The organism is Euryhalocaulis sp., from assembly GCF_013911995.1.
In the GTDB taxonomy this organism is placed as follows: Bacteria; Pseudomonadota; Alphaproteobacteria; order Caulobacterales; family Maricaulaceae; genus Euryhalocaulis; species Euryhalocaulis caribicus.
The window spans coordinates 1-57671 of sequence record NZ_JACESD010000005.1; the positions used below are offsets into that span (position 1 = coordinate 1).

At 64.4% G+C, this 57671-nt stretch carries 43 protein-coding genes and 1 tRNA gene (1 of these 44 running past the window's edge); 27 read left to right on the forward strand and 17 right to left on the reverse strand.

Annotated elements, in window-relative coordinates; genetic code table 11:
- The 3 genes from carB to carA form a co-directional block, all read right to left on the reverse strand.
- On the reverse strand, window positions 1–2129 hold a 2129-nt coding region (gene carB, locus H2040_RS02105; RefSeq protein WP_287153987.1), incomplete at its 3' end, for a carbamoyl-phosphate synthase large subunit.
- Between the two features lie 71 nt (window positions 2130–2200).
- On the reverse strand, window positions 2201–3742 hold the full coding sequence (locus tag H2040_RS02110; RefSeq protein ID WP_287153989.1) for a peptide ABC transporter substrate-binding protein: 1542 nt from the start codon (window positions 3740–3742) through the stop codon (window positions 2201–2203).
- Complete coding sequence (carA, locus tag H2040_RS02115) at window positions 3739–4902, reverse strand: glutamine-hydrolyzing carbamoyl-phosphate synthase small subunit (protein WP_022696987.1); 1164 nt, start codon at window positions 4900–4902, stop codon at window positions 3739–3741. Before carA ends, H2040_RS02110 begins: the two co-directional genes overlap by 4 nt.
- A 166-nt stretch (window positions 4903–5068) precedes the next feature.
- Here carA and H2040_RS02120 point away from each other — a divergent pair, with 166 nt between their 5' ends.
- From H2040_RS02120 to H2040_RS02150, 7 genes are all read left to right on the forward strand, one after another.
- Entirely contained in the window at window positions 5069–5530 is a 462-nt protein-coding gene (locus tag H2040_RS02120) for a GatB/YqeY domain-containing protein (RefSeq protein ID WP_022696988.1), read from the forward strand.
- Window positions 5531–5624: 94 nt separating this feature from the next.
- Window positions 5625–7559, forward strand: coding sequence for a DNA primase (dnaG, locus tag H2040_RS02125; protein WP_287153994.1), 1935 nt, complete (start codon window positions 5625–5627; stop codon window positions 7557–7559).
- 54 nt (window positions 7560–7613) lie between these two features.
- Window positions 7614–9572, forward strand: coding sequence for an RNA polymerase sigma factor RpoD (gene rpoD, locus H2040_RS02130; RefSeq protein WP_287153996.1), 1959 nt, complete (start codon window positions 7614–7616; stop codon window positions 9570–9572).
- Window positions 9573–9672: 100 nt separating this feature from the next.
- Entirely contained in the window at window positions 9673–10791 is a 1119-nt protein-coding gene (locus tag H2040_RS02135; protein WP_287153998.1) for a serine hydrolase domain-containing protein, read from the forward strand.
- Window positions 10792–10835: 44 nt separating this feature from the next.
- Complete coding sequence (locus H2040_RS02140) at window positions 10836–11312, forward strand: GNAT family N-acetyltransferase (RefSeq protein ID WP_022696993.1); 477 nt, start codon at window positions 10836–10838, stop codon at window positions 11310–11312.
- Between the two features lie 66 nt (window positions 11313–11378).
- Window positions 11379–11666 carry an aspartate decarboxylase gene (locus tag H2040_RS02145; protein WP_022696994.1) on the forward strand — a complete coding sequence of 96 codons (288 nt, stop codon included), beginning with the start codon at window positions 11379–11381 and terminating at the stop codon, window positions 11664–11666.
- Between the two features lie 319 nt (window positions 11667–11985).
- On the forward strand, window positions 11986–13713 hold the full coding sequence (locus H2040_RS02150) for a M28 family peptidase (RefSeq protein ID WP_287154002.1): 1728 nt from the start codon (window positions 11986–11988) through the stop codon (window positions 13711–13713).
- Here H2040_RS02150 and H2040_RS02155 read toward each other — a convergent pair.
- Window positions 13710–14498 carry a Crp/Fnr family transcriptional regulator gene (locus H2040_RS02155; protein ID WP_287154004.1) on the reverse strand — a complete coding sequence of 263 codons (789 nt, stop codon included), beginning with the start codon at window positions 14496–14498 and terminating at the stop codon, window positions 13710–13712. The genes H2040_RS02150 and H2040_RS02155 overlap by 4 nt on opposite strands.
- A gap of 178 nt (window positions 14499–14676) precedes the next feature.
- Here H2040_RS02155 and panD point away from each other — a divergent pair, with 178 nt between their 5' ends.
- Entirely contained in the window at window positions 14677–15042 is a 366-nt protein-coding gene (panD, locus tag H2040_RS02160; protein ID WP_022696997.1) for an aspartate 1-decarboxylase, read from the forward strand.
- A 22-nt stretch (window positions 15043–15064) separates the two neighbouring features.
- Here the strand turns inward: panD and H2040_RS02165 are convergent, their stop codons facing one another.
- Complete coding sequence (locus H2040_RS02165; protein ID WP_287154007.1) at window positions 15065–15772, reverse strand: SIMPL domain-containing protein; 708 nt, start codon at window positions 15770–15772, stop codon at window positions 15065–15067.
- A 254-nt stretch (window positions 15773–16026) separates the two neighbouring features.
- On the opposite strand from H2040_RS02165, the gene H2040_RS02170 reads away from it, so the two are divergent.
- The 4 genes from H2040_RS02170 (at window position 16027) to H2040_RS02185 (ending at window position 22385) form a co-directional block, all read left to right on the forward strand.
- Entirely contained in the window at window positions 16027–17853 is a 1827-nt protein-coding gene (locus tag H2040_RS02170) for a L,D-transpeptidase family protein (RefSeq protein WP_287154009.1), read from the forward strand.
- A 31-nt stretch (window positions 17854–17884) separates the two neighbouring features.
- A complete protein-coding gene (locus tag H2040_RS02175) occupies window positions 17885–19036 on the forward strand; it encodes a M15 family metallopeptidase domain-containing protein (protein ID WP_287154011.1) in 1152 nt (383 codons plus the stop codon).
- 70 nt (window positions 19037–19106) lie between these two features.
- A tRNA-Ile gene (locus tag H2040_RS02180) sits at window positions 19107–19183 on the forward strand.
- 325 nt (window positions 19184–19508) lie between these two features.
- The gene (locus tag H2040_RS02185) at window positions 19509–22385 is read left to right on the forward strand and encodes a S8 family peptidase (protein ID WP_287154140.1); all 2877 of its coding nucleotides are present in this window, start codon (window positions 19509–19511) and stop codon (window positions 22383–22385) included.
- An 82-nt stretch (window positions 22386–22467) separates the two neighbouring features.
- On the opposite strand, the gene H2040_RS02190 is transcribed toward H2040_RS02185, so the two are convergent.
- Entirely contained in the window at window positions 22468–22956 is a 489-nt protein-coding gene (locus H2040_RS02190) for a c-type cytochrome (RefSeq protein WP_287154013.1), read from the reverse strand.
- On the reverse strand, window positions 22957–26181 hold the full coding sequence (locus H2040_RS02195; protein ID WP_287154016.1) for an amidohydrolase family protein: 3225 nt from the start codon (window positions 26179–26181) through the stop codon (window positions 22957–22959).
- Between the two features lie 217 nt (window positions 26182–26398).
- Here H2040_RS02195 and H2040_RS02200 point away from each other — a divergent pair, with 217 nt between their 5' ends.
- From H2040_RS02200 to H2040_RS02225, 6 genes are all read left to right on the forward strand, one after another.
- Window positions 26399–27451, forward strand: a complete 1053-nt coding sequence (locus H2040_RS02200) for a class I SAM-dependent methyltransferase (protein ID WP_022697004.1) — start codon at window positions 26399–26401, stop codon at window positions 27449–27451.
- Between the two features lie 40 nt (window positions 27452–27491).
- Entirely contained in the window at window positions 27492–30587 is a 3096-nt protein-coding gene (locus tag H2040_RS02205) for a rhamnan synthesis F family protein (protein WP_287154020.1), read from the forward strand.
- Between the two features lie 11 nt (window positions 30588–30598).
- Entirely contained in the window at window positions 30599–31660 is a 1062-nt protein-coding gene (locus H2040_RS02210; RefSeq protein ID WP_287154023.1) for a hypothetical protein, read from the forward strand.
- A complete protein-coding gene (locus H2040_RS02215) occupies window positions 31644–32912 on the forward strand; it encodes an FkbM family methyltransferase (RefSeq protein ID WP_287154026.1) in 1269 nt (422 codons plus the stop codon). The genes H2040_RS02210 and H2040_RS02215 overlap by 17 nt, the downstream gene beginning before the upstream one ends.
- 65 nt (window positions 32913–32977) lie before the next feature.
- Window positions 32978–33925 (forward strand): NAD-dependent epimerase/dehydratase family protein, encoded by a 948-nt coding sequence (locus tag H2040_RS02220; RefSeq protein ID WP_287154028.1) that lies wholly within the window; start codon window positions 32978–32980, stop codon window positions 33923–33925.
- A gap of 15 nt (window positions 33926–33940) precedes the next feature.
- Window positions 33941–34915 carry a hypothetical protein gene (locus H2040_RS02225; protein ID WP_287154031.1) on the forward strand — a complete coding sequence of 325 codons (975 nt, stop codon included), beginning with the start codon at window positions 33941–33943 and terminating at the stop codon, window positions 34913–34915.
- Here the strand turns inward: H2040_RS02225 and rfbA are convergent.
- Entirely contained in the window at window positions 34912–35778 is an 867-nt protein-coding gene (gene rfbA, locus H2040_RS02230) for a glucose-1-phosphate thymidylyltransferase RfbA (RefSeq protein WP_287154033.1), read from the reverse strand. The genes H2040_RS02225 and rfbA overlap by 4 nt on opposite strands.
- Window positions 35779–36035: 257 nt before the next feature.
- On the opposite strand from rfbA, the gene H2040_RS02235 reads away from it, so the two are divergent.
- Both H2040_RS02235 and H2040_RS02240 read left to right on the forward strand, forming a co-directional pair.
- Complete coding sequence (locus H2040_RS02235; RefSeq protein ID WP_287154035.1) at window positions 36036–38435, forward strand: glycosyltransferase; 2400 nt, start codon at window positions 36036–36038, stop codon at window positions 38433–38435.
- A 69-nt stretch (window positions 38436–38504) separates the two neighbouring features.
- On the forward strand, window positions 38505–39551 hold the full coding sequence (locus tag H2040_RS02240) for a GDP-mannose 4,6-dehydratase (protein ID WP_287154037.1): 1047 nt from the start codon (window positions 38505–38507) through the stop codon (window positions 39549–39551).
- Here H2040_RS02240 and H2040_RS02245 read toward each other — a convergent pair.
- The 4 genes from H2040_RS02245 to cutA all read right to left on the reverse strand — a co-directional run bounded on the left by H2040_RS02245 (window position 39529) and on the right by cutA (window position 44074).
- Window positions 39529–41832: a glycosyltransferase gene (locus H2040_RS02245; RefSeq protein ID WP_287154039.1), complete on the reverse strand. Its 2304-nt coding sequence runs from the start codon at window positions 41830–41832 to the stop codon at window positions 39529–39531. The two genes, H2040_RS02240 and H2040_RS02245, sit on opposite strands and share 23 nt — an antisense overlap.
- An 18-nt stretch (window positions 41833–41850) precedes the next feature.
- Window positions 41851–42372: an MgtC/SapB family protein gene (locus H2040_RS02250; protein ID WP_287154042.1), complete on the reverse strand. Its 522-nt coding sequence runs from the start codon at window positions 42370–42372 to the stop codon at window positions 41851–41853.
- 68 nt (window positions 42373–42440) lie between these two features.
- On the reverse strand, window positions 42441–43640 hold the full coding sequence (locus tag H2040_RS02255; protein WP_287154044.1) for a sensor histidine kinase: 1200 nt from the start codon (window positions 43638–43640) through the stop codon (window positions 42441–42443).
- 107 nt (window positions 43641–43747) lie between these two features.
- On the reverse strand, window positions 43748–44074 hold the full coding sequence (cutA, locus tag H2040_RS02260) for a divalent-cation tolerance protein CutA (RefSeq protein WP_287154046.1): 327 nt from the start codon (window positions 44072–44074) through the stop codon (window positions 43748–43750).
- Window positions 44075–44132: 58 nt separating this feature from the next.
- On the opposite strand from cutA, the gene queC reads away from it, so the two are divergent.
- Both queC and queE read left to right on the forward strand, forming a co-directional pair.
- On the forward strand, window positions 44133–44837 hold the full coding sequence (gene queC / locus H2040_RS02265) for a 7-cyano-7-deazaguanine synthase QueC (protein WP_287154048.1): 705 nt from the start codon (window positions 44133–44135) through the stop codon (window positions 44835–44837).
- Window positions 44819–45466, forward strand: coding sequence for a 7-carboxy-7-deazaguanine synthase (gene queE, locus H2040_RS02270; RefSeq protein ID WP_353844770.1), 648 nt, complete (start codon window positions 44819–44821; stop codon window positions 45464–45466). The genes queC and queE overlap by 19 nt, the downstream gene beginning before the upstream one ends.
- Here queE and H2040_RS02275 read toward each other — a convergent pair.
- Both H2040_RS02275 and H2040_RS02280 read right to left on the reverse strand, forming a co-directional pair.
- Window positions 45463–46056, reverse strand: a complete 594-nt coding sequence (locus H2040_RS02275) for a hypothetical protein (RefSeq protein WP_022697019.1) — start codon at window positions 46054–46056, stop codon at window positions 45463–45465. The two genes, queE and H2040_RS02275, sit on opposite strands and share 4 nt — an antisense overlap.
- 90 nt (window positions 46057–46146) lie before the next feature.
- Window positions 46147–47334 (reverse strand): thiolase family protein, encoded by a 1188-nt coding sequence (locus H2040_RS02280; RefSeq protein ID WP_287154053.1) that lies wholly within the window; start codon window positions 47332–47334, stop codon window positions 46147–46149.
- Window positions 47335–47432: 98 nt separating this feature from the next.
- Between H2040_RS02280 and H2040_RS02285 the strand changes: the two genes are divergently transcribed.
- Window positions 47433–48617 carry an alpha-hydroxy acid oxidase gene (locus tag H2040_RS02285; RefSeq protein WP_287154055.1) on the forward strand — a complete coding sequence of 395 codons (1185 nt, stop codon included), beginning with the start codon at window positions 47433–47435 and terminating at the stop codon, window positions 48615–48617.
- Here the strand turns inward: H2040_RS02285 and mnmA are convergent.
- The 3 genes from mnmA to flgK form a co-directional block, all read right to left on the reverse strand.
- Window positions 48614–49777, reverse strand: a complete 1164-nt coding sequence (gene mnmA / locus H2040_RS02290; RefSeq protein WP_353844773.1) for a tRNA 2-thiouridine(34) synthase MnmA — start codon at window positions 49775–49777, stop codon at window positions 48614–48616. The two genes, H2040_RS02285 and mnmA, sit on opposite strands and share 4 nt — an antisense overlap.
- 76 nt (window positions 49778–49853) lie before the next feature.
- Complete coding sequence (locus tag H2040_RS02295) at window positions 49854–50780, reverse strand: flagellin (RefSeq protein WP_287154059.1); 927 nt, start codon at window positions 50778–50780, stop codon at window positions 49854–49856.
- 13 nt (window positions 50781–50793) lie between these two features.
- Window positions 50794–52914 (reverse strand): flagellar hook-associated protein FlgK, encoded by a 2121-nt coding sequence (gene flgK, locus H2040_RS02300; RefSeq protein ID WP_287154061.1) that lies wholly within the window; start codon window positions 52912–52914, stop codon window positions 50794–50796.
- A 391-nt stretch (window positions 52915–53305) separates the two neighbouring features.
- On the opposite strand from flgK, the gene H2040_RS02305 reads away from it, so the two are divergent.
- The 4 genes from H2040_RS02305 to sciP form a co-directional block, all read left to right on the forward strand.
- Entirely contained in the window at window positions 53306–55201 is a 1896-nt protein-coding gene (locus H2040_RS02305; RefSeq protein WP_287154063.1) for a flagellar hook-length control protein FliK, read from the forward strand.
- Window positions 55202–55211: 10 nt separating this feature from the next.
- Entirely contained in the window at window positions 55212–55898 is a 687-nt protein-coding gene (locus H2040_RS02310) for a flagellar hook assembly protein FlgD (protein WP_287154065.1), read from the forward strand.
- Window positions 55899–56011: 113 nt separating this feature from the next.
- The gene (locus H2040_RS02315; RefSeq protein WP_022697027.1) at window positions 56012–57364 is read left to right on the forward strand and encodes a flagellar hook protein FlgE; all 1353 of its coding nucleotides are present in this window, start codon (window positions 56012–56014) and stop codon (window positions 57362–57364) included.
- A gap of 162 nt (window positions 57365–57526) precedes the next feature.
- Window positions 57527–57671, forward strand: partial view of a CtrA inhibitor SciP gene (gene sciP, locus H2040_RS02320; protein ID WP_022697028.1) — the 5' portion only. The gene runs 128 nt beyond the window's last position; 145 of the gene's 273 nt are visible here — the first part of the coding sequence; the start codon lies at window positions 57527–57529; its stop codon lies beyond the right edge, outside the window.

The window sequence follows — 57671 nt, forward strand, 5'->3', positions numbered from 1 at the left end:
CATTCGGCGGCCAGACCCAGCTGAACCTCGCCGGTCCGTTTCAGGCCCAGCTTGTTCATCATCGCGCTGAACCGTTCGCGGTCCTCGGCCAGATCGATGGCGTCGACCGGCGTGCCGAGGATCGGCGCGCCCTGGGCCTCAAGCGGACCGGCGAGGTTCAGCGGGGTCTGGCCGCCGAACTGCACGATCACGCCTTCCAGATGACCGGCGGACTGTTCGACATGCATGATCTCGCCGACATCCTCGGCGGTCAGCGGCTCGAAATACAGGCGGTCGGAGGTGTCGTAGTCGGTGGAGACGGTTTCCGGGTTGCAGTTCACCATGACGGACTCGATGTCCATCTCCTCCAACGCAAAGGCGGCGTGGCAGCAGCAATAGTCGAACTCGATCCCCTGCCCGATCCGGTTGGGGCCGCCGCCGAGAATGGCGACCTTCTTGCGGCCCGAAGGCTCGGCTTCGCACTCCGGCTCGCCGAAGCTCGGGGACTCGTAGGTGGAATAAAGATAGGGCGTCTGCGCCGCGAATTCGCCGGCGCAGGTATCGACCCGCTTATAGACCGGACGGACATTCAAACCATGGCGCCGGGCGCGGACCTCTTCCTCCGGAATGCCGGTCAGGGCGGCCAGGCGCGCGTCGGAGAAACCGTCAGCCTTCAGGGCGCGGAAAGCGTCCGCAGTGTCCGGCAGGCCGTTCTCGATCACCTGTTTCTCGGTCGCGACCAGCTCTTCAAGCTGGCGCAGGAACCAGGGTTCGTAGGAACAGGCGGCGTGGATTTCCTCGACCGTGAAGCCCTGCCGGAAGGCTTCGGCGATAATCAGCAGACGGTCGGGGGTGGGCTTGGACAGGGCGGCGCGGACGGCCTTGAAGTCGTCGCCGTCGCCCAGCCCCGCAATCTCCACCGGATCCAGACCGGAAACGCCGATCTCCAGGCTGCGCAGAGCCTTCTGAAGCGATTCCTTGAAGGTCCGGCCCATCGCCATCGCCTCGCCCACCGATTTCATGGAGGTGGTCAGGAGGGAGTCCGCGCCGGGATATTTCTCGAACGCGAAGCGCGGCATCTTGGTGACGACGTAGTCGATGGTCGGCTCGAAACTGGCCGGGGTCGATCCGGTGATCTCGTTGGTCAGCTCGTCCAGCGTGTAGCCGACAGCCAGCTTGGCGGCGATCTTGGCGATCGGGAAGCCGGTCGCCTTGGAGGCCAGCGCCGAGGAGCGCGAGACGCGCGGATTCATCTCGATCACCACCATGCGGCCCGTATCGGGATCCACGGCGAACTGCACGTTGGAGCCGCCGGTCTCCACGCCGATTTCCCGCAGGACGGCGAGGGAGGCGCTGCGCATGCGCTGATATTCGCGGTCGGTCAGGGTCAGCGCCGGGGCGACGGTGACCGAGTCGCCGGTATGCACGCCCATCGGGTCGATGTTTTCGATGGAGCAGATGATGATGCAGTTATCCGCTTTGTCGCGGACGACCTCCATCTCGTACTCCTTCCAGCCCAGCACGGATTCCTCGATCAGGACTTCCGTGTAGGGGGAGGCGTCGAGGCCGCGTTCCACGACCTCCTCGAATTCCTCGATATTATAGGCGATGCCGCCGCCCGTGCCGCCCAGCGTGAAGGAGGGGCGGATGATGGCGGGCAGGCCGGTGTCCTTCACCGCTTCCATCGCCTCGGCGACCGTGTGGACGGTGCGAGAGCGCGGGGATTCCAGCCCGATATCGTCCATGGCGGAGCGGAAGCGTTCGCGGTTTTCGGCCTTGTCGATGACGTCGCCGCGGGCGCCGATCATCTCAACGCCGTGGCGCTCCAGCACGCCGGAGCGGTCCAGCTCCAGCGCCACGTTCAGCGCGGTCTGGCCGCCCATGGTGGGTAGCAGCGCGTCCGGTTTTTCCTTGGCGATCACCTTCTCGACGAAATCGGCCGTCACCGGCTCGATATAGGTCGCGTCGGCGATTTCCGGGTCGGTCATGATGGTCGCCGGGTTGGAGTTCACCAGGATGACCCGGTAGCCTTCCTCGCGCAGCGCCTTGCAGGCCTGAACACCGGAATAATCGAATTCGCACGCCTGACCGATGATGATCGGGCCGGCGCCGATAATGAGTATGGAGTGGAGATCGTTTCGACGGGGCATGTCGAGAAAAGGGTTCTAGTGACTCGAACCGGGGGAGGCCAGCATTGAATGACGCGAAAAGCGCGCTTTTGTCAGCCAGCGGGCGCCGACAGGGCCAGATCGCCCCAGAAAACAGGCTGTTCGTCGTCCGCGCCCTGGATGCGGGAGGCGATGAGCCAGATGGCGTTTTCGCGCATTAGCGGGATCAGATTGGCCTGATCCATCATCAAACCTTCGGCCCGGGCGACAAGGGCGTCGCGGCGTTCGGGATCGCCTTCGGCCTGAATATCCTCGATCAGCGCCGCCAGGGCCGGGTCTTCCCAGCCGAAATTGGCGGCGAAACCGCCGGGCGCGAAGGGTTCCAGATAACGCCAGTTGGCCGAGCGCATGCCGCGGTCGAAGCGGGCCAGCGCCAGATCGAAGCGCCCCTCGCCCACCATGGCGTACAGCCCGGTCGATTCGCTGGCCTGGATTTCGGCGTTGATGCCGATGCGCGCCCAGTCATCAGCCAGCGCCACGGCCACGCGGGCGCGTTCCTCGCCCGAATGCAGAAGGCCCAGCGTCAAGGGATTGTCCGGGCCATAGCCCGCCTCCCGCACCAGACGCGCGGCGGTCTCCATGCGCGTCTCGTGCGGCGTGGCGCTCAGGCTTTCGGCGACGCCGGGCACGGCGGTGAAGGCGGGTTCGGCCGAGCCGCCGATGATCTGGCCGGCGATGAATTCACGGTCGATGGAAATATGAAGCGCGCGGCGGATGCGCGGATCGGCCAGCGGTTCGCGGTCATGATTGACCTTCAGATAGACAAGGCGCGGCGCGTCATAGGTGCGGGCCTGATCGCCCAGCAGGCCGCGCAGCTCCTCCAGCCGGTTGGCGGGCGGGTCCAGCGCCAGGTCCAGATCTCCGGCGCGGAACAGGCGGACGCGGGCCCCCGCATCCTCCACCACCGACATCTCGATTTCCGGAATGGAGACCGCATTGGCCCGGTGATGGTTCGGGTTTTTCTTGAGGGTCAGGGAAAGCTGGCTTTCTGCCACGGGAACATAGGGGCCGGAGCAGACGAAATTTTCCGGCCGGGTCCAGTCCGGGCCATGAGCTTCCACGGCGCGCGGATTGATCGGATAGAATTCGCGCATTGCATCGGGGAAATCGGCGTGCGGCCGGGTGAGGGTGAATTCCAGCGTGCGGCCGTCCAGAACGCGGACGCCCAGCGCCTCCGGCGCGGCCTGACCGCGCACGATTTCAAGCGCGCCGCGGATAATCGAGAGATCGCCGACATCCGGGCCGGCGGTTTCCGGATTGGCGCCGCGGCGCAGGCTCCACAGGATGTCGCTGGCGGTCAGCGGTTCGCCGTTCGACCATTTCAGGCCGGGACGCAGATGCGCCGTCCAGCGCATGAAGCCGGCCTCCGACTCCCAGCGTCCGGTCAGGGCGTGATCATCGCGGTAGCCGGCCAGCGGGGCGTAGATCTGGCGATAGATAATGGCGGCGGCGGCGAACTGGCCCACGAACGGGTCCAGCGAATCCGCGCCGGTGGGAAGGCCAACGCGCAACACCGATTGCGGCGTGGACGCGGGCTGGCAGGCCGCCAGGGCCGCGGCCCCGGCGAGAACGCTTCGGCGGCTGGGCCCGGTCAAGCCCGCCGCTCCCGCATCGCGTCTGCGAAGCGGTCAAAGAGATAGAAGCTGTCCTGCGGGCCGGGCGAGGCTTCCGGGTGATGCTGCACGGCGAAGACCGGCGCGTCCTTGAAGCGCAGGCCGCAATTGGTGCCGTCGAACAGGGAGACATGCGTCTCTTCCAGCGAATCCGGGAGGGTGTCGCGGTCGACCGCGAAGCCGTGATTCATCGAGACGATCTCCACCTTGCCGGTGGTCAGGTCCTTCACCGGGTGGTTCGCGCCGTGATGGCCCTGCTCCATCTTCACCGTTTTCGCTCCGGCGGCGAGCGCCAGAAGCTGATGGCCGAGACAGACGCCCAGAACCGGCACGCCGGCGGCGATGATGTCGCGGATCACCGGGGCGGCGTATTCCGCCGTCGCGGCGGGATCGCCCGGGCCGTTGGACAGCATCACGCCGTCGGGCTTCAGCGCCAGAATTTCATCGGCGGTGGTTTTCGCCGGAACGACGGTGGCTTTCAGGCCGGACGCGCCAAGCGAGCGCAGGATGTTCTTCTTGGTCCCGAAATCCATGACCACGACATGAAGCGCGTCATCGGCGGTCTGCGGGAAGCCGTCCGGCCAGTCCCAGCGCGCCTCTGTGGAGCCATAGGATTCTTCGGTCGTAACGGCGCTGGCCAGGTCCGCGCCCTCCAGACCGGCGAAGGCTTTCGCCTTTTCGATCAGGGCCGGGACATCGAACTGGCCATCGGGGTCGTGCGCGACAATGGCGTGCGGCATGCCGTTTTCACGGATGCGCTTGGTGATGGCGCGGGTATCGACGCCCGTGACGCCCACAATACCGCGCGATTCCATCCAGTCGTCAAAATCCTGCGCCGCGCGCCAGTTGGCCGCGCGCGTGATGTCGGCGCGCATCACCGCGCCCAGCGCGGCGTCCTTGCGGCCTGTCTCCATGTCGTCCGGATTGGCTCCCACATTTCCGACATGGGGGAATGTGAAACAGACGATTTGTCCGGTATAGGAGGGGTCAGTCAGGATTTCCTGTTGCCCGGTCATTGCCGTGTTGAAGCAAAGTTCGCCCGCCGCTTCGCCTGTCGCGCCCGCGCCCCGGCCGAAAAATACCGAGCCGTCGGCGAGCGCCAGGATTGCGGTGGCGCCTTGATTTGCAGAAGCTTCCACCATATGTCACGCCACCCTGTAGTGAGCGCGGAGAAAGAGTGTCCGCGCGGCCGCTTAGGTAGGGTCGAAGACCTTGATGCGTCAAGCGCGCGGGACTGTCAGGACTTATCGAACCAAAACAAGGTTTTAACCGTTACCGCTTGTGGCGCGCCACAGGCTGGAGGCAAATATGACAACGCTCCGTGAGCGTATCGAAACTGATCTGAAGGTCGCCATGAAGGCGCGCGAAGCCGTTAAGGTCTCGACGCTGCGCCTCATCCAGACGGCCATCAAGGACCGGGACATCGCCGCCCGGGCCGAGGATCGCTGCAAGGGCTGCGAGGAAGAGGAGATCATGTCGATCCTCTCCAAGATGGTCCGTCAGCGCGAGGAATCGTCCAAGGCGTTCGAGGACGCCGGCCGCTATGAGCTGGCCGAGCGCGAACGCGACGAAATGGAAATCATCCGCGAATACATGCCGCGCCAGATGAGCGACGAGGAAATCAGCGCCGCCGCCGGCGATGTCGTCGAGGAGCTGGACGCCTCCGGCCTGAAGGATATGGGCCGCTGCATGGGCGCGCTGAAAGAGCGCTATCCCGGGCAGATGGATTTCTCCAAGGCCGGGGCCGCGGTGAAGGACATGCTGCGCTAGTTTTCCCTGCGCTCCGATTTCCGGCTTTTGCCGCACTCGGCAATAGCGGACAAACCAGCGCCGCGTTACCTTCTCGGGTCCGACGAGAGGCTCCATGCGGTTCACCGACGATTTCATTGACGAGATCAAGGCGCGTCTGCGTCCGTCCGAGGTGATCGGGCGGCGGGTGAAGCTGCGCCGGCAGGGGCGGGAATTCGCCGGGCTCTCGCCGTTCAACAAGGAGAAGACGCCGAGCTTTTTCGTCAATGACGAGAAGGGCTTCTATCACTGCTTCTCCTCCGGCAAGCACGGCGATATCTTCTCTTTCCTGCAGGAAACCGAGGGGATGAGTTTCCCCGAGGCGGTGGAGGCGCTGGCCGGGGAGGCGGGCCTCGCCCTGCCCGCGCCGGACCCGGAGGCCGAGCGCCGGGCCGAGCAGCGCAACACCCTCCTGGACTGGATCACGGCGGCGCAGGCTTTCTACGAGGCGGCGCTGCGACGCGCCTACGGCAAGGAGGCGCGCGCCTATCTGGAGCGGCGCGGGCTTAAACCGGACGAGTGGAAGCGGTTCGGCGTCGGCTACGCGCCGGACCAGCGAACGGCGCTGAAGGACGAACTGGTCGCCAAGGGCGCGAAACCGGCGGAGCTGGTGGAGGCCGGCCTGCTGATCCAGCCCGATGACGGCGGCAGCCCGTATGACCGCTTTCGCGGGCGGGTGATGTTCCCGATCCACGACGCGCGCGGGCGGCTGGTCAGTTTTGGCGGGCGGGCGCTCTCCAAGGAGGCGCGGGCGAAATATCTCAACGGCCCGGACACCCCGCTCTTCCACAAGGGCATGACGCTTTACCGCTATACAGAGGCGCGCAAGGCGGCGAACGACCCCAAGGCCTCCATGAAAAACCTGATCGTGGTGGAAGGTTATCTGGACGCCATTGCCTGCGCCCGGGCCGGGGTGGGGCAGGCCGTGGCGCCGCTGGGCACGGCGCTGACCGAGGATCAGATGAAGCTGGCCTGGCGCGTCGGCGGGGAGCCGCTGCTGTGCTTCGACGGCGACAATGCCGGGCGCCGCGCGGCGTTTCGCGTGGTCGAGCGCGCGCTGCCCCTGCTGGAGCCGGGCAAGTCGCTGCGCTTTATCCATCTGGACGAGGGCAACGACCCGGACGATTTGTTGCGGGAGGAAGGCCCGGCGGCGCTGAAACGTGCGCTGGAGGGCGGAATTCCGCTGGTCGACATGGTCTGGCGGCGGGAATACGAAGCCGAGCCGCTGGAAACGCCGGAGGCGCGCGCCGGTCTGAAGCGCCGCCTGTTCGAGGCGGTGGGCGAGATCAAGGACGACAGCGTGCGCGAGCAGTATCGCGCCGAGCTGCTTTCCCGCTTCGACGCGCTGACCAAACCGGCCCGTCCGCAGGCCCGCAATGGCGGGACCGGCCGCCCCTGGAGGCCGCGCCGCCCCATGGAGGACTGGGAGCGGGGCGGGCCGACGGGCGAGCTGAAAGCGCGCGCGGGAAAGAAGGGCGGGGCCGAATTGATGAGCCGCGCCTTGCTCTATGCGGCGATCGAGCGTCCGGAGCTTTCGGACCTGTTCGCCGAGGAGCTGATCGAGATGGAATTCGCCGATGCGCCGCTTGCGCGCCTGCGCGACGCCCTGATCGAGTCGGGTGAATCAGGAGAAACGCTTGACATTGAGGGGCTCAGGAGCCATTTCGCCCGGCTGGGATTGAGCGATCGGCTTGGCGCGCTCGACTCCGAACGGCGGCTCTTGCTCGCCACCTTTTCCGGCGACCTTTCGAACCCGGAAAAGGCCTCGGATTCCTGGCGCCGGGCGTATGAGGTCTATGCATCGCGCCGCGCGGCGGAAGAAGAGCGGGCGCATGCCAGACGGGCGGTTGTCGACGATCCAAGTGAAAAGAGTCTGGAACGCTTTCGCAGCGCGCGCAGTCTTCAAACCCGGCCCTCCGACGAGGCCGAGCCCGATACCGGGCGCGATAGCGGGTTTGACGACCGGATCAGCGCGATTTTCGAGAAAGCGTTGAAAAAGAAACGCAAATAGGGCGGTCCTTTTCGGGGGATCGGGTCCGTCCTAGCAACAGGGGCGTTATATAATATGAGCAAATCGGCCGGCGCCGCAGCCGAACGCACCGAGAGCCAGGACAGCCCGCTGCTGGACCTGTCGGACAAGGCGGTCAAACAGATGATCGCCGCCGCGAAGAAGCGCGGCTATGTCACGCACGAGGAGATCAACAAGGTTCTCCCCTCGGAAGAGTTCAACTCCGAACAGATCGAGGACGTACTCTCGCAAATCTCGGAAATGGGCATCAATGTCGTCGACGAGGACGCCGCGGGCGATGACGACGAGTCCGGCGCCGCGGGCGAGGGCGAGGAATCCAAGTCCCGCGCGGTGACCAAGAAAAAGGACGCCCCGCCCACCACCAACACCTCCGCCTCCGCCGACCGTACCGACGACCCGGTGCGCATGTATCTGCGCGAGATGGGCACGGTGGAGCTGCTGTCCCGCGAGGGCGAAATCGCCATCGCCAAGCGGATCGAGGCCGGCCGCGACACCATGATCAAGGGGCTGTGCGAGTCGCCGCTGACCGCCGAAGCCATCATGGTCTGGCGCGACGAGCTTCAGGAAGGGCGCATTCTCCTGCGCGACATCATCGATCTGGACGCCACCTATGGCGGACAGGTGGTCGAGGATGAAGAGGAAGAAGACGAGGACGAAGACGAAGCCTCGGAAGACTCCGAAAACGAAGATTCCGATGACGATGATGACGAGGACGATGACGAGGGCGTTAATCCGTCCATGGCCGCGATGGAGGCCGAGCTTCGCGAATCCGTGATGGGCATTCTGGATTCCGTGGCGTCCGATTTCGACGCCTACCGGAAGCTTCAGGCCAAGCTGATCCAGCTGCGCACGCAGGGCAAGGATCTGGGCCCCAAGACCGCCGACAAATATGACGGTCTGCAGGAATCCATCATCACCAATATCAAGCAGCTGCACCTGAACAACGCCCGGATCGAGGCGCTGGTCGGCCAGCTCTATGACATCAACAAGCAGCTGATGAGCTTTGAGGGCAAGCTGCTGCGCCTGGCCGACAGCCAGGGCGTGCCGCGCAAGGATTTCCTGGAAAATTATTTCGGCCGCGAGCTGGACGAGGACTGGGCCGGGGACCTGACCGGCAAGTCCAAGGCCTGGACCCGCTTCTTCGAGAAAGAAGGCAAGGAAATCGACGCGATCCGCGACGAGATCACCAAGCTGGTCACCGACACCGGCGTGCCGCTGGACGAGTTCCGCCGCATCGTCGGCACCGTCCAGAAGGGCGAGCGCGAGGCGCGCGTGGCGAAGAAGGAAATGGTAGAGGCGAACCTGCGGCTCGTCATCTCCATCGCCAAGAAGTACACCAATCGCGGCCTGCAGTTCCTGGACCTGATCCAGGAGGGCAATATCGGCCTGATGAAGGCGGTCGATAAGTTCGAATATCGCCGCGGCTACAAATTCTCGACCTATGCGACGTGGTGGATCCGGCAGGCCATAACGCGGTCCATCGCCGACCAGGCGCGCACCATCCGCATCCCGGTGCACATGATCGAGACGATCAACAAGATCGTCCGCACCCAGCGCCAGTTCCTGCACGAGTTCGGCCGCGAGCCGACGCCGGAAGAGCTTGCCGAAAAGCTCGGCATGCCGCTGGAAAAGGTCCGCAAGGTGATGAAGATCGCCAAGGAGCCGATCTCCCTCGAAACCCCCATCGGGGACGAGGAAGACTCGCATCTGGGCGATTTCATCGAGGACAAGAACGCCATCCTGCCTATCGAGTCCGCGATCCAGTCAAACCTGCGCGAGACGACGACGCGGGTTCTGGCCTCGCTCACCCCGCGCGAGGAGCGCGTGCTGCGCATGCGCTTCGGCATCGGCATGAACACCGACCATACGCTGGAAGAAGTCGGCCAGCAGTTCAGCGTGACGCGCGAACGTATCCGCCAGATCGAGGCGAAGGCGCTTCGCAAACTGAAACACCCCAGCCGCTCGCGGAAACTCCGCAGCTTCCTGGACAATTAGAAACGAAAAAGCCCCGGCTCCGCCGGGGCTTTTTTCTTGGTTCGATACGGGCGGGCCGGTAGGGTCTGGCGTTATCCTTCGCTGCCCAGAGTTCCTGTCCATGATCGCTTTTATCCGCCCGGTCGCCAGCGCGGCCGCCCTTGTTTGCGCCTTCGTCACACCGGTCGCCGCGCAGCCACAAATTGATAATCTCGACCCCGTCATCGAACGTCTGATGGAAGACGGGCATTTCCCCGGCGCCGCCGTGGCGGTGATGCGGGATGGCGAGGCTGTGCATGTCGGCGCCTATGGGGCGGCGAGTCTGGAGCATGATGCGCCGGTCACGCCGGATACGGTGTTCGAGCTGGCCTCGCTGACCAAGCAGATGACGGCGCTGGCGGTGATGACGCTGGTCGAGGAGGGGCGGCTGTCTCTGGACGCGCCGGTCACCGATTTTGTCGAGGACGCGCCGGAGGCGTGGAGCGCGATCACGGTGGACATGCTGTTGAGCCATATGGCGGGGCTGGATCACCGCTTCGAGGAGACGGCGGACGGCGTTCTGCTGACCGATTATTCCAGAGAGAATATGCTGGAATCGGCCAAAGCGACGCCAATGCTGTCGGAGCCGGGGACCGACTGGTCCTATTCTGACGAGGGTTATTTCCTGCTGGGCGTGATTGTGGAGGCGGTAACCGGTCAGACTTTCGACGAACACATGCAGGCCGAGTATTTCGAGCCTCTGGGCATGGCGCAGACGCGCTTCCTGGACCAGTCCGCCATCGTGCCGCACCGCGCCGAGGGCTATGCGTGGAAGGACGGCGAGATACAGCGCAACCGCCGGGTCTGGCAGTTCGAACTGACGCCGCATTTCGGGGTGATGTCCTCTCTCAAGGACATGATGAAGTGGGAGGCGGAACTGGCCGATCCTGAGGTCATCAATGCCGCGGCCATGGAGGCGGCGTGGGAGATCCAGCGGGAATTCGACGCCGGGGAACGTTGTGAACGCTGGGGCTATGCGCGGGGCTGGTGGTCGCATGTGGCCGGTGGAAAGCGCATCGTCACCCATGCCGGCTATTCCGGCACGGCCTATGTCCGGGCGGTCGATGACGGGGTGTCCGCCATCGTCCTGACCAACCGGCAGGACGGGCAGGATCTGATGTCGCCTTTTGCGATCGCCTGGGCGGCGGCGCATACGGTGGAACCCTCTATCCCGGATTCGGGTTTGAAGTGCTGGGAGTGAATTTCCCCGCTCCCCTGACGCCCAGACAAAAGGAACGCCGCCCCATGTCCGATACCGAGATCAAGATCCGCGCCGCCCGTCCCAAAGACGCCGCCGCAATTGGCCGCCTGTCCGCCCAGCTGAACGAGGTGGTTGGGTGTTCGACCGAGCATTGCACGCCGCAGGGCATCAAGACATCGCTGTTCCAGCACGACACCAGTTTCCATGTCCTGGTCGCCGAGAAGGACGAGGTTCCGGTCGGCTACGCCGTCTGGCACGCCTATTATGACAGCGGCCACGGCGGCGCGGGGGCGTGGCTGGCCGAGGTCTGCGTGGGCGCGGAAGGGCGCGGCGAAGGCACGGGCCGGGCGCTGTTCGAGGCCGTGGTCGAGGATGTGAAGGCCAGCCCGGCCACCTTCATGATGTGGACCAGCTCCGAAACCGACGCCGCGGACGGGCTCTACCGCTCCTCCGGCGCGGAGGAAGTCTCGGTCCAGCGCTGGACGCTGCACGGGTTGGAGGGCGAGGACGAGGGCGGCTAGGCGCGGACCTTGGCTATCCTGTAGGCTTGGCGGTGACTGATTCTCACTATTACGAGGCTACCCGCCATGTCTGCGCCGCTCGGCTCGAAAGCCAATCCGTCCCAGTTCGACTGTCTGCCCGACCTGGCTGACGACGAACCCTATTTCGTGATCCGGGCGGACGACCCGCTGTCCAACGCGCTGGTCGAGCTGCACGCCTATATCGGGGCGGGCCAGTCCGGCGCGGCGCACAACAAGCTGGCCGAGATCATGGAGCTGACGCGGGACAAGCCGCCGCGCCCCTCCGACTCCCCGAAATACCGGGAGACATTCGCGATTTCTTCGGCCATGGAAAACTGGCGCGACAAGCGCTAGGCCGCTTTCCATTCCGCGTTTCCTCAAATGAAAGCGCCCCGCCATTCGCGGAGGAATGACGGGGCGCGGGGTCGATCGGCTTGTGGGGAGGACCGATCGATGATGCGGAAGCCATGGGGGGCTTCTTGAAAATGATGTGGGGTGGCCGCCGCGCTTGGGAAGAGCGGCGCGGCGCCCTTTTACAGTGACGGCGCCGCGCGCCGTGCGGCGCGTGTTTCGGCGCGGGAATGCCCGTTATGCGCCCGTGCGGCGGCGCAGACATTTGCGCCTGTCGCTGCGGGGGCTAGAAGGAGCGCAAGGACAGATGGGAACGACAAGCATGACACGAGCAATCCTGATCGCGGCGGCGCTGCTGCTGGCCGCCTGCGGGGCGGACAGCGAAAAGACTGACGGGGAGACCGCCGGCGCCCGCGGCGGCGACGCGCAGTCCGCCGGCTATGACGCGGCAAACGACCCCCTGTTCGATGCGCGCAATATCCGCGCCCATATCGGCTTTCTGGCCAGCGACGAGCTTGAGGGGCGCGAGGCGGGAACCCGCGGCTATGACATCGCGGCCGAATATGTCGCCAGCCAGTTTGCGCAGGCGGGCCTGAAACCGGGCGCCGGCGAGGGCTACATGCAGCCGGTGGCCCTGCGCCGCTACACCAGCGATGTCGAGGCCGCCGGATTCGCCATTCTGCGCGATGGCGGTGAAGAGACGCTGGACGCGCGGGTGGAATTTCTGCCCGGCGACGATCCCAACAGAACCGAGACCCTTGTCGAGGCGCCGGTGGTGTTTGCCGGCTACGGCGCGGTGACGGAGCAGCGGAACGATTACGCGGGGATCGACGCGGAAGGAAAGATCGTGGCGGTGATCGGCGCCGCGCCGCCGGGGGTCGATAGCTCCCTGGCCGCGCATCTGACGTCCAGCACCACCAAGGCGGAAACCGCCGTGGAACAGGGCGCGGCGGGGATGATCGTTCTGATGGCCCCGGAAGGGCAGCGCCGCTTTTCGTTCGAAACGCTGGCGCGTTTCGCGGGCCGCGGCAGCATCACCTGGATCGGCCCGGACGGGACGGCGTACGAAGCCGCGCCCGGACTGGACGGGCAGGCCGTGCTCAGCGAGGCCGGCGCGGCGCGCCTGTTTGAGGGCGCCGAGCGGAGCTATGAGGACATCATGGCCGCCTCGGAGGCCGGTGGAGCGGATATTGCGGGTTTTGACCTGCCGGTCTCTGTCCGCATGTCGGCGGTCAACGAGCATTCGGACTTGGCGAGTGAGAATGTCATCGGCGTGGTCGAGGGTTCGGACCCGGCGCTGAAGGACGAATATGTCGTGCTGACCGCGCATCTGGACCATATCGGCATTTCCGAACGCGTCGATGGCGGTGACAAGATCAATAATGGCGCGATGGATAACGCCTCCGGCGCGGCGGCGATGCTGGAAGTGGCGCGCGTGACGGCGTTAGAGGCCGCGCCGCGCCGCTCGCTGATGTTCATTGCCCTGACGGCGGAGGAAAAGGGGCTGGTCGGCGCGGAATATTACGTCAACAACCCGACCGTCCCCAAAGAATCGATCATCGCCAATATCAATCTGGACATGCCGGTCCTGCTCTATGATTTCACCGACGTTATCGCGTTCGGGGCGGACCATTCCACGCTGGGGCCCTTGACCGAGTCGGCGCTGGCGGAGATCGGCGTGACCCTGACGCCCGACCCGCTGCCCGACCAGAACCTGTTCACCCGCAGCGACCATTACCGCTTCGTTCAGCAGGGCATCCCCTCGCTGTTCCTGATGACCGGGTTCGAGGGCGAGGGCGAGACGGAGTTCCGGGGTTTCCTGGCGACCAATTATCACCGTCCCGGCGATGATCTCAGCCAGCCTTTGAACTATCTGGCCGGGGCCAAGTTCGCCCGCGCCAATTACGAGATCATGACCGAGGTGGCCAATGCCGACGAACGGCCGGTCTGGAACGCCGGCGATTATTTCGGGACGCGGTATGGCGGCCCCATGGCGGACGCCGCCGATGAAGCGGGGAACGCCTCAGGGGCGAATGAAGCCGCCAACTAGTCTTCCCGCGAAACCGGGAACCATGACGTGTCGATGCGGTGATAGCGGTCGGTAAATTCGGCGATGTGGGTCAGCTCCGCTTCCTGAAGCTCCATCTTGCCGTTGACGCGCTTGATCAGGCCGTCGCGCTCCAGCTGCTTGAACGTGCGGTTCACATGGACCTGCGTCAGGCCCAGAACATCGCCGATGGTTTCCTGGTTCAGGCGCAGCTCCAGCGGCGCCGCCGGGTCGTGGCAGGCCACGCGTGAGCGGCTGAGAACCTCCAGAAGGAAATGCGCCAGGCGCTCGCGCGCCTGCATCCGGCCAATCGCTTTCAGCCGGTCCAGAACCACGACCTGCTCCAGCATCCCGATGGCGTAGATCAGGGCGGCGACCTTCGGGGCCTTCTCGAACACCTCCTTCAGGTCCTTCTTGTCGAAGGGGCAGAGCACGGCCTCCGTCGCGCAGACGGTGGAGGCGGTGCACTGTTCGAAGACGATGTCCCGCGTGCCGATAATATCGCCGGGATAGTAGAGTTGCAGGATCTGGCGGCGGCCATCGCCCAGGATCTGATAGGTATAGGCGCGGCCCTCGCGGACGATGAACAGGCTGCCCAGCTCCTCGCCGGAGCCGCAAATCACCTCGTTCGCCTTGAAGGTGCGGGGGCGTTCCTCCAGCCGTGAAATCAGCCGCGCTTCGGAGTCGCTAAGGGGCGCGTAATGGGAGAGTTTCTCCACAACACAACTGTGGATTTCGGCGCGGGACGCGCTTTCCCGTATCCGGCTTTGGGTCTGGACCTGGCTCATGAGCCTCTGCTTGTCTGAATGTCTGGGCGTTTTTCCAAGAGTATCCCGCTTCGAGCGTCAATTCCCAAGGACTTTCCGCAAGAAAACCGGGCGCCGGAATTTTTTGCATCTGCGAAGGATGCCCCCTATATAGCCCCATATCAGGCCAGACAGCTTATGGAATGAGGGCTGACCCGACATGATCCTGACGATGATGAAAGCCAAGCTCCACCGCGCGGTGGTGACGCAATCGGACCTCAATTACGAGGGATCGATCGCCATTGACCGCGATCTTCTGGATGCGGCGAACATTCTGCCGCATGAGCAGGTGGACGTGCTGAATATCAATTCGGGCGCGCGGTTCACGACTTACGCCATCGAGGCGCCGCGCGGCAGCCGCGTGTTCGGCGTGAATGGCGCGGCGGCCCGCATGGTGCAGACCGGCGACCGCATCATCGTGGTGTCCTACGCCCAGATGGACGCGGAAGCGGCGGCCAGCTACGCGCCGACCGTGGTGCAGCTGGACGAGCGGAACGAGCCGGTCAGCCAGCCCAGGGCCGCCTGACCGGATCCTTTCCTGATAACAATCAGTATTCGATCTGGAACGTCGCGTTGACGTTGACCGACATGGTCAGTTCGCCCGGCTCGACCGGGGTGGCGCCGTCCGCGGATTCGGCCATCGCCATGCGGGCATATTGCGGCTGCGGGTAATAACCGCCGCTCTCGCTCAGCTCCAGAATCGGGCCAAGCTTGAAGCCGCCGGCCTCGGCGTAAAGGCGGGCCTTTTCCAGAATTTTTTCCATGGCGTCGCGGCGCGCGGCGTCCATTTCCTCGTCCGAATTCTCGCGGCTGAAGCCGACATTGTTCACATTGTTCGCGCCGGCGCGGACCATGGCGTCGATCGCCGGGCCGACATTGTCCAGATCGCGCACGGTGGCGGTGACCTGGTTGGAGGCGCGATAGCCGCTGATGCGCGGGCCGGTTTCGGTGTTCTCGCGATTATTGGCGTAGACCGGGCTGATATTCAGGTTCGAGGTCTGGATATCCTTGTCCGCGACGCCCGCCTTGCGCAGCTCCGCCACCACGCGGTTCATCTTGGACGAGTTCTCGGACAAAGCGGCTTCGGCGGTCTGGGCCTGGCTGACAACGCCGGCGGACAGCGTGGCCATATCGGGCGCGGCCTTGGCCTCGCCGGTGGCGTTCAGCGACAGCTTGGGACGCAAATCGACATTCTGCGCCATGGCCGAGGCCGGAACGGCCAGCAGGGTCAGGGCGACTAGGGCGGATCGTATCATATGAAATCTCCTTAGAGGGCGGGCGGTTGTAACGTCCCTCTCACGCCCGCCAATTGATCTTGGAATCACGACAGGATCAAGGCGAAGCGGGGACATTCCGATGACCCGGCCGCCTTAAATGTGACGGCCCCAAACGCGTTTTTTGTCCGATGGTTCCATCGAAAAACACATGAAAAAGAATGGCTTAGATTCGGGAACAGAACAGGGCTTTGCCGCCTTCCTCCGGCCAAGATGATAAAAACGGAGACGTCATAATGAGAGCCCTGACTGGCATGAGCGCCGCCCTGAGCACCGCCGCCGCGATCGGTTCCCTTGCCGTAGCATCCGGCGTTCTGACGGCCGATGCCAATGCCGAGGATACAAACGCCCTGAATTCCACGGCCTTGTCCTCCGCCGCCATATCTTCCGCGCTGGAGACCCAGATCACCGACGGCGCGTTTGAAGCCATGCTGGCGGAAAACCTCTCCGAAGGCGTGCCGCAGGCCGCCCGGGCCGCTTATGCGCGTAATCTCTTCCAGCCGATCTGGACCTATGACGGGCAGTCGTTTGAAGAGGCGATCCGTGAAACCGCCCGCCGCCATGATGCGGAAATCACGCCCCGGCTTAGCGAAACCCTGATGACCATTCCGCGCCAGCCGCAATCGGCCGAACAACTGGCGCAGGCGGAAATCGCCATGAGCTGCGCCTTCCTTCAGCTGGCCGAACAGGTCAGCCGCGGGCTTCAGGACGAGGGCGCCGCCGTGCGTTCGCCCAAGGCCGCGCCGGCGCATTCCCAGACGACGCAGGCTCTGCTGACCGCGGCCAACGGCGACATCGCCGCCGGAATGGATCTGGTCGCGCCCGCCCGCGCTGACCGCGCCAACACCGCACCGGCGATTGAACCGGTGAGCGGCGCATTCGGCAGCCGTCAGGCGCCGCGCGATTACCAGGACCGTCAGAACTGGAGCACGCTGAACGATGAGCTGGAGCATTATCGCGACATCGCCGCGGATGGCGGATGGCGCGCCCTGCCCGACGGCGAGCTGATCGAGGCGGGCGACAGCGATCCGCGCATTCCCCTGCTGCGTCAGCGCCTGGAGGCGGAAGGCTTTTACGCCAGCGAGCAGCAAGGGTTCTTCCAGTCTGTGCGGCTGGGCGATATGGGCCCGGACGCGGACGACATATCCCGGCAGGACGTTTACGGCCCGGAGCTTCAGAGCGCGCTGAAAGCCTTTCAGGCCCGTCATGGGCTGAAGCGCGACGGCGTGGTTGGCCCGCGCACGCTGGAGGCGCTGAACGAATCCGTCGAATCCAAGATTGCGCGGATTGAAACCGCGATGCAGTCGGAACGCGAGATCGCCGGCCGCGACGGCAAGCTGATCCGCGTGAATATCCCTTCTTATCAGGCCGAGGCCTGGGAGGACGGCAAGGAAGTCCTTTCCATGAAGGCGATCGTCGGCAAGACCAGCACGCCGACGCCGAGTTTCAGCGACGAAGCCGAATTCATCGTCGCCAATCCGCGCTGGTATGTGCCGACCGGCCTGATGATCCGTCAGAAACTGTCCAAGCTCCGCGCCGATCCCGGCTATGCGGACGCGCATAATTTCATCGTCTATGACCGCGAATCCGGTGACCGCGTCAGCGCCTATAATGTGAACTGGCACAGCAGCGAGGCGCCTTCCCGCTATCGTCTGGTGCAGAAGGCCGGCCCGTGGAACGCGCTGGGCGAACTGAAAATCAAGTTCCCCAACAAGGACGCGATCTATCTGCACGGCACGCCGGACGATCACCTGTTCGCGGAGGACGAGCGGGCTTTTTCCTCGGGCTGTATCCGACTTGAAGACCCGGTGAAATTCGCCAGCTGGACCGCCCGCGCCGGCGGCGCGACCGATGACGTGGAAAGCGCGGTCCGCAGCGGCGACAACCAGCGCATTCCGCTGGCCTGGAAAATCCCGGTCGAGATCACCTATGACCTGACCACGGTGGAAGACGGCGAAGTCTATTTCTGGCGCGATATCTACCAGCGTAAGGAGCAGCCTGTCATGATGGCCGAGCCTGCCCAGATTTCGTCAGAGCAATATGCTTCGCTGCAGGCTGGATAACCGGGACCTGAGGAACGGACGGGACAGCCTGATGAAAGCCGCCATATTCCTGTGCGCCTCTGTGGCCGGCGCGGCGCTGATTGCGTCCGCGCTGGCCGATGACCTTGAACCCGGTCATCAGGACGGCGTCACGTTCGATCAGCCCCGAACCCCGCCTGAAACTGGCGAGCGGCGGGGCCTGCGGGAATTTCGTGAGCCCGGACACGCCGCCGCGCCACAAAAGGTGGCGGCGCTGTCCGCCCGCCTGACCGGTGCGAACAAGGCGTCGCTGTCAGCTGATTCGCTTGAGACCGACATGGTGCCGCCCGGCCCGGCGATTGCGGGGGAAGCCGACGCCTTTGTATCCGGCGCCGCGGACGATGCGCCGCTGCTGCTCAATGGCGAGGCGCCGCCCTATGATTTCTGGTTCGTGAAACTGTTGCCGGGCGAGAATGCGCGCTTTGGCCTGCCTGGCGGACATTCCCTGCGCGTGGATGGCGATCTGGCGGAAGTGAGCGAGGGCAAGGTTTCCTGGACGGCGCCGGAAGAAACGGGCTTCCACGATATCGAAATCACCAATGGCGATGGCGAAACCGTGCAGCAGGTTACGGCGATCGTGCTTGAGCCTGCGAAGAATTTCGAGGACGGGTCAGAAGACGGGTTCCGCATGGACGAACATCCGCGCACCCCGCCGGCCGGCTATATCCGCCTGACTGAAGAGGACATGGACCGCCGCATCACGCCGCATTTCCGCGCCGGCCAGTTCATCTGCAAGCAGCAACCCGGCCACTGGCCGAAATATATCGCGCTGACGGACCCGATGATGCGCCGCCTGGAGGCGCTGCTGATCAGCCTTCGCGAGGACGGGGTGACGGACGCCGAGACGCTGTATGTGATGAGCGGTTTCCGCTCCCCCTTTTATAATTACGGCATCGGGGCGACCGAATTCTCGCGCCATATGTGGGGGGACGCGTCCGACGTCTATGTCGATGTCGCGCCGCAGGACGGCGTGATGGACGATCTGAACGGCGACGGAGAGCTGAACAAAAAGGACGCCGACTGGCTCTACGACTATGCTGAAAAGCTGTTCGCCGAACGCGACGACCTTCCAGACGGCGGGCTTGGCTCCTACGGCGCCAACGCGGTGCATGGCCCGTTCATTCATGTGGACGGCCGCGGCCGCGCCGCGCGCTGGGGCCGCTGACAGCAACGGCTTTTCCCGCCGCCGCGCCCGCGCTAAACCCTGACAGGTCCGCTTGGACTTCGCGTCTTGTGGGCCTGTAGCTCAACTGGTTAGAGCCGGCCGCTCATAACGGTCTGGTTGCAGGTTCGAGTCCTGCCGGGCCCACCATTCCTCTTGCGGGAAATTCTTTAATCCCGCGAACCGGGTTTTAAACGCATTTTCCGTCCTGCCATCCAGGCAGACGCGACGCCGCTCTGTAGCGGAACCCGCCGCTTTCAAGCAGGCATTTTTCAACCCGCTGAAATCAAAGAGCTTTCTTGAGTGGAGAATGGCGGGCGGAGATTTTGTGCCTAATCGAGTTTTAAGAATTGCATCAAATACGAATAATATCAGAAAGGAAGTTTCAACCTAAGTCATTAGAATTTAAATAGTTTTTTTATGGGAAGCTCCGTCGTCGCCGCTAAAAATAATAAGGAGTCGGCCGGTGCAGAAGATGCATTTGTTTGCTGGCGTTGCTTCCCTGACGGTTCTGTTCGCCGGGCAGGCTCTCGCAAAACCGGGCGCCGAGGACGGTACGGACCGCACGCCATATTACGGGGACATCAACCCTTTCTATGGCGACCTCGATCCGTTTTACGGCGACATCAATCCTTTCTACGGCGACATCAATCCGTTTTACGGCGATATCAGCCCGTTCTGGGGCGATATCGGTCCGTTCTGGGGCGACATCAATCCATTCTACGGCGATATCAGCGCCTTCTGGGGGGATATCGGCCCCTTCTATGGCGATCTGGGACCGTTCTGGGGGGATATCGGTCCCTTCTGGGGCGATATCGGCCCGTTCTGGGGCGACATCAACGCTTTCTGGGGTGATATCGGCCCGTTCGATGGCGGCACGGAAGCCGACTATCAGCAGGTTCTGAGCGATCTCAACGCCATGCTGGCCCAGTCCGAAGCGGTGTGGGGCGAGGTTGTCGAGGCCGATACCGGGCTTTCCTTCTGGAACGGCTTTGCACAGGACGTTTTTGCAAAGCACGGCATCGACCTGACCGACGCCAGCTCTCTGGAAGGACTGGACGCGGCGGACCGTTCGGCTTTCTTCATGGACTGGTATGACGGGCTGATGGCGTTTTCCGGCGCGGATCGCGTCGATCACTGGATGGCCGCGGCCAACTGGTCCCCGGCGCTGACGCAGATCCAGGGCAGCGGCGACGATGTGCGAATTGGCCTGCTGGACGCCTCTGTCCACGGCCATGACGATCTGACGGACAACCTGATCTATGCCGGCGGATATGACAGCCAGACGGGCGGTCATGGCGCGGGGGTGATCAGCCTCCTGGTCTCCGAACATGACGGCGAGGGCGTGATGGGCATCGCGCCGAACGCCGATGTCGCGGCCTACAGCCCGTTCGATGAAACCGGCACGGCCGGCTGGGACGATATCCGCCTTGGCATCTATAATCTGCTGCAGCAGAAATCGACCATCATCAATATGTCGCTGGGCGTGTCGGGCTGGACGCTGAACCAGGAATGGAGCGGCATCTTCTCCGACAAGGTCATCAAGAAGATGGACCGGGTCATCTTCGTGAAAGCCGCGGGCAATGACGGCATTCAGCAGACCGTGGATCTGGACTGGGATTTCCGGAACGATCCCAACCTGCTGATCGTGGGATCGGTCGGCCCTTCAGGCGAAATTTCCAGCTTCTCCAATACGCCGGGCGAGGCGTGCCTGCTGGATAACGGGATCTGTCACGAAGAGAACAAGCTGAAATACCGCTTCCTGGTTGCGCCGGGTGAAATGATCCTGGTCGCTGACGGCGAAGGCGGGCTGGTCCGCCGCAGCGGCACCTCCTTCGCCGCGCCGCTGGTGACCGGCGCCATTGCGCTGCTGCACGACCGCTGGCCGTGGCTGTCGCGTTATCCGAAAGAGAGCGCGGGCATCATCCTGCAATCGGCGCGTGATCTGGGCGAGCCCGGCGTGGACGGCGTTTATGGCTGGGGGATGCTGGACATCGAGGCGTCGCAGTCGCCGCTGAATTTCAACCGGCTCTACTGGTACGAGAACGTCCCGAAATACAAGAAGAACGGCGAGCTTCACAAATACAAGCTGAAGCGCCGCCGCGCGACGCAGATCCGCAATCCCAGCGAAAGCGAGCGCGAGGCCTGGGAAGCCGACGGCATGTATTTCTATGCCTTTGAATATATCGGCGACACCTGGCGCGACTTCGCCATTCCGCTGTCCACCCAGCTGATCGGCCAGACCGCCAAGATCCGCGGCGAGGACGAACGCTTCCAGCATTATCTCTATGAGCGGATGATCGACTGGATGGATGGCTTCAGCTTCAGCGATGTGACGACGCACACCGCGCCGATCGCGCGCGGACAGGACTGGCGCTTCGAAATGTCGATCGCCAATCGCAGCCCGTTCGAGGATTATTCCGAAAGCGCGCTGCCCTTCCAGACCGGCTTCAGCCTGGAACAGCCGGAGACGGGCCTGGCGCTGAAATTCGGCTATGGCGAAGGCGCGATGGCGCTTTCCGGGCAGGAAGGTTTCGGCCTGTTCTCCGACTATGACGTCTCCACGGGCGGCGCCAATCCGGTGCTGGGCCTGGCCTCCGGCGGGGCTTATGCCGGCGGCTCCTACGGGCTGGGCGAGAAGGCGACCCTCAGCTTCGGCATGACGGAGACGCAGAATGACCGCTTCTATGTCGCGCCCTGGAGCAATGAGGAGCTGCCGCTGATCGAAGGGCTGGAGGATTACAAGGCCTCGGCGATCAATTTCGGCATGGACTACGCCCTGACGGGGCGGGCCTCGTTTGGCGTGGCCTATACCCAGCTGCAGGAAAACTCCGGCCTGCTGGGCATTCAGGGCCTTGGTTCTCTGGCCATGGACAAGGGCGGCGTGACTGACGCGGCGACGTTCAGCGGCGGCTATCAGCTGACCGACACGGTCAACCTGTCGGCCTCGGTCACGGTGGGCCGGACGCGCGCCGGTTCGCTGGCGGACAATGTGCTGTCGGTCGCCGATGGCGGCCTGACCTCCACCGCGTTCGGCGTGGCGGCCGCCAAGACCGGCCTGTTCGGCGAGTCAGACCGGGTGCGCCTGTCGATGGCGCAGCCGCTGCAGGTTTCCAGCGGGCAGCTGGAATACACATCGGTGCAGGTCGTGGATCGCCAGACCGGCGAAATCGGCGTGGTGACCGAGACTTTCGATATAGGCGGCCAGAACCGCGACTATGTCTTCGAGGCGCTCTATGCAGCGCCGGTCATGGACGGGCGCGGCGAAATCAGCGCCTTCAGCCAGGCCGAAACCCGGTCCCGCGGCGGTACGGATGTAACCGTCGGGGCGCGCTTCGGGATCGGCTTTTAAACACTCTCCCACGGCGCGATGCGTTGGGGCGGGGCCGGGTTCCTCCATTGAATCCGGCCCCGTTTTTCTTTGCGCGGAGCGCCTATTCGGCGTCGCCGCCGGCGGCCTTGATATAGGCGATCACGTCGGCGCGTTGCTGCGCCACCTTCAGGCCCGCGAACGACATCGTGGTGCCCGGCAGATACTCGCGCGGGTTTTCCAGATACTCGAAAAGGACCTCTTCGCTCCACATCAGGTGCGAATTGGCGTTGGCGTTTGAATAGCGGAAGCCTTCGACCGCGCCGGCTTCGCGGCCGATGACGCCGTGCAGGGACGGTCCGACGCGGTTCATGCCCGGCTCCAGCGTGTGACAGGCCTGACACTGGCGGAAAATGCGCTTGCCGGACTTCGCATCGCCCGTGACGCCCGCGATTTCGAACGTCACGCCCTCCAGCGGATCGGCCGTGGCGGTGTCGCCCGCGCCGGCGGATCCGCCGGCGGCGCCATCACCCGCCGGAGCGGAATCCTCGCCGCCGCACGCCGCCAGCGCGAGGCCGGCGGCGGTCAGGGCGAACAGGGTCAGTCTTGTCATCTATTCCTGCTCCTCTTCCCAGTAATAGGGCGCGGGCGCGTAATCGCCGGTCGCCGTTTCCCGCATGGTCACCGGATCATAGAGCCGCCCGTTCAGCATGACATGCGAGATGTCGTCGCTGTTGCGGATGTCCTCCAGCGGGTTGGCGTCCAGAACCACGAGGTCTGCCAGCTTGCCTTCCTCCAGCGAGCCGAGATCGCGGTCAAAGCCCAGCGCGCGGGCCGGGGTGATGGTGGCGGCCTTCAGCGCGTTCAACGGGCTCCAGCCGCCGCGCACGAAGGACCACATCTCCCAGTGGGAGCCGAGACCCTCTTCCTGTCCGTGCGCGCCGATGGAGACCATCAAGCCGCGCTCCGACAGCAGTTTCGCGGTCGCGGCGCTGACCTGATCGGCGAAGTCTTCCTCCGGCGCCTTGGTGCGGCGGACATTGCGTGGCTGCAGGACATGCGGCGGCACGTGGCGGGACAGGATCGGATGCTTCCAGACATCATCGGTCATGCGCCAGTAGGGGTCCGCCGCCGGACCGCCATAGGTGACGACCAGCGTCGGCGTATAGGCGACGTCCGTCTGGCCGTAGAAGCTCAGCGCGTCCTCATAGAGCATGGATTGCGGGATATTGTGCTCGATGGTGGAGTTGCCGTCGGCGACCATCGCCATGTCCATGTGATAAAGCGAACCGCCCTCCGCCACGACGGCCATATCGACCGCCTTGGCGGCGGCCACGACCTGCTGGCGCTGGTCGCGGCGCGGCTGGTTATAGTTCTTGATGCTGTGCGCGCCCTGCACGTTCAGGCGGCGCACATGTTCCTGCGCGTCGGAATAATCCTGAATGTCGGCGAAGAAGCCGGGGGCTTTCGCGCCATAGACAACCTCGCCCGTGGAGAACAGGCGGGGGCCGAGATACCGGCCGGCGCGCTGCAGTTCGTTCGCGGCGAAAAATTCCGAGGAGTCGTTAGACGGGTCGTGCACGGTGGTCACGCCCAGCGCCAGATGCGCCACGGCCAGCCAGTTGCGCTGCGGAATGATCTCGTCATCGGCCTGCGCGCCATGGGCGTGCGCGTCGATCAGGCCGGGGATGATCGTTTTGCCCGCCACATCGACGGTTTCCGCATTGCCGGGAATTTCCACGTCGCCGGACGCGCCGACGGCGGCGATGCGGTTGCCGTTGATCACGATCACGCCGTCCTCGATCACGCCGCCCTCCGCATCGGTCATGGTGACGATGCGCGCGCCGGTCAGGGCGACCACGCCCGAAGGCTTGGCCGCATCGACGCTCATGGAAAGCGAGACCCCGCTTTCCGGCGGGGTGAAGGCGTTGTTCTCGCCCTCCGCGGCGGGGGCGTTGCGGGTGATGGCGTTCAGATCGGCGGAATACAGCGCCGGACCCAGCGACCAGTGGATGCGCTGGCCGTCATTGGACCAGTGCGGCCATGACGCGCCGTCCTTGCTTATTTCGGTGACCGGGAACGCCTTGGCGTCCTTGGAGGCGTCCGCCGATTGCGGGCCGGGCGCCAGCGGCATGACATAGGCGTCGTAGTTTTCGCGGAAGATCACGTAATCGCCCGCCGGAGAGACCCGGTAGCCGGCGTTCAGGACGCCGGAGGCGTGAACGCGCCGCGCCTCGCCATTCAGGTCCGTGCTGATCAGCTGGCGCTTGTCATCCTCGTAAACCGTCATGAAGACACGGTCGCCGCGGGCCCCGAAATGCGGCTCGCTGCCGGATTTAGAGACGCGCTCGATCTCGCCGCCGCCGGCCGGGACGCGATAGACGCCGCTGCCTTCCGACCATTCGGGGGCGGTCAAATAGCCGCCTTCGCCCTTCTCGAAGACGATGGTGTTTCCATCCGGCGAGAAAGCCGGGCGGCGGTAATGGCCCGGATTGCCGGTGACCAGTCGCTCGCCCCGGCCCGAAGCCGAAACGGTGCGGATGGCGCCCAGATCTTCGTCATCCCATGTGGCGAAGACGATGCGGCTTCCATCCCGCGACCAGGCGGGGAAAAGCTCGCGCCGGTCGCTGTCATTGCCGGTCAGGCGGCGCGGACCGCCGCCGGACATGTCCTTGACGTAGAGCTTGCCCAGGGACTGGAAGACCACGCGGTTTCCGTCCGGCGATACCGCTGCGAAGCGCGGCATGGTCGTCTGGAACGTGTCGGTGAAGACATCGATCTGCGGCCGCGGCGGGTCGATGACCTGCCGCGAATCCTGAACGCGGAAGGGAATTTCCGTGACTTCGCGGCTGTCGATATCGATCCGCTTGATCTTGCCGCCGGCCCAGAAGACCAGCGCCTGGCTGTCCGGGGTCCAGTCCATGTTCGGGTACATGCCCTGTACGCCCCAGGTTTCCTGCATGTCCTGATCCAGGGCGTCATGAATCTTGAACGTCTCGCCGGAGCGCAAATCCTTCAGATAGAGTCTGGATTTGGCGCGCTCCCGCCGGACAAAAGCCAGATAACGCCCGTCCGGGGAGGGTTCGGGACGCACAGAGCCGCCATGGCCGGAGACGGCGGTGTCGATCTCGCCCGTCTCCATGTCATAGCGCTTGATATTGAACAGGTCGGTATTGGAGTCCTGAGCGTAGATAAATGTCCCGCCCGGGGTGACGTTCTGGGAGTAATAGACATAGCGGCCATCGGGGGAGAAGGCCGGCTCGCCCAGCTCTTTCTGGTGCTCCTCGCTTGGCTTCTCGACCAGCTGCACGCCGCCGCCGCCGGTGACGTGATAAAGCCAGATCTCGCCGGTCCCCAGCGAACGCGAAGTGGTGAAATGCTTGCGCGCGGCGATGAATTTTCCGTCGGGACTCCAGCTGGGATTATTGAGAAGGCGGAATGTCTCCTCGGTCACCTGCCGGCGGTCGGAGCCGTCGGCGTTCATGATCCAGATATTGTCCCCGCCGCCGCGGTCGCTGGTGAAGGCTAGGCGTGATCCGTCAGGGGAAAAGCGCGGCTGGTATTCCCAGGGCAGGCCGCTGGAGATCGGCGTGGCGTCGCCGCCGGACATCGGCATCGTGTAGATATCGCCCAGCAGGTCGAAAGCGATGGTCTGCCCGTCCGGACTGACATCCAGGCTCATCCATGTGCCCTCTGTCACGTCGATGGAAACCTCGCGCGTTTCCATCGGGGGATTGGCGACATCCCATTCCGGCTTGTCCGAATCGCCATCCTGAGCGGCGGCGGTGGCTCCCATAATCGAAAACGCGCTGAGCGCGGCGGCGGCGCCGAGTTTCATCGTCCCTCTCCCCGAACATGAAGTTATTGATTTGTCGCCGCGGACCTTAGGTGCGTGGACGGCTGGTCACAAGGCGGCTATCGAGCGCACGGGAGGATAGGCGTGAAACTGTTTTTGCCTTTGCCCCGCGAAACCGCCTAAGACATGGAATGGCCGGAAACGGAGGCATGACGCCAGCCTTCCCGACCGGCGTGAAAAAGCGAGCCTGGTACGTTCAATGAAAGATTCCGACCTGAAGCCCGTCGCATTTTCCTCCAGCGCGCGGCCCAAGGAAGTCCCTGTTCCTGAAAGCGTCCTCAAAGAGGCCGGCTTCGCGCCGGGCGATCCGGTTGCGGCCATTCCGCTGGGCAACGGCGAATTTGTCTTTGCGAAGGTCAAACCGGACACCGAGTTTGCCGCCCATGGCAATGTCAAATTTGGCCCCGCTCAGCTTGAAAAAGCGGGCCTGACGCCGGGCCAGCCGCTGAAATTTACCGTCTTGCCGACTGGCGCGGTGCGCGCGGCCCCGCTGGAGGATCCGCGGGCGGACGAAAGCTTTCAGAATCCGCCCCGGGACGCGCTAGACCGTCCGGTCCCGCCGGCCTGGCTGATCCAGGCCTTCACAAACGTGCCGTCCGTCGAGAAACATATCCGCAACGGGGACCGGCAGGCCGACCTGATCGCCCAGACTGTTTCGGATCTGGGCAAGGACATCGCGGACTTCGACAGCATCCTTGATTTCGGCTGCGGCGTGGGGCGCGTGCTGCGCGGGCTGCCGCGCCACACCAAGGCCAAGCTGATCGGCTGCGACCTTCACGAAGACGCCATCGCCTGGCTCAGCCAGCACATGCCGGAGCACCGTTTCCTGATCGGGACCGAGTATCCGCCGGTCGATATTCCCGACGACAGCGTCGACCTGATGTACGCTATCTCCGTCCTCACCCATCTGGACGAAGACCACCAGATCAAGTGGCTGGAGGAATGGGCGCGGGTTCTCAAGCCGGGGGGCGTGGCGATCGTGACGTTCCGCAACGAAGAGTTTCTTGAGGCCTTCGTGCGCAGCCAGGAAATGGTGGAGCGCGTCACCAAGGGGCTGATGAATGACGGCGGCTTCGTATTTGAAAGCCACCAGCGCTGGCAGGGCGTATTCTCCGAATTCTACGCCGACGCCTATCATACCAAGGACTATATCCGCCGCGTCTGGGGGCGGTATTTCGAGGTTCGCGACTTCAAGGATCCCGGCACGTTCATTACCCGCCAGAACGCCGCCATCATGGTGAAGCCCGGATAATTCCGCCTCCGCGCCAACACCCATCAAGAAGGAACAGATTGTGCCGGCCGAAGACCAGCTTGATGACGCCATCATCGACCGGATCGAGCGATCCTGCCTGTTCGATTACGATTATTACCGCGCCCGCAGCGGGCAAGAGGGCGGACGCCGCGATCTGATCGGTCACTACATGACCGAGGGCGCGCGCGACGGGTTGCGCCCCTCGCCGGTGTTCGACGCGCAATTCTATGTCGAAACCTATGCCGATGTTCAGGCGGCGGACGTCGATCCGTTCCAGCATTATGTGCTGAGCGGCCGCGCGGAGGGGCGTTATCCCGGACCGGAAGTGCTGCGCGCCGACGCTTTCCGCATCCGGAGCAGCGGGCTTTTCGACTTCCATTTCTATCGCAAGCGGTACGGCACGCCGCATGACCAGGACGCGATTGAACATTATCTGAAGCACGGCGTCCTGAACCGGTTTCGCCCGCGCCCGGACTTCGATGGCGAGTTTTACGGCGACTACTACCCCGACTGGACGGCGTTCCGCTGCCCGTTCATGCACTATGTGGAGCATCACGAGCGGCGCTGGGCCTACCCCAGCTTCAAGGCGGCGGACCGGATCGGCGAACGCCTGCGCGACAGCGAATATTTCGACGAGGATTATTACCGCGAGCGTTACCTGCACGAGACGCCGGACCTCGATCCGGTCGTGCATTTCTGCACTTACGGCTTCCGCCGCGGCTATGAGCCGTCAGCCCGGTTCGACGCGCAATATTATCTGGCGAACCATCCCGACATCGTGGAAGCGGAGGTCAATCCGCTGCTTCATTTCATCGAGGCCGGCGCCTCTGAAGGGCGCGCCGCGACGCCCAAGACGGGATATCTGTTCAACAAGGGCGGCCGCACGCTGGACCCCAACAAGCCGACAGTTCTGGTGGTGTGTCATGACGCCAACCGGACCGGCGCGCCGATCCTCGGCCTCAATCTGGTGGCCGAACTGTCGCGGGACCACAATGTCGTGTCCTGGCTGGGGCGTCCGGGCGACCTGGCCGACGATTTTGCGGATTTCAGCATATTTACGCTGAAACGCATTCCTGAACCCGGCGCGGTTGAGGCCGTGATCAAGGCGATCGGCGACCGGGCGGAACTGGATTACGCGATTCTCAATTCGGTCGAGACCAACAAGGTCGCCCCGGCGCTGACCAAGGCGGGCATCCCAATTGTCTCGCTGATCCACGAATTTTCCGAATATTCCCTGCCGCGCGGCAAGATCGGACGCAGCGTGCTGCTGTCGGACGTGACCATCTTCCCGGCCAATCTGGTGCGCGAAAGCGCCATTGACGAGCTGGAAGGCTTCCTGATCGACGATGTCCCCGACAGCCTGATCACCCGTCATCAGGGCCGCTGCGTGATCGGCACGACGGAGGCCTCGGACGATGACCTGACGCGCGAGCAGCTCTATGCCAAGCTGAAACTGGGCGAGGCGCCCGAAGCCGCCGATGACGATGACGCGCCCGCCGCCGCGCCGGAAGACCCGGACAAACCCTTTGTCGTCATGGGCGCGGGATGGGTGCATCCGCGCAAGGGCGTGGACCTGTTCATTTCCACCGCGCGCCACTTCAAGAAGCTGACGGACCGGCCTTTCCGCTTCGTGTGGGTCGGGGGAAATTACCGGCCCAAAAACGACATCAATTATTCGGTCTGGCTGGCGGACGAGGTCAAGCGCTCCGGACTTGAGGACGAGGTCGTGTTCGTGGACGAGCAGGGCTCGCTGAACACGCTATGGTCGATGGCGGACGCCTTCTACCTGCCTTCGCGCCTCGACCCGTTCCCGAACGTGGTTCTGGACGCGCTGGCGCACCGGACCCCGGTTGTGTGTTTTGAGGGCGCGACGGGCGTTGCGGACCTCGCCAGCAAAGGCTTCCCGGTCCAGGCCGCGCCGTATCAGGACAAGGAAGCGGCCGCGGCGGCGCTGAAGTCCCTGGCCGACGGCGAGATTCCGGAGTTCGACGAGAAGAAGATCGAGAAGCTTCTGGACTTCCCGTCCTATGTCGATGAAATCCGCGCGGCGGCGCGCCGGGCCAGGGAAAGCGTTCAGCGTCAGGCCGCGGACGCCGAGGCGATCCTGAACGCCGGCCTGTTCCAGAAGGATTTTTTCGATCAGGGGGCGCCGGCCTGGCTGCAGGTGCGCAACAACCTGATCGCGCCGCGCCAGAGCGACCTGGTCAAGCTGTACTGCAAGCTGGCCGCCCATGGCGTGTTCCCGGCGAAATCGCGACGCGGCTTCAATGACCGGCTCTATGCCGCGACCCATGGCAAGCGCGGAGACAATCCCCTGGCCATGATCGCGCGCAGCGGCGATGTCGGCCTGAATCATGACTGCATCTGCGTCAGCGGTCTGGAACTGGACGAGTCCGAGCCGCCGGAGGGGCAGAAAACCGCCCTGCATATCCATCTTCATTATGACGAGCTGGCGCCCGACATGCTGAGCCGGCTTCTGGGGGCGGACGCGTCCTGTGACCTGTTCATCACCACCACGGGCAAGGACAAGGCGAAGCGGTTGAAAACCGTGTTCTCCGCTTACCGGAACGGCAAGGTGGAGATAAAGAACGTACCCAATCGCGGCCGCGATATCGGGCCCTTCCTGGCGGCCTGGCCGGGCAAGTGGAGCGAGTATGATGTCGTTGGCCATATTCACGGCAAGAAGAGCGCCGACCTGCAATCGGACCAGGGCGATGTGTGGCGCGATTACATGATCGACCGGCTGCTCGGCGGACGCGCGGCGCTGAACACCATCCTGACCGCTTTCGCGGAGGATCAGACGCTGGGTCTGGTCTTCCCGGAAGACCCGCACATCATTGGCTGGACGGAAAACCGCGAGGAAGCGGCGCGGTTCGCCGAGCGGATCGGTCTGGCGGCGGACGCCCTGCCCGACGTCATAGAATTTCCGCTGGGCAACATGTTCTGGGCGCGAACGGCGGCCTTGAAGCCCATGCTGGATGAAAAATTCGACTGGACCGATTTCCCGGCGGAGCCGCTGCCCTATGACGGCACCATGCTCCATGCGATCGAACGGATGCTCCCGGTCGTCTGTGAGGCGACAGGGCATCACTGGCGCACGGTTGACAGAACCGACCGCCGCGCAGCCGGCTTCTAGAGGGCACAGACGTGGCGTCAGGACAACCGGACAAGACTCTTTATCTGCATATCGGCCTGCCGAAGACGGCCACGTCATATCTTCAGCGCCTGATGGAGGAACATCGCGGCGACCTTCTGGAAAAAGGTTTCTGGACGCCGTCCCGCAAGATCTACGCGCACCGCGTCGCCGTCGATACGCTGCCCGATGACGCCCGCGCAAAGGCGGCGGACGTGCAGGGCATTCGCCGGATCGACGAGCAGGACGTCTGGAAGGATATCGAACACGCGCTGTCGCAGCCGCAGTTCGGCACGATCGTTCTGTCCTCCGAATATCTCTCCATGGGGCTGGCCGAACGCGCAAAGGCCCAGATCGCCGACCGCATAGGGCTTCCCTGCAAGATTATCATCTATCTGCGCCGTCAGGATTACCTGACCGAGTCCGGCTATAATCAGGACGTGAAGGCCATGAATCGCCGGGAGCCGGTCCGCGCGCCGAACTACAGCGAGCGACTGGACTGGGAAAAGGTGCTGGGCGCCTGGGCGGAGAGCTTCGGACGCGAGAACATCCGCGCCATCGGTTATGACAGGGCGGCGCGCGACCAGACCGTACAGAAAAGCTTTTTCGAGGCGCTGGACCGGCCCGACATTCTGGAAGCGGGCGAGCTGGAAAATGGCGAAGGCCGCGTCAATGAAAGCCTTCCCGCCGACTTGCTGGAATTCAAGCGGCTGGCCAACATGTTTGGCGATTTCGGGCTGGACAAGTGGCTGGCCGGTGTGGCGGCGGCCGGGGAATGGGCGCCAAAATACCGCATGAGCGCCGAACTGGCCGAGCAGTACCGGACGCTCTACGCCGACTCCAACCAGAGGGTGGTCGACGCCTATTTCGACGGCGACAAGTCTGCTCTGGCGCTGGACGATGCGCCAGCCGACCCGGACCGCGGCGTGGACTTTACCGGCGCGCTGCCGGCCGAAACGCTCGCCAAACTGTTTGCGGTTCACCTCAAACAGACACGCCGGCGCGAGAAGGAATTGCGGGACCGGATCGCGGCGCTGGAAGAGCGGCTCGGCGTCAAGCATGAGCCGGACTCCTGAGCCGCAAGTGACCGCCCCGCCATACGATCCGCCCCGCAGGCCCTGGCGGCTCGGCTGCGGGGGATTCGATCTGGCGGACGATCCGGGCCTGATTGACGAGACCATCGCGCTGGCATTGGCCAATGACGCCTATGAGCGCGCCGAGATCGCCGTGCTGCGCGCGCTGTTGAAGCCGGGCGACCGCCTGCTGGAGATTGGCGGCGGTTTCGGCGTGGTCGCCCTGCACGCGGCCCGCATCCTGGGGCCGGACAATGTCGTCAGCTATGAAGCCAATCCGCAGACCGCAGACGCGGCGGCGCGCAATTTCCGACTGAATGCAATGCCGGTGCGCCTGATACAGGCCGCGGTCACCGCGCAGGGCGGAGACAGCGTTCAGTATCGCGCGAACGAGAATTTCCTCGCCGGGTCATTGCATGAAAATGTCGAGGCCGGACGCGGGATGATCGAGGTCCAGACCGTCTCCCTTGCCGACGCGCTGACCGATAGCCGCGCCAATGTCATCCTGATGGACATCGAAGGCGGCGAGGCGGCGCTGGCGGCCTGTGACGCTCTGGGGCCGGCAGAGGCGGTGGTGGCGGAAATCCATCCGCAAATTCTGGGCGCTGAGGGCGCGATCAAAGCGGCGGAAGATTTCGCCGCGGCGGGCCTGCATCCGCGCGCCGACCTGATCCATGGCGATGTCTATGCCTTCACCCGTGCGACGCGCCATGATGACGCCGCCCGCGCCGCCGTGGCCGCATCCCTGCGCGCCGCCGCCGCGCACAAGGCGGGCGATTATGCATCCGCGGCGGAGCAAATGCGGGCCTTTATCGATCTGGCGCCCGGCAATCCGGACGCGCATGAACGCCTGACCCAGATCCACCTGGCCGCAGGGAACCCGGAAAGCGCATCGGCGGAGGCGGAGATATTTCACCGCCTCGACCCCGCCAATCCGGTATCGTCCTATCTGGCCGGGGTCTGCGAAATGCGCCGCGGTCATCCGGCGGCGGCGGTGAAATATGCGGAGGCCGCTATTGCGCTGGCCCCGGCCGCGCCGCGCTACCGCCACATGGCCTGTCAGGCTGCGCATCAGGCCGGCATGACGGGCGAGGCGCTGCGCCACGCCGTGCGGCTGGCCGAGCTGGCGCCCTATGCGGCGAACCATATCGCTCTTCTACAGCGGGCCTACCGGCAGGCCGGACTGAAAGAACTTGCGGCGCACGCGGCGGGCTGGGCCGGGGCGCTAACAAGCCGCGCGTCCGCCAAGGGGTGACCAAGCGGCTGGATGATGTTCTATCCGCAGGTAGAGTGCATCGCGGGCACACAAACAGGGCTGGCATGAAGCGAATTATCATCTTGGGGGCGAACGGCTATATCGGCCGCCAGCTGAGCCAGGGCCTCGCCGGGGAGGCGGGCGCGCATCTCACGCTGGTCAGCCGCAATCTGGACGCCGCCCGTTTTGCGCAAATCTGCCCGTGCGGCGACCTGATTTCCGCCGACTTCAATGAAACCGACCGCATGGTCAATATCTGCCGCAAGGCCGACATCATCATCGACCTGATCAACGCCACGCCCCCGCGCAATGCGGAAGGGGCGGTGGCGGAGGATGTCGAGAACAACCTGCTGCCGCACATCACGTTTTTCGAGCGCATGGCCGAGCGGTCGCAGGCCAAGCTCATCTTCTTCTCATCCGGGGGCACGGTGTACGGCAATGCCGACCGTCTGCCGATCCAGGAAGACGCGCCGGCCCGTCCGATCAGCCCGTATGGCGCCTCGAAACTGACGCTGGAGCGCTATCTCAGCATGTTTCACGCGGCGAAGGGCATGGATTATTCGATCCTGCGCGTGGGAAATATTTACGGCCCCGACCAGCCGGTGAAACGCGGCCAGGGCGTGATCCCGGCGCTGCTGGAGGCGGTGTTCGAGGACCGCGCCTTCAAGCTGTTCGGTGAGGGCCGGGCCAAGCGCGACTATGTCTATGCAGACGATGTGATCGAGGCGGTAAAGGCGCTGATCGCCGCGCCCGATACGTCCGGTCTGACCCTGAATATCGGCAGCGGCCGGGGCCATTCCGTGCAGGATATTCTTCAGGCTTTCCGCCAGTGGAGCGGGACAGAGCCGGAGATCGACCATCAGGAAGCGGGGGCGCAGGAGGTGCGGGACGTGATTCTGGACATCAGCCGCGCCCGGGCGCGGCTGGGCTGGCGGCCCCGCGTCGCGTTTCGCGACGGACTGAACAGAACCTTCGAGCACTACGCCGCTCATCACGCCTGGCGCGGCCGGTAAACCAGAAGAGAAAATATGCGCGTTGTTCTTCATATCGGCCACAGCAAGGCCGGCAGCTCCAGCATTCAACGCTTCCTGATCGACAATCAGGCGGCGCTTCTGGAGCGCGGCGTGGCCACGGCCGGCAAGGATTTCGAATTTTCGAACGAGGCTGAAATCCGCCGTCCGCCCAATTTCTGGCTGGAGGACAAGGCCAAGGACCCTGTATCGGCCGGCGCAGGCATCCGCGAAGCCCTGGAAAAGGCCTCGCAGGATCGGCGCGTGAAAATTGCGGTCATTTCCGCCGAAACACTGGGGCGGCGGGAGCGGGCGGACCTGTTCGAGGGAATGGCGGACAGGTTCGATCTGAAAGTCCTGCACTATGTGCGCCGTCAGGATGCGTGGATCTACGCCGCGTGGAAGCAGTGGCAGGTCAAGGCGGGCCTGACGCTGGAGGAATGGGTGGAGCAATGCCTGAGCCGGACCACGCCCGACTATAAAGGGATCTGGTCGGCCTGGACGCAATCGGCGATCCCGGAAGAGGCCTATGAAATGGTCTGGCTGAACGAGAAGACGCTGACGGGCGGCGATTTGCTGACCGATTTCTGCGCCCGCGCGGGCATTGACGGGGACGGGCTGGCGCGCCCGGGCCGCATCAATCCGGGTTTCGACCCGGCCCTGATGGAGGTGTTCCAGCGCGCGCCCTTCCTGTTCGAAGGGCCGCACGACAATGTCGTCTATCGTTATCTGGAAGACCGCCTGCCGGAAGAGGCGTTCGTTTCAGGCCGGATGCCGTTTCCGCTGGCGAAAGCCGTCATGGATTCGTTCCGGGAGAGCAATGAAACCCTGCGCCGGCGTTTCGCGCCGGACGTGGACCATGACGCGCTGTTCGGGCTGGAGCCCCCGGCCGATGAATCCGGCGAGAGCGATATCGACCGGCTCTACCGGGCGATGGGCTATGTCCTGCACCTGATGGCGAACGAGAAGCGCGGAAAGAATCCCGCCCGCTAGCCGGAAAGCAGGCGGGAGAGATAGCCCGCATATTTGTTGCGGCCCAGCGCATCGATCTGACGCGTAAGCTGGTCGTCGGAAATCCAGTCATTATGGAAGGCGATCTCCTCCGGGCAGGCGACCTTCAGGCCCTGCCGGGTTTCGATCGTGCGGATGAAATTGGTCGCATCGGCCAGCGAGTCGTGCGTGCCCATGTCGAACCACGCATAGCCGCGCCCCATGGTTTCCATGGAAAGCTGGCCCTTCTCCAGATAGAGCCGGTTCAGATCGGTAATTTCCAGCTCGCCCCGCGGCGAGGGCTTCAGGGACCGCGCCATTTCCGCAGCCTTGCCGTCATAGAAATAAAGGCCCGTGACAGCGAGATTGGAGGGCGGGTCCTTGGGCTTTTCGACAATGGAGGTGACCCGGCCGGCGTCGTCGACCGTCGCAACGCCGTAGCGGGACGGCTTTTCGACGCGATAGCCAAACACGGTCGCGCCCGATGTCAGCTCCCCCGCGCGCTTCAGCAGCGCGGTCATCCCTGCGCCGTAGAAAAGATTATCGCCCAGAACCAGACAGGACGGATCGCCATTGGTGAATTCCTCGCCGATGATCAGGGCCTGTGCGAGTCCTTCCGGCTTGGGCTGGGTGGCGTATTCTATGCGCACGCCCCACTGCGAGCCGTCGCCCAGCAGATTTTCAAAGGTTTCCACGTCGCGCGGGGTGGAAATCACCAGAATTTCGCGGATTCCGGCCAGCATCAGCGTGCAGAGCGGATAATAGATCATAGGCTTGTCGTAGACAGGCAGGACCTGTTTCGACACCGGAATGGTCAAAGGATAAAGCCGCGTGCCGCTGCCCCCCGCCAGTATGATTCCCTTCACCCGTGTTCCCCTTTTCCAATCTTCAAAGCCGCCCAACCGCGCCGCTGTGCCAAGTTTATCCCCGGCCTTCAAGCCGCGAGGCTGAACAGCAGGGTTTTGAGGCCCGCATCGAAGCGCCGTTTTACGTTACACGGGTAAGCGCAGTTTGGTCTGTATCTTGACGCGGTCTTTGGGCACGGTTCAAACCGCTGTCATCTTGGATTGTTCATTTGGCCGGCAAAGCTGGATTGTAAAAAGGCGGCGTTCGGGGAGCATTTATGGCCGGTTTGAATGAGCACCCTGACCGTCCCGGTCCGCCGGCTTCGACGGATGCGTTCCTGGCGCGGCTCTATCAGCTTCTGGCCGGGCGTCATCCCTACAAGCCGGAACTGGAATGGGCGCGGGAGCTGTTGAGCGACGCGGGCCGCGATCCGGTCACCTTGCTGGGGAACCTGATCTATCAGTTCGAGGGCGGCCTGGAGCGCATTCCGGTCCGGGCGCTGGCGGAAGGCGCGGCGCTGTTCTCCGGGCACTTTCAGCCGCAGGGCGAGCGTCTGGCGTCTTTCCTGAATGTTATCGACGGGGCGTTCTCCGCGCTTGAACATCATGCGGCGGTTTCCGCTTCGGCCCGGACCGATGGCGGCGCGGCGGTTGTCCGGGTGTTGAACCCCCTTGAATATGCCAGCGATGAAATCGTCCTGATCGGCATTGTCCGGAAAGGCGATCCCGATTGCAGCATCCGGATCCATGTCAATGACGATCCGGTCATGGACGCCGAGCCTGTTCGCCCCGGCTTTTCCATGCGCTGCGTGCGCCTGCCGCGTGCGCTGACGGCGCAGGACAGGGTCACTGTACAGGCCGGCGAAAAGCGGCTGGAGTTCAAGCCCGCGCTTGATGGGGCGATTTCACAGGATGCGTTGGAAGCCGCGCAAAAAAGGCTATCGGCCAGCGCGCCGCCGGACAGCGTGCCCGCATCTGCCGGGTGCTGTTTCCTGAGCCGCTACATGTTCGCCGCCAAGCTGCCGGCCTCTAACCCGGTCAATGCCGACAACTGGCCGTTCGAGGATCATCTGGCGATCTACCGGACGCTGCGGCGGCTGTCGCCAGACCTGATCGTTGAAGATGATTATGTTCAGGCGCTGGCCCAGCTGGAGACGATTTCCGGTTTTCAGGCCCCCTTGCTGTTCTTTCTGGAATTCTGGAAAGACCGCCGCTCGGGACTGTATGATCAACTCAAGACTTCCGAACGCTGGCGGCGGACCGCGGCTCTGGCCAATCGCATCCTGCCCGGCGGCTGGCGGTGGTTGCGTCTGGGTCTGGACGTGGATTGCGCCAGCCTGACCGAACCCGCCTATTCGCTCCATGGCCTGCAGATAAACCGCTGGGCGGCGCACCGGCTGGACAACGCGGGGGAGTCTCACGCGCGCTCCCTAAGCCGGAGCGAGCTGGCAGAGCGCCTGCTGGCCGCGATTTCCGATGCGGGCGCCGCCGGGGCGCGGCGTCTGATCGAGCCGGCATGGGTGGATTTCGTTCTTGAACGCGCGGGTCAGGAGGACGCCCGAGACTTGCGCGCTGTTCTTCTGGCGATCCGGGATGGCGAAAACCTCGCTCCCGCGCCCGGACCGGGCGTGGCCGTTATCGGAGAGACCGAGCGTTCACTGGGCGACGTGGCGCGCAGCGCGGCGACGGCGCTGAATGGTTTCGGCCGCAAGGCCCTGAGCCGGCCCGTGGCGGGGTTCATACGCCGCACCTCGCGGCTGAAGCCTGAAACCGGCACCATCCTGTTTTGCGCCAATGCGCAACGCATTCTGGATATGTATGCGGCGCAATATACCGACCTGACCCGGCGTAATACCGTGGCTTTCCCGTTCTGGGAGACAACGCGACTGCCGGAAATGCACGCGCAGGCGCTGTCCCGCGTCAGCCGGGTGGTGACCGCCACGCGGTTTGTCGAGGACACGGTGCGGGCCTCGCTGGGCGATGACGCGGATGTGGTGACCATCGGCCTGCCGATCGATCTTCCGCAAGGGCTGGCGCGCGCCGGACGGTCCGGGCCGACCACGTTTCTTTCCATCGCCGATGTCCATTCGGGCCTGGCGCGCAAGAATCCGCTCGGCTCCATTCAGGCGTTCCAGAAGGCCTTTCCCGGAAACAGGGACGTGCGGCTGGTTCTGAAAATCCGCAGTATTGACGAGGATCACTGGGGCGCGGGCGAGGACTGGCCGCTGATCCAGAATCTGGCGGCCCGCGACGACCGTGTTGAAATCGTATTGGGAGACCTCCCGGCGGAGGAATACTGGGCCATGATTGCGGGGGCGGACTGTTTTCTCTCGCTGCATCGCGGCGAAGGATTCGGTTACGGGCTGGCGCATTCTCTGGCGCTCGGCATTCCCGTGGTCTCCACCGATTTTTCCGGGCCGCGCGATTTCTGCACGGAGGAAACGGGATATCCGGTCGCGGCCAGCCTCACGCCCGTTCCCTATGAAAAGATGGACCAGACGGAATCGCTGGGAGATTGGGCGGAACCCGATCCCGACGCAGCAGTTGAACAGATGCGCGCCGTGCATGGAGATTACGGCGCGGCGCTGGCGCGTGCGGAACGTGGAAGCGTCTTGATCGGGTCGATTTACAGTCAGGACCGGTTCGCAAGACAGCTGTCTGAAGCGCTGGCGTTCTAGACGCCCGGAATACACTGGTTAATGTGTGGTGATTGAACGCGCTTTTCCCATGGCAGCAGTGATAATCGAATGAAGCCGATCGCCTTGATTACCGGCGTGATGGGCCAGGACGGCGCCTATCTCTCCCGTCTTCTTCTGGAGAAGGGCTACCGGGTAATTGGCGCGGACCAGCATGTTTCGGATTTTCACTGCGCCAGCCTGAGAACGCTGGGCATCGATCTCGACATCGATAAAATCCGCTTGGACATCACCGATCCGGACCAGATACGCACCGCGCTTACGCAATACCGGCCTGACGAAATCTATAATCTGGCGGCGCTGAGTTCGGTCGCGGAGTCCTGGAACCATCCGGTGGCCTACGCCCATGTGAACGCCATCGCGGTCAATCGATTCCTGGAAGACATACGCGCTTTCGCGCCGGAAACCCGGTTCTTCCAGGCCTCGTCATCGGAAATGTTCGGAAACGCCCGCATGACGCCGCAGCGCGAGGACACGGCGCTGCATCCATTGAGTCCCTATGCGGTCTCCAAGGCCTCGGCGCACTGGACGACCGTCAATTACCGGGAATCGTTCGATCTGCACTGTTCGTCGGGCATCATGTTCAATCATGAATCGCCGTTGCGGCCGGTCCAGTTCGTGACGCGGAAGGTCGTGCACAGCCTGGTTCAGGTTGCCTATGGCGCTTGCGGCGCATTCACGCTCGGCAATCTGGACGCCCGGCGCGACTGGGGATACGCCGGCGATTACGCCGACGCCATGTGGCGTATTCTGCAGCAGCCGCAGGGCGATGATTTCGTCATTGCCACGGGCCGCACGCACACCGTGCGCCAGCTTTGTTCCCTGGCGGGCTCCCTGCTGGGCTTCGACATCGTCTGGGAAGGCGAGGACGAGACCGAGATCGGCATTGACCGGAAAACGGGGAAGACCCTGGTCCGCGTCGACCCGGCGCTATACCGCCCGCTGGATTCCCTGAGCCTCTGCGGCGATCCTACGAAGGCGTACGAGGTTCTGGGCTGGCGCGCCAAGACCAGTTTCGAATTGCTGATCGAGACCATGGTGGCCGAGGATTGCGACCGGCTCTCGGCGCAGAATTTTACGCGCGTGGCCGCCGGATAAGCTGGTCCGCATCCGTTTCCGAAATTGGCGAGACGAGCGTTCGCGGCGGCAGGCCCGTGAAATTGGGATTGGCGAGCGGATCGGTCATGGCGGCTTCGCCGTGGCGGGACTGGAACCGTGAAAACTCATCGGCGCCGCGCAACAGCGCCTCCGGGCTGGCGGCGTCCGGTCCGCGCGTGCCCGATCCTGCATGGCGCAGCGTCAGCGCCGGCGCATAGAGCGATTTCAGCCCCCGTTGTTTCATGCGCAGGCAGAAATCCAGATCGTTGTACGCGACCGCGAACCCTTCATCGAATCCGTCCAGCGTCCTGAAATCCTGCGCCCGGCAACACAGGAATGCGCCGGTGACGCCAAGGCAGGCATGATCCAGCCGGGCGAGGTCGCTGCGCGGCGCGGCGAGGTTCACCGGATCGCCCTCGCAATCGTGAACCGTGCCTCCGCCGGGTCCGCGGATAATCCCGGCGTGCTGTAGCCGGTTGTCGGGATAAAGCAGGCGCGCCCCCAGAACCCCGATCTCCGGTCTTTGCATCTGCCCCCGCACAATGGCGTCCCAGGCGGGCGTCAGGCTTTCGATATCATTATTGGCGAAGACCAGAATCGGCTCGGCGGCGTCCGCTGCGCCCGCATTGTTCAGCGCCGCCCAGTTGAAAGGACGCGGATCGCGCAGGACCCTAACCCGGTCATATCCTTCCAGCGTGGCCAGATAGGCGGCGGTGGCGTCCTCCGCGCTGCCATTGTCGATCACGGTGATATACAGCGCCTCGGGCTGCGCCGCCGTTCCGCGAAGGCTGTCGATACAGGTTTTCAGATCGTCCGCCTTGTCGCGCGTGGGAATGATGACGCGGATCGGTTCGGGTTCCCGGCGGCGCCAGTGAACGGCCAGCCGGCCGGGCAGGGCCGCGCCGGTAAAAGCGTCCAGCGCAGGCGTGGATTCCGCCAACAGGCCGCGCCGCGCCAGATGGGCCTTAACGGCCTGACGGGCGTCCGGCGGCGGCTGCTCTGCGCTTTGAGGCGCAAGACTCAGAATGAGGGGAAGATGCAGGAACGCCGCATCCCCGCGCATCTCCCAGAGCCGGAGGCAGGTCTCCATCATTCGCGCATCTGGCGCCGGGGCTTCCTCCGCGATTGTCCGGGCGTCACGCCGCGCCAGCGCGATGGCCGCGCCGGGAAGAGCGCCCTGGAGGAGCAGGTCATAATCGAAACCCGGCTTCCAGAGGGGAGACGCTTCTCCAGTCTTGTCGGTGGTCTGCCCGTCGCAGAACACGGCGCGGCCGCTCGCCTGCACCGCCCGGGACAGCCATTGCAGCGCCCCCGGCCGCCATCTCACGCCCGGCGCCTGCAGGATCACGGTCTCGTTCCGGGCGTCCGCCAACCGCGCGCCCGGAGGCAGAACTTCCGCTTCGCTTTCGTTTTCCAATGCGGCTTCCAGGGAATCGTCCGGGCCGCAGGGGATGATGCTGACGCGGCTCGCTTCCGTCCTGTCAGGCGGGCCAGTCAGTGGCAGGCCGCGCAGCAGGGCGGCGTGAAGCGGCGGCGCTATGCGCGCCGCGCCGCCGGCCATGCGCTCCGGCGTCAGCCCGCCCGCGCCGGTCAGATGATGAACCGGTCCGATCTGGCGGCCGGTTCCGGTTTCCACGACCCGCAAACTCAATCGTTCCTGCTGAAGCAGCCGGGCCGGAATATCGAAAAACACATGAAAACCGCAGGCGCCGCCGCCCTCCGGCGCGGCGGCGATATCGGGCCGCCAGATTCCGGTTTCCGTGCGCGCCAGCGTTTCGTCATCAATCAGGATGTCCAGCGCAATCGTTCCGCCGCCGGGGCGCAGCGCCCAGCCCCTGCACTCGCCGGCGATCCCGACTTCCAGCGCGCCGCGAATTTCCGAATCCGGATGCGCCAGCCTTCGCTGCAGTCCCTCCGCCAGGGATTCACCGTCCAGCCCCGCCGCTTCAAGACCGTCGCGGAAGCCATCCCGCTCCAGCGCCGCAAGCAGGGTTTCCGCCCCGCTCGCCGGGCGCGCCGTTTCGTCCGTCAGCCATGACCGGGCGCGGCCCAGCGTAATTGCGGGCAGGGCGTCATGGGGAAGGGTGGCGTTGTCCTGAATAGCGTCATAAACGCGGCGCTTGAATACGCGCTCGGCGGCCAGCGCCTTCAGGATTTCATCGGGCGCGGCGCCGGACAGCCGCGCGGCCAACCGCGGCGGCGCCAGCGGCGCGCCGAGCACGGCGGCGCAGGCCCAGTGAATGTCTTCGACAGGCGGGGTTTCAGACGCGGGGCGGCTCATGGGGCGAGTGCAGACAAATCAGGACTCTTCATCGTGATGGTTGTTGCGCTGCCGGGCCACTGAGTCCTCGACCTCGTCCATGCCATCCTTTGTCTGCGCGGCCAGCGGCCCCAGCAGGAGCAGCACGCCCAGCGCCGAGAGCGCGCCCAGTAGGGCAAGGCCGTAAAGCCCCATGCCGCAGCAGATCCCGACCGCGCCCATGACCCAGACGCTGGCCGCCGTCGCCGCCCCGTTCACCGCGCCGTCGGCGCGGAACATCGCGCCGGCGCCCAGGAAGCCGATTCCGGTGATAATGCCGTTGAAGACCTTGGCCGGATCGACGGAGACCGGCAGCTCGGTATTGACCGTGGCCGCCAGTTCCATCGTGGCGATCACCGCCAGGCAAGCGCCCACGGACACCATCATGAAAGGGCGCACGTCCAGCGGCTTGTCCTTCACATAGCGCTCAAAGCCGACGGAGAAAGCCAGAAGGGCGGCCAGAACCAGACGCAGCGCCGCCTCCCAAAGGGGCGTCTGGGTCAGCATCAGAAATTCAGGCATGACAAATCCCGTTTCGGACGGCGGCGCGCCAATTCTAGACGCAGACCGGGCTGGCCGTGAAACGAAGTTTACGCCGCCTCGTGCCGCTGATCCCCCGCGGGGGTTTCCACTGGAAGGTCGAACCAGAACGTCGAGCCGCCGCTATCGCGATTCCGGAAGCCGATCTCCCCGCCCATCATGTCGACCAGCCGCTTACAGATGGTCAGGCCCAGACCGGTGCCGCCAAACCGGCGCGTATGTGAGGATTCGGCCTGTGAGAACGCTTCGAAAATACGCTCCCGCGCGGCGGCGGGAACGCCGATGCCGGTATCGGCGACCTCCACGCGCAGCCGTCCGCACCCCGGCGCGGAGCTGTCTTCGGAAAGGATGCGAACGGTCACCCCGCCTTCAGGCGTGAATTTCAGGGCGTTGCCGACGAGATTGGAGATGATCTGCCGTATGCGGCCCTGGTCGGCATCAATGCGGCTGATCTCGCACTTGCATTCGACGGCGTAGCTCAACCCGGCCTCGCGCGCCCGCGCATCCCAGAAGGTCCGCGTATGCTCGGCCAGCGACTCGATTTCGAAATGCTCGCGATTGAGCTCGGCCTGTCCCGCGTCCATTTTCGACATGTCGAGAATATCGTTCAGCAGGGACAAGAGCGTCTCGCCGGATTCGTGAATGGTCCGGGCAAGCTTTTCCTGGTCGGGATTAAGCCCGGCCCGGATGAGCACGTTGGACAGGCCCAGAACGCCGTTGAGCGGCGTGCGGATTTCATGGCTCATCGTGGCCAGGAATTCGCCTTTGACGCGCGCGTGCTCCAGCGCCTCCTGCCTGGCGGTTTCCAGATCCACCGTCATCCGTTCCAGCATGGCGGAGCGGCTTTCAGTCTCTTCCACGGCGGCGGAAAACAGGGCGAATGTCGTGCCCGCGCCCAGAAACCTGCCATCCCCGTCCGCGATGATGAAGCCGTCCAGAAGCGCGGCCGGCCGGGATTCCAGAATATGCGTGTTCAGCCGCGCGACCGGCGTGTCATGCGGCACGATCAGCGGATCGTCCTGCATCAGGAAGGTTACAGGGCGCTGGGAATACAGCGCCCGGCCGAAACGGTCGGCCATCTGCTGATAGAAGCGGTCGCGGTTCAGCAGGCCGACGGGCCGGCCCTGATCGACAACGGCGCAAACAAACAGGTTTTCGTCGCTTGAGAATATCTCATAGGCCGCGTCCCCGGTGGTTTCCGGCGGGAGTGCGGGCGCGTCAACGATCAGGGATTCAACAGTGCGTTCCATTCAAAGGACCCGGTAAAGGCGCAGGAAAATCTACCGCGTTCTTCTGTGGGAACGGTGTTTCACGCATCTTAATGAGGGCCGCCGGCGCGGCAGATTTCACGAAAGCTTCACGCCCCGCAGCTTTCGTCCAGCCAGGCCAGATAGGGCGCGTGGGAGGCGGCCTCGTCCAGCGGGATCGCGCTGAGCGCCGGAACGTCATACGGGTGAAGGCCGGCCAGCCGGCGGATCAGGGTTTCCGCGCTTCCCGCCGTGGTCTTGAACAGCATGATGCATTCGGGGTCGCGCATGGTCTTGCCCTCCCATTGAAAGACCGACACGGCGCCGGGCAGGATATTGGCGCACCCGGCCAGCTTCTCCGCGATTACGGTCCGCGCGGCGGCCTCCGCGGCTTCGGCGTCGGGCCAGGTGCTGTAAATCAGGCGGTGCTCGCTCATGCGAATACTCCCGTCGGGGGCTATACAGGCGGCGAAAGAATACCGATTTAGGGCATAGATGACCGCACAATTTCAATCCGCGCTGGTGTTGTTTTCCGGGGGGCAGGACTCCACGGTCTGTCTCGCTTGGGCGCTCGCGCGCTATGACAGGGTGGAAACCATCGGCTTTGATTACGGCCAGCGCCATGCGGTGGAAATGGAATGCCGCGCGAATGTCCTTCGGGAATTTCCCTCCCGGTTTCCGCAATGGGGCGCGAAGATGGGCGAGGATCTGGTCGCCGACCTGACCGGGTTCGGCCGGCTGGCCGAAAGCGCGCTGACGGCCGATCAGGAGATTGCCGCGCCCGAGGGCCAGTTGCCCTCCACCTTTGTCCCGGGCCGTAATCTGGCCTTCCTGACATCGGCGGCGGCGCGCGCGGCGGTGCGCGATATAGACGATCTGGTCGGGGGCATGTGCCAGACGGATTATTCCGGCTATCCCGATTGCCGCCGCGACACGATGGACGCCATGGAAACCGCGCTGGAGCGCGGCATGGGCCGGCTAGTGCCGATCAGGACGCCGCTGATGGATCTGACCAAGGCTCAGACCTGGGCGCTGGCCGACGAACTGGGCGGGGCGGCGCTGACCGGTCTGATCGTGACGGAAACCCATACCTGTTACCGCGGCGACCGCACCCCCCATGACTGGGGCGCGGGCTGCGGCGATTGCCCGGCCTGCGATCTGCGCGAAAAGGGCTGGCGCGAATGGCGGAGCGCGGCGTGAAAATCTATTCGGTCAAAGAGACGTTCCTGACAGTGCAGGGCGAAGGCGCGCAGGCGGGCCGCCCGGCCGTTTTCCTGCGCTTTGCGGGCTGCAATCTGTGGACCGGGCGGGAGCAGGACCGCGAGAAAGCCATCTGCCAGTTCTGCGATACCGAATTTGTCGGCGTGGACGGTCCCGGCGGCGGCCAGTTTGAAGGGCCGGGGGCGCTGGCGCGCCACGTCAAATCCTTCTGGCCGGCGGGCGGCGATCCGCTGGTCGTTTGTACAGGGGGCGAGCCGATTCTTCAGCTGGACGCCCCTCTGGTGGCGGCGCTGCACGATGAAGGGTTCGAAATTGCGGTGGAGAGCAACGGCACGCTGCAGGCGCCGGACGGCATCGACTGGCTATGCATCAGCCCGAAAGCCGGGGCGCCCCTGAAACAGCTTCACGGAGACGAGCTGAAACTGGTCTTTCCGCAAGACGGGCTTGAGCCGTCTGCGTTTGAATCGCTGGAGTTTGGCCGCTTTTCGCTACAGCCAATGGATGGGCCGCAGCGGCAAGAGAACGCCGCCGCGGCCTATCGCTATTGTCTGGACCATCCGAAATGGCGTCTGAGCCTTCAGACGCACAAATGGATCGAAGTCCCTTAAGAGGTCGGCGTCAGCTTGCCCGGCAGCTTGCGCGCGAAGCGCTCGATGCCGCGATTGGCCGTTGTCCAGGTGGCGTAACCCTTGACGTCCTCGAGGGTGTTTTCCTCGTAATCATAGGTCACGGTTCCAAGGCTCGCGCCGGTCTGGTCGACGAACTCGGCGGTGACTTCCACGCCGCCGAGCGCAATGCTCTGAAGGCTGAGCGAGTTTGACTGCGAGACACGCGCGCGCGGGTCGTCGGAGTCGCCGAAGACGCCCTTGCCGGACAGCTGCCAGTGGGTCGGACGGTTCGGCTCCGCATCGGCCAGATACAGGTTCACCGTCACCGCGGAGGGGCCGGAGCCAAGAAGCCCGGCCTTGCCGAGCGACTGCTCGGCGTCACTGCGCAGATCGGCCAGAAGGTCCTGAACATCGTCAGGTCCGACATTCTGGGCGGTTTCTTCCATCTCCGCGGTCAGTGAAACCGTGCCGATGGTCAGCGGACCCTGAATCTGTGCGTTCAGAGTGTTTTCCCAGTCGCCTCCCGCCATGGCGGGCGTCGCAGCCAGCGCCAGGATCGAAGAGGCGGCAATTGCGATTTGGTTACGCATATTGAGGCTCCCGAATTGGTGTTCGCCCCCCCGCGGCTGATTGTAGCCCAATCCGCCGCCAAGGGTAAGACACATGTATAAATCAGGAGCTTAGTCGAGCATTTCAAGAGCCACCGCCGTGGCTTCGCCGCCGCCAATGCAAAGCGAGGCGACGCCGCGCTTTGCATTGCGGTTTTCCAGCGCCGCCAGAAGCGTGGCCATGATGCGCGCCCCGGACGCGCCGATGGGATGGCCCAGCGCGCAGGCGCCGCCATTGACGTTCACCTTGTCGTGGGAAAGGCCCATTTCCTTCATCGCGATCATCGGGACCACGGCGAACGCCTCGTTGATTTCCCAAAGATCGACATCGTCTTTCTTCCAGCCTGATTTTTTCAGCACGCTTTCCATCGCCGGGACCGGCGCGGTCGTGAACCATTCCGGCTCGTGCGCGTGGGCGGCGGTGGCGACAATCTTGGCGATGGGCTTGAGGCCCTTGTCTTTGGCCGTGGAGGCGCGCATCAGCACCATGGCCGCCGCGCCGTCGGAAATGGCGCTGGCATTGGCCGCAGTGATCGTGCCTTCCGGCTGGAAGGCCGGTTTCAGTGACGGAATCTTGTCCGGGCGGGCGCGCTTGGGCAGCTCGTCCTCGGTTACCACGATCTCGCCCTTGCGGTCGGCGATGGTGACCGGGCTGATCTCGCGCTTGAAGTCGCCTTCGGTGGTCGCGCGCTGGGCGCGGCTGAGCGTCTCGATGGCGTAGGCGTCCTGCGCCTCGCGCGTGAACTGGTATTTCTTGGCGGCTTCGTCGGCGTGATAGCCCATCGGCTTGCCGTCATAGGCGTCGGTCAGGCCGTCCAGCGCCATGTGGTCCGGCAGCTCGGCGGAACCGTATTTGTGGCCCTTGCGCAGATTCATCAGGTGCGGGGCGTTGGTCATGGATTCCATGCCGCCAACCACGATGATCTCGCCTTCGCCGGCCAGCAGCGCATTGCGGCCCATGATCGCGGCCTGCATGCCCGAACCGCACATCTTGTTCAGCGTGGTCGCCTCGACGCCCTTGGGCAGACCGCCCTTGATGCCGGCCTGGCGGGCCGGGGCCTGGCCCTGACCGGCGGACAGCACGTTGCCCATATAGATGGAGGTCACGTCATCGCCGGAGACGCCGGCGTCTTTCAGCGCCGCTTCCACGGCGACGGCGCCCAGCTCATTGGCGTTCATGGCCGAAAGCTCGCCCAGCAGGCCGCCCATGGGGGTGCGGGCATAGCCGACAATGACGATCGGATCGGATTCTTGGGACATGGCGGGCTCCTCAATTCAAGGTCTGAAATTCTCTTTCCCGCTATATGGACCCGGCTCTGACGCACCGCAACAATCCCGGCAGAAGATGACCCGGCCGCATGGCTTTCCACGTGCGGCCCATCCCCTATGATCGCCCCATGAAGCTGGACCGCCTCTATAACACCGCCGATTTCCGTGAAGCCGCCCGCCGCCGCCTGCCTGCGCCGATGTTCAACTATATCGATGGCGGGGCGGACGATGAGTGGACGTTGAAACGCAACACGGCCGCGTTCGACGATTACGAGATCACGCCCAGCCAGTTGAACGACATCTCGGCGGTGGATACCGGGATCGAATTGTTCGGACGCAAGCTGGACTGGCCGGTCTTCCTTGCGCCCACCGCAATGACCCGGCTGTTTCATCACGAAGGCGAACGGGCCGCGGCCCGGGCGGCGGACGCCACAGGCACGCTCTATTCCGTCTCCACGCTCGCCACCACCAGCATGGAAGACATCGCGGCGGCGACGCCGGGGCCGAAAATGTTTCAGGTCTATATTTTCAGGGATCGCGGCCTGACGGCGGAGTTCGTGGAGCGCGCGAAGGCTTCAGGATACGACGCGCTTTGCCTGACCGTGGATACGCCCGTGCAGGGCAATCGGGAGCGGGACCTGAAGACCGGCATGACCATCCCGCCGCGTTTCTCCCTGAAATCTGCGCTGTCTTTCGCCGCTCATCCGCACTGGGCGCTGACCACGGGCTTTGGCGGGTTCGAGTTGGAGAATGTCTCGCATGGCGGCGGCGGGCTGTCGGGCAAGACGATGTCTCTGCTGCAATATATCCATACCCAGTTCGACAGCACGCTGACCTGGAAGGACGCTGAATGGCTGCGCGAACGCTGGGATGGCCCGTTCGTGATCAAGGGATTGCAGAGTGCGGCGGACGTGGCGCGTGCGGCAGAGTTGGGCGCCGATGCGGTGATGATCTCCAATCATGGCGGCCGCCAGCTGGACAGCGCTCCGGCGCCGGTGGACGGCATCGCCGCCGCCGTGGAGGCCGCAGACGGACGGCTGGACGTGATCTGCGATGGCGGAATCCGGCGCGGCAAGCATGCGGTCATCGCGCTGGCGCTGGGCGCGAAGGCCTGTTCCGTGGGCCGTCCCTATCTCTACGGCCTTGCCGCAGCGGGGGAGGCGGGCGCGACCCGCGCTCTGACACGCCTCAGGGAAGAAGTTACACGGACATTGGCGTTGATGGGCAAGCAGAACATCGCCGGACTTTCGCCCGGCGATGTTCAACGCCTCTAGCTGTTTTCCGTGCCTGTGATCCAGGCGCCGCCGAGGACGCGCATCGGCCGTGCGGCGTCGTAAAACACCGCCGCCTGTCCCGGCGCCACGCCCTCCTCGGGATCATCCATGATGACCGATAGCGGCGCTTCGCCTTTTGTGGAGAGGCGGGCGGGCAGCGGCGGCCGGGTGGAGCGCACGCGCACCAGCACCGGCTTGCCGTCCAGAGCGTCCGAATCCAGCGCCTCGTCGCCCAGCCAGTTGACCTCTTTCAGCGCAATTCGCGACACGCCCAGTTCCTCGCGCGGGCCGACGATGACGCGGCTGTTTTCCGGGTCCAGCCGGATCACGAACAGCGGCTCGCCCGTGGAGACGCCAAGGCCCCGCCGCTGACCCACCGTGTAGTGGACCACCCCGTCATGGCGGCCCAGAACCCGGCCGTCGACATGCACGATGTCGCCCGGATCGGCCGCGCCGGGGCGCAGCTTCTCGACCACGTCGGTATAGCGCCCCTGCGGCACGAAGCAGATATCCTGGCTGTCGGGCTTTGACGCCACGCGCAGGCTGAACTCGGCGGCCAGCTTGCGCACCTCGTCCTTTTCCAGACCGCCCAGCGGAAAGCGTAGGTAATCCAGCTGTTCAGCCGTGGTGGTGAACAGGAAATAGGACTGGTCGCGCGAGTCATCGGCGCCGCGATGCAGTTCGGCGCCCGCCTCGCCCATGACGCGCTGCACGTAATGGCCGGTGGCCATGCAGTCCGCGCCCAGATCCTTGGCGGTTTCGAGGAGGTCCTTGAACTTCACCTTCTGGTTACAGCGCACGCAGGGAATGGGCGTGGCGCCGGCCAGATAGGTGTCGGCAAAGTCCTCCATCACGGAGTCGCGGAACCGGTTTTCATAGTCCAGAACGTAATGGGGTATGCCGCAGGCCTCGGCCACGCGGCGCGCGTCATGGATGTCCTGACCGGCGCAGCACGCGCCCTTTTTCTTCAGCGCCGCGCCATGATCGTAAAGCTGAAGCGTGACGCCGATAACGTCATAGCCCTCTTTGGCCAGCATGGCGGCGACAACGGACGAATCCACGCCGCCCGACATGGCGGCGACAACGCGGGTTTCCGAAGGCGGTTTTGCGAATCCAAGGGAGTTCAGCCCGGCGCGCATTTCGGGCGCAGGGGCGGTCATTACGCTCATCTCATCCTCTCCCGCGGGGTCAAGGCCCGCGACAAAGCTTGTTTTTCAAGCGCGTCAGGTAGGCGATCTAGCGCAGAAAATCCAGCAACGAGGTGCGGGAGAGCGATGAGAAGACCCGCGCCGAGGCCTCCACGGCCAGCTGGGATTGCTGCAGCCGGCTGATGGCTTCCGCCATGTCCACTTCCTCAAGATCGCTGACCAGACCTTTCAGATAATCGGATTTCGCCGTCTGCTGCGCGAAGGCGTCGTCGACCTGTGACTGCAACAGGCCGTTCTTGGAAACCGCGGCGCTGACATCGTCCGTCGCTCCGGAAATGTTCTGCAGCTCGGTTGTCAGGAAGGTCCGCTGGGCGTCAGTCAGGTCGGCCCCGAAGGGACCGTTTGGCCCGGCGTCGAATTCGGCGATCCGCTTGAAGCTGGCGAAAAGCTCCCGCGCCGCCTCGTCGGCGACCGGGGCGGCCTCCACAATCCGGTCATCGTCCAGCCGCGTGACCCGCGCCCGGTCCGCATTGTCGAAAATGTCGTCGACGCTGGCCGCGGCGGCCAGATCGGCCAGTGAGTTGATATTGACCGGGGGCGTGTCGGTCTTCACGCCGCCGAACAGATATTGCCCGCCCTGTTTCACATTGATGGCGTTCACCGCGTCCAGGAAGACGCGCTCCACCTCCTGCATAAGGACATCGGCGTCATCCACGGACATGGCGTTGGTGACGACCTCCCGCAGGCCGGTCGCGGAATCATAGACGTTTTCCAGCGCCAGGTTTTGCGCCGAGGTCTGGTTCTGCAGCACTTTCAGATTATCCAGATAGCCTTCGGTGCGCGATTGCAGCCCGCGCGCCGAAAGCAGCGCCGGCGCGTCGGCGCCAAACCCTTTGAGATCCTGCGCCTTCTTGCCGCTATTGACCTGTTGCAGCGCGTCGAAGCTTTGCTGTTGCGCGCGCATGAGGTCGGCCAGCGCCGACTGGTTCAGTTGAGATGTTGCGATACGCGTCATGGCTTCAAATCCCCTAGACCATGTTCAGGAGGGTGTCGGTCATTTCCTTGGCCGCCTGGATGAGGCGCGCCGAGGCGTTATAGGACTGTTGGTAGATGGTCATGTTGGCCAGTTCCTCGTCCATATTGACGCCGGAAATCTCAGCCCGTTTCGCTTCGGCCTGTTCGGCCAGCGCCAGCGCGCTCGCCCTGTCGGAATCGGCGCGGGCGGCGCGCAGGCCGATATCCCCGGCCACGCGGCTTGCGAACTGCTCAAGACTGGTTTGCGCGGAATTCAGCCCGCCCGCGGCGTCAAAGGCGCGGGACGAGGTCAGCATGCTCTGCAGGGCCAGCCCGCCGCGATTGTCGCCCGCGAACAGCACCGTGTCGCCCACCGCGCCGCTGGCAAGGTCCAGCTGCGCAAGGGAAAGCTGCTCGGGATTGTTCGCGATGCGGTCGGCGACGGAGAACGCCTCCGCACGTCCGGCCGCCGCCTCCCGGCTCAGGCCGAACATCTGGGAGAAGGACAGGCCTGTCCCGCCCCGGCTGGTCGTGTCGCCGACAAGCTGGATGGAATTGCCGCCGCTCTCGCTGATCGACAACTGCCCGTCTGCGTCGAACTGGATAGAGCCGTAATTGCCGATGCCCGATGTCGCGTCATTGATCGCGTTGCGCAGGTCCGCGAAGCTGGTCCCGCCCACCGTCACGTCGATGTCGCGCACCGTTCCGTTCGCGCCGGTCACCCGGAATGTCAGGGTCTCCCCCGGCGTGAATCCGTGCGCGTCGGCGTCGCTGAGACCGGTTTCAAAGAAGGCCGGGCGCTCCGACACGATCATGTCGTTCAGCCCGAAGAAATGAGAGAAGCCGCGGCCGCCGCGATCGCTGGGATTGGCCTCGTCCTGCAGCATGGAGACGCCGCCGCCTCCGGCTGCGGAAATCTGCAGCGATCCGTTCGTGAAGCTGGCCGACCCGCTGCCGCCCAGCGCGGTGTTCAGCGCGGTGACCAGATCGCCCACCGTGCCGCCGCCGATGGGCGTGGCGCCGCCGCCATCGACCGACAGGGTTCCGGCGTCGAAATCGATATCCACGCGCCGGGCCAGCGTGCCGTCCGCATTGGTGATGGCCACGGTCGTCGCCCCGGAAAAGTTCAGCGCATCGCCCGCCATAAGGCCGGTATTGCGGCCCGTCAGGCTGGCGGGCGCGGGAACGGCGGTGGCGTTGTTATGCGCCTCGTTCAATGCGTCCGCGCTGCCCGCCGCCAGCTCCGACAGCTCGGCGGCCAGTTCCGGAAGTTCGTGATCGCGCACGTCCAGAAGGCCGCGCAATTCGCCGGACTGGATGTGCGGTTCGATATTGATGGCCGTGCCGTTTTCGCTGCGCAGCGTAATGGCGGAATAGGCGGCGTTCAGCCCGCCCTGGCCGGAGGCGTTATATTCAAACGTCTTCAGCGTCTGGCCGACCAGCTCCACCCCGTCGCCCGTGCGTACGATCACCCCGCCGGACGATCCGGCCTGGGTGCGCACATCGACATATTTCGACAACTCGTCGATCAGTTGTGACTGGCGGTTCTCCAGACCCGTCACATCGCCGCCCGAGGCGTGCAAGCGGGAAATCTGGGCATTGATGTCGTGAATCTCGGTCAGCAGGGAATTGACCTTGCCGATGGAATCCCCGATCCGCGCGTCGGTTTCCGCGCGCACCGTCCGGATCTCGGCCGACAGGCGGGAGAATTCATCGAACAGCTGCTCGGCCTGGCTGATGGCGGACTGGCGTCCGGCGATGCTGGCGGGATCCAGCGCGGCCGCGCCGATCTTGGTGAAGGTGGATTGCAGCCGCGCGAAGATGGAGCCGGAATCATCCGGCGAACCGAACTGGGCCTGCACGCGGTCCAGCAGGTCTGCGCGCGTTTCCGCCTCGCTCGCCCCCGAAGTTGTGCGCAGGGCGGAGCCGTCCAGAAATTCGCTGACCACGCGGCGGATCGTGCCGATTTCCACTCCGGCCCCGATGCCGGCATAGGACCGCGCGGAAAACTGCGTATCGACGCGCGCATAGCCGGGCGTGTTTACATTGGCGATATTATTGGAGGTGTTGCGCATCGCGGTCTGGCTTGTCAGCAGACCGGTCAGGGCGTTTCCAAGAACTCCATTGATGCTCATCGCGTCAAACCCGCCTTCCCGGCAAGAACTTCCGTGGAGCCCGGCAAGAACCGCCCGTCCGCTTGAGAGCGGAGAGCGCGCCTGATTTCCCGTAACTCATTGTCATTCTTGCGTTTCTTCGCGTTTCTTTTGCCGCGCGACGTCGTCCCGCGCAGTGCTCTGGCGGACTCTGTTTCAAGCGGCGTGCCGCAATGGCGGGGGCGGAAAACTCTTCCCTCAGGGGGGTAGAATCGACCCGGCAAGAATGGCGGGTTTAAAAACGTGAATCAAAAAATAGGCATTTAAAACAATAAGTTATGTGTTTTTGAAAACTGGCTTGCTCCTTGCTGATGTCAGGCAGGGACCGGGCGCGGGGTGCGCTCAGGACAGGGTAGACGCGGAAATACGCAAAATGGACGCAGCCAATCTCCTGAATCTGGTTTTTGCCGGCGCGCCGGGGGGCTCCGCCTCCACAGGCAAGACTGGCGGAAAGAACGCCAGCCTGTTCTCCTCCATGCTGTCCAATGCGGGATCCGCGGCGACTGGCGAGGCGGGTGCGGGCAAAACCAGTTATAATGGCGGCCTGGCGCGCACCCTCAAAGCCGCCGCTTCCACGGGCGCGGGCGCGTCTTCCGAAAGCGGCAAGGCCGGTTCGTCTGGCGGCGGCGCTGAAACCACCGGCGCTGAAACTGAAGACGCCGCCGCGGCGGTCGCCACCAATCCCGAGGCCGCCGCTGCCTCGGCGCCGGGCTATCAGCTTCTGTCCGATGAAGAGCTGGCCGAGCGCGCCGCGGCCCAGGCCGGGCACCAGGAAACCCTGAACACGCTGATGGGGCTGCGCTGGTCGAAGACATTCGTGCGCGGCAATACCGAAATGGGCGATTTCCGCGGCACGGCGGGCGACCCCATGCGCCTGAACAGCTTCGCCCACAAACTGATGAACAATATGGCCGCGCGTGAAGCGCATCAGGCGGAAGCCGCCGCGCGCCGCGCCCTGTTCGCCAATGTCACGATCTCGCCCGACGGCGCGCAGCCCAATTATAATGGCGGCTCCCCGACTGGCGGCGATATCACCGTGAAGCCGCCCGCGACGGGCGACACCACGCCCTCCCTGCTGCCCGTTCCGGATGAACAGCCCGGCGTGGTCCCGGTCACGGACCCCAAAACCGGCGCGGTGATCGGCAACCCGACAGATCGTGCGGCCCTGCCAGTCCCGGGTGCCCTGACTGAAGGCGCCGCCGCACAGTTTGCGCGCAATATAGAATCCCGCTTTGGCAGCCGCGCGGGCCGGACCGCGCCGGACGCCGTTTCTGTCAAGGCTGACCCGTCCGCCGCCAATGCACAATCGGCGGCCGGGGCGGGGAAATCCGCAACCGCTCAGACCGTGGCGCAATCCGCCCCGCAGTCGAACGGAGAGTCGGCAAGGACCCTGGCCCAGGCGGCGGCCGCGGCGGCCGGTGACGCCGATGCCGGCAAGCTCAATCTTTCCATTCGCCAGAGCGCGACGGGCGCGGCTTCCGCCACGCCGGGCGCCCAGCTGGCCGCCGCCCACGCCGCTGCGAACGCGCAACGCGCGGGCGGTCAGTCCGCCGGCGCCAATCGTGGCGCGGAAACAGGCGCGCCCCAGACGGCAGCGGCTTCCGCGCCATCTGCAACGACTCCCGGCGCCGTGGCCCCTGTCATGGAAACCGCCGTCGCGGCCGCCGCGATGGGTGAAAAGCTGGGTGATGGCGGTCAGATGGCCGACCCCGAAGGCGATTGGGCGATGGACACGATGAATCGCGCCGCCGATGGCGCCCGCGCCGATCGCAGCGCCGCCACGCAACAGGCTCAGACCCGCCCGGGTCCGCATGTCGATGCGGCGGCCGTGGCGCGCATGGCCAAGGATATTGCGCGGCAGGCCAATAATGGCTCCCGCCGCTTCGAGATCCGCATGGATCCGCCGGAGCTGGGCAAGGTCGAGGTGCGGCTGGAAATCGGCGCCGACAAGAAAGCCCATGCCATTCTGCTGGCCGAGCGCCCCGAAACGCTCACCGATCTGAAACAGGCCGCCCGCGCGCTGGAGCGCGCCCTGGCCGATTCCGGTCTGGATTTGCAGCAGGACAGCCTGCAGTTCGGCCTGCGTCAGGATAATGCCGGCGGGCAATTCGGATCGCAGCGGCAGGGCGGCGGATCGAACGCCCCGGCCATCGCCTCGGCTGAAGGCGCTGCCGAGGCCGCATCCCGGACTGAAACCCCCGCCGAGCGCAGCGTGGACGCCTTTGGCTTCCGCCTTGCCGCCCGCGGCGGCATGAGCGTCAGGATCTAAGGAGGCCCCCATGGATATCGGCGGCATCGCATCACAGGGACAGGCGGCGGGCGCCACCAACGCCTCCGCGTCTCTGGCCAATAATTTCGAGACTTTCCTGACCCTGCTGACCGAGCAGATGAAGAATCAGGACCCGCTCAATCCGCTGGAATCGACCGAGTTCATGACCCAGCTGGTCCAGTTCTCCGGCGTCGAGCAGCAGATCAAGCAGAATGAAAGCCTGGAGACGATGATCGGCCTGCAATACGCGGCCGCTTTCGGCTCCACCGCCAGCTATCTGGGCCGCGAGGCGACGGTGTTTTCCAACCAGGCCCCGCTGATCGATGGCCAGGCGAAATGGTCTTACAACCTGCCGCAGGACGCGGCCGAAAATAAGCTGGTCGTGACCGACGAGAAGGGGCGCGTGGTCTTCGAGACTGAAGGCGCGCTGGAATCCGGCGATCACGAATTTGTCTGGGACGGAACCGACAATAACGGGGACCCGCTGGAAGACGGCGTCTACACGATGAAGGTCACCGCCCTGAACGAGGACGGCGACAAGATCACCGCCAGAACCACCGTTACGGGCCGCGTCACCGGCGCCGATTTCACGGGGGCCGAGCCGGCCCTCCTGATCGGCGACCTTCGCGTCGCGCTCGGATCGGTCAAGGATTTGCGGGAGACGCAAGCCCCCGCCACTGAAGACCCGGCCGCCTGAATAAACGGCCGGCGCTCCCCATCGGCAAGAACGCCGGAAACGGGAGCGAAATGAAAACAAAGCGCAAAACGCGCTCCCTCACATAAGGACACAAACAAAGGGAGCACTCTCCAATGTCCATCAACTCTGCGCTTCTCGCCGGAACGACCGGCCTGGCCGCAAACTCCAGCGCCCTAGCCGCGATTTCGGACAATATCGCGAACGTGAACTCCGTCGGCTACAAGCGGACCGACACCCTGTTTGACTCTCTGTTCCAGGCCGATTCCTCGGCTTCCAGCTCCTATTCCGCGGGCGGCGTCAAATCCACGACGCGCCAGCTGGTGAACACGCAGGGCCAGCTGACCGCCACGGGCAACAGCTCCGACCTCGCCATTTCCGGCGCCGGCTTCTTCGTGGTCAGCCCGACCGCCTCCACCGGGCAGGCTTCGGACTACCTGTTCACCCGCGCCGGCTCCTTCAATGTCGATGAAAGCGGCCTGCTGGTGAATTCCTCGGGCTATTATCTGCAAGGCTGGCCGGTGAATCCGGACGGCAGCGTCACGGCGAACCCGTCCGACCTGACCGCGCTCGAGCCGGTGGACATCGGCTCCATCTCCGGCGTCGCGGAGGCCACCAGCAACGTCAAGATCAACGCCAATCTGCGCGCCTCGACAGAGATCAGCGCCGCGGAAGCCACCTATGACGCCACCGCCACGGCCAACAACATGGCCTCCGGCGCCGTGGATCCGGACTTCACGCGCACCATCACCGTTTACGACTCCCAGGGCGGTTCGCGCACGCTGAATCTCGCCTTCCTGAAATCCAGCGCCAATCCGAACGAATGGCATGTCGAGGTCTATTCCGATCCGCCGGGCGACGTGAATGGCGCGCCGCCGCTGGTCGACGGCCAGATCGCGACCGGTATCGTGACGTTCGACGCCAACGGCCAGATCGATGCGGGGGGAACCACGCTTCCGGCGTCTCTGGACATTCCCTGGGCGGCCTCCACCGGCGTGGAATCGCCCCAGACCGTGGCGCTGAATCTCGGCGGTCCAGGCGAAACCGGCGGCCTGACCCAGTTCGACAGCCCGTCCGTGCTGGTTTCCACCGCCATTGACGGCTCGGCCTTCAACGATAATCCGTCCATCTCCATCGATGACGAAGGCTTCGTCGTGGCGTCCTTCGGCGACGGCGTGGTGCGAAAAGTTTATCAGTTGCCGCTGGCGACCTTCCCGAATCCTAACGGGCTGATCTCCGAAGTCGGCGGCGCTTACCGCATCTCCGGCGACTCCGGCGACTTCTCCCTGAAGGTACCCAAGACCGGCGGCGCCGGAATAATCTCTTCGGCGACTCTGGAGGCGTCGAACGTCGATCTGGCGACCGAATTCGCCAATCTTATCAAGACTCAGCGGGCTTATTCGGCCAGCTCGAAAATCATCACAACCGCCGACGAGATGCTCGACGAGCTGATCCGGATGAAGCGGTAATTGAGGGGGCATGGAAGACGCCGGCTGAGCCGATTCAGCCGGCGTTAACCATATGATTAAGCTAACAAATCGACTCGATGGTCGATGATTGCTTTAGCCGATTGTTAGGACGCTTGGGGTAAGACAGACGTCATAACAAACAAGGGAATTGGCTGACCGACCATGAATCCGCGCCGAACAGAAAATTACGTTATGGGACCCGATGGCAGCCCGCTGACCCTGGCTGATCTTCCCAAGCCGGAAACCCGCCGGTGGGTCGCCCGCCGCAAGGCGGAAGTCGTCGCCGCGGTCCGTGGCGGCCTCCTCA

Bases quoted from the DNA above. Each gene is read 5' to 3' on its own strand.
- cutA (WP_287154046.1), bottom strand. From the start codon at position 44,074: ATGAGCGAGCACCGCCTGATTTACAGCACCTGGCCCGACGCCGAAGCC.
- queC (WP_287154048.1), top strand. From the start codon at position 44,133: ATGACCGCACAATTTCAATCCGCGCTGGTGTTGTTTTCCGGGGGGCAG.
- H2040_RS02165 (WP_287154007.1), bottom strand. From the start codon at position 15,772: ATGATACGATCCGCCCTAGTCGCCCTGACCCTGCTGGCCGTTCCGGCC.
- H2040_RS02240 (WP_287154037.1), top strand. From the start codon at position 38,505: ATGAAGCCGATCGCCTTGATTACCGGCGTGATGGGCCAGGACGGCGCC.
- H2040_RS02235 (WP_287154035.1), top strand. From the start codon at position 36,036: ATGGCCGGTTTGAATGAGCACCCTGACCGTCCCGGTCCGCCGGCTTCG.
- H2040_RS02200 (WP_022697004.1), top strand. From the start codon at position 26,399: ATGAAAGATTCCGACCTGAAGCCCGTCGCATTTTCCTCCAGCGCGCGG.
- carA (WP_022696987.1), bottom strand. From the start codon at position 4,902: ATGGTGGAAGCTTCTGCAAATCAAGGCGCCACCGCAATCCTGGCGCTC.
- mnmA (WP_353844773.1), bottom strand. From the start codon at position 49,777: ATGACCGCCCCTGCGCCCGAAATGCGCGCCGGGCTGAACTCCCTTGGA.
- flgK (WP_287154061.1), bottom strand. From the start codon at position 52,914: ATGAGCATCAATGGAGTTCTTGGAAACGCCCTGACCGGTCTGCTGACA.
- H2040_RS02195 (WP_287154016.1), bottom strand. From the start codon at position 26,181: ATGAAACTCGGCGCCGCCGCCGCGCTCAGCGCGTTTTCGATTATGGGA.
- dnaG (WP_287153994.1), top strand. From the start codon at position 5,625: ATGCGGTTCACCGACGATTTCATTGACGAGATCAAGGCGCGTCTGCGT.
- H2040_RS02250 (WP_287154042.1), bottom strand. From the start codon at position 42,372: ATGCCTGAATTTCTGATGCTGACCCAGACGCCCCTTTGGGAGGCGGCG.
- H2040_RS02315 (WP_022697027.1), top strand. From the start codon at position 56,012: ATGTCCATCAACTCTGCGCTTCTCGCCGGAACGACCGGCCTGGCCGCA.
- H2040_RS02215 (WP_287154026.1), top strand. From the start codon at position 31,644: ATGAGCCGGACTCCTGAGCCGCAAGTGACCGCCCCGCCATACGATCCG.
- H2040_RS02245 (WP_287154039.1), bottom strand. From the start codon at position 41,832: ATGAGCCGCCCCGCGTCTGAAACCCCGCCTGTCGAAGACATTCACTGG.
- H2040_RS02295 (WP_287154059.1), bottom strand. From the start codon at position 50,780: ATGACGCGTATCGCAACATCTCAACTGAACCAGTCGGCGCTGGCCGAC.
- queE (WP_353844770.1), top strand. From the start codon at position 44,819: ATGGCGGAGCGCGGCGTGAAAATCTATTCGGTCAAAGAGACGTTCCTG.
- panD (WP_022696997.1), top strand. From the start codon at position 14,677: ATGATCCTGACGATGATGAAAGCCAAGCTCCACCGCGCGGTGGTGACG.
- H2040_RS02170 (WP_287154009.1), top strand. From the start codon at position 16,027: ATGAGAGCCCTGACTGGCATGAGCGCCGCCCTGAGCACCGCCGCCGCG.
- H2040_RS02225 (WP_287154031.1), top strand. From the start codon at position 33,941: ATGCGCGTTGTTCTTCATATCGGCCACAGCAAGGCCGGCAGCTCCAGC.
- H2040_RS02175 (WP_287154011.1), top strand. From the start codon at position 17,885: ATGAAAGCCGCCATATTCCTGTGCGCCTCTGTGGCCGGCGCGGCGCTG.
- H2040_RS02135 (WP_287153998.1), top strand. From the start codon at position 9,673: ATGATCGCTTTTATCCGCCCGGTCGCCAGCGCGGCCGCCCTTGTTTGC.
- H2040_RS02155 (WP_287154004.1), bottom strand. From the start codon at position 14,498: ATGAGCCAGGTCCAGACCCAAAGCCGGATACGGGAAAGCGCGTCCCGC.
- H2040_RS02120 (WP_022696988.1), top strand. From the start codon at position 5,069: ATGACAACGCTCCGTGAGCGTATCGAAACTGATCTGAAGGTCGCCATG.
- H2040_RS02275 (WP_022697019.1), bottom strand. From the start codon at position 46,056: ATGCGTAACCAAATCGCAATTGCCGCCTCTTCGATCCTGGCGCTGGCT.
- H2040_RS02280 (WP_287154053.1), bottom strand. From the start codon at position 47,334: ATGTCCCAAGAATCCGATCCGATCGTCATTGTCGGCTATGCCCGCACC.
- rpoD (WP_287153996.1), top strand. From the start codon at position 7,614: ATGAGCAAATCGGCCGGCGCCGCAGCCGAACGCACCGAGAGCCAGGAC.
- H2040_RS02305 (WP_287154063.1), top strand. From the start codon at position 53,306: ATGGACGCAGCCAATCTCCTGAATCTGGTTTTTGCCGGCGCGCCGGGG.
- H2040_RS02220 (WP_287154028.1), top strand. From the start codon at position 32,978: ATGAAGCGAATTATCATCTTGGGGGCGAACGGCTATATCGGCCGCCAG.
- H2040_RS02310 (WP_287154065.1), top strand. From the start codon at position 55,212: ATGGATATCGGCGGCATCGCATCACAGGGACAGGCGGCGGGCGCCACC.
- H2040_RS02145 (WP_022696994.1), top strand. From the start codon at position 11,379: ATGTCTGCGCCGCTCGGCTCGAAAGCCAATCCGTCCCAGTTCGACTGT.
- H2040_RS02190 (WP_287154013.1), bottom strand. From the start codon at position 22,956: ATGACAAGACTGACCCTGTTCGCCCTGACCGCCGCCGGCCTCGCGCTG.
- H2040_RS02285 (WP_287154055.1), top strand. From the start codon at position 47,433: ATGGCTTTCCACGTGCGGCCCATCCCCTATGATCGCCCCATGAAGCTG.
- H2040_RS02255 (WP_287154044.1), bottom strand. From the start codon at position 43,640: ATGGAACGCACTGTTGAATCCCTGATCGTTGACGCGCCCGCACTCCCG.
- H2040_RS02150 (WP_287154002.1), top strand. From the start codon at position 11,986: ATGACACGAGCAATCCTGATCGCGGCGGCGCTGCTGCTGGCCGCCTGC.
- H2040_RS02185 (WP_287154140.1), top strand. From the start codon at position 19,509: ATGCATTTGTTTGCTGGCGTTGCTTCCCTGACGGTTCTGTTCGCCGGG.
- H2040_RS02140 (WP_022696993.1), top strand. From the start codon at position 10,836: ATGTCCGATACCGAGATCAAGATCCGCGCCGCCCGTCCCAAAGACGCC.